The 57,494-nt window shown below is 53.9% G+C and carries 52 protein-coding genes and 4 pseudogenes (2 of these 56 cut by a window edge); 39 read left to right on the top strand and 17 right to left on the bottom strand.

Features of this window, described 5'->3' with window-relative positions:
• Positions 1–939, top strand: a pseudogene (locus KRAC_RS20055) (RNA-guided endonuclease InsQ/TnpB family protein); its annotated part reaches 231 nt to the left of the window's first position; the annotation flags it as partial.
• A gap of 333 nt (positions 940–1,272) precedes the next feature.
• On the opposite strand, the gene KRAC_RS79565 reads toward KRAC_RS20055, so the two are convergent.
• The gene (locus tag KRAC_RS79565; protein WP_007910156.1) at positions 1,273–1,530 is read right to left on the bottom strand and encodes a DUF1963 domain-containing protein; all 258 of its coding nucleotides are present in this window, start codon (positions 1,528–1,530) and stop codon (positions 1,273–1,275) included.
• Positions 1,531–1,554: 24 nt separating this feature from the next.
• On the opposite strand from KRAC_RS79565, the pseudogene KRAC_RS79560 reads away from it, so the two are divergent.
• Together KRAC_RS79560 and KRAC_RS20040 are read left to right on the top strand one after the other, a co-directional pair.
• A pseudogene (locus KRAC_RS79560) lies at positions 1,555–1,656 on the top strand (IS6 family transposase); the annotation flags it as partial.
• Positions 1,657–1,956: 300 nt separating this feature from the next.
• Positions 1,957–3,532, top strand: a pseudogene (locus KRAC_RS20040) (nuclease/transposase family protein).
• A gap of 38 nt (positions 3,533–3,570) precedes the next feature.
• Here the strand turns inward: KRAC_RS20040 and nrfD are convergent.
• The 3 genes from nrfD to fdh are packed head-to-tail and all read right to left on the bottom strand — an operon-like array spanning position 3,571 to position 8,614.
• Positions 3,571–4,635 (bottom strand): NrfD/PsrC family molybdoenzyme membrane anchor subunit, encoded by a 1,065-nt coding sequence (gene nrfD, locus KRAC_RS20035; protein ID WP_007910150.1) that lies wholly within the window; start codon positions 4,633–4,635, stop codon positions 3,571–3,573.
• A complete protein-coding gene (locus tag KRAC_RS20030) occupies positions 4,632–5,423 on the bottom strand; it encodes a 4Fe-4S dicluster domain-containing protein (protein ID WP_007910148.1) in 792 nt (263 codons plus the stop codon). The genes nrfD and KRAC_RS20030 overlap by 4 nt, the downstream gene beginning before the upstream one ends.
• Positions 5,424–5,446: 23 nt before the next feature.
• Positions 5,447–8,614, bottom strand: coding sequence for a formate dehydrogenase (gene fdh, locus KRAC_RS20025; protein ID WP_007910146.1), 3,168 nt, complete (start codon positions 8,612–8,614; stop codon positions 5,447–5,449).
• A 648-nt stretch (positions 8,615–9,262) separates the two neighbouring features.
• On the opposite strand from fdh, the gene KRAC_RS69155 reads away from it, so the two are divergent.
• The 4 genes from KRAC_RS69155 (at position 9,263) to KRAC_RS20000 (ending at position 13,385) form a co-directional block, all read left to right on the top strand.
• Complete coding sequence (locus KRAC_RS69155) at positions 9,263–9,970, top strand: hypothetical protein (RefSeq protein WP_007910145.1); 708 nt, start codon at positions 9,263–9,265, stop codon at positions 9,968–9,970.
• Between the two features lie 168 nt (positions 9,971–10,138).
• The gene (locus KRAC_RS20010; RefSeq protein ID WP_007910144.1) at positions 10,139–12,034 is read left to right on the top strand and encodes an ATP-binding protein; all 1,896 of its coding nucleotides are present in this window, start codon (positions 10,139–10,141) and stop codon (positions 12,032–12,034) included.
• A 561-nt stretch (positions 12,035–12,595) separates the two neighbouring features.
• Positions 12,596–13,078 (top strand): PRC-barrel domain-containing protein, encoded by a 483-nt coding sequence (locus KRAC_RS20005; RefSeq protein WP_007910143.1) that lies wholly within the window; start codon positions 12,596–12,598, stop codon positions 13,076–13,078.
• Positions 13,079–13,136: 58 nt separating this feature from the next.
• Positions 13,137–13,385: a hypothetical protein gene (locus tag KRAC_RS20000; protein ID WP_007910141.1), complete on the top strand. Its 249-nt coding sequence runs from the start codon at positions 13,137–13,139 to the stop codon at positions 13,383–13,385.
• Between the two features lie 238 nt (positions 13,386–13,623).
• On the opposite strand, the gene KRAC_RS79555 is transcribed toward KRAC_RS20000, so the two are convergent.
• Positions 13,624–14,100 (bottom strand): IS110 family transposase, encoded by a 477-nt coding sequence (locus KRAC_RS79555; RefSeq protein WP_083814751.1) that lies wholly within the window; start codon positions 14,098–14,100, stop codon positions 13,624–13,626.
• An 85-nt stretch (positions 14,101–14,185) separates the two neighbouring features.
• On the opposite strand from KRAC_RS79555, the pseudogene KRAC_RS62025 reads away from it, so the two are divergent.
• From KRAC_RS62025 to KRAC_RS71430, 3 genes and pseudogenes are all read left to right on the top strand, one after another.
• Positions 14,186–14,356 (top strand): annotated as a pseudogene (locus tag KRAC_RS62025) (IS607 family transposase); the annotation flags it as partial.
• A gap of 77 nt (positions 14,357–14,433) precedes the next feature.
• Positions 14,434–15,729, top strand: coding sequence for an RNA-guided endonuclease InsQ/TnpB family protein (locus KRAC_RS19990; protein ID WP_007910137.1), 1,296 nt, complete (start codon positions 14,434–14,436; stop codon positions 15,727–15,729).
• 247 nt (positions 15,730–15,976) lie between these two features.
• Positions 15,977–16,135, top strand: coding sequence for a hypothetical protein (locus KRAC_RS71430; protein ID WP_157506835.1), 159 nt, complete (start codon positions 15,977–15,979; stop codon positions 16,133–16,135).
• A 37-nt stretch (positions 16,136–16,172) separates the two neighbouring features.
• On the opposite strand, the gene KRAC_RS19985 is transcribed toward KRAC_RS71430, so the two are convergent.
• Positions 16,173–16,376 carry a hypothetical protein gene (locus tag KRAC_RS19985; RefSeq protein ID WP_007910134.1) on the bottom strand — a complete coding sequence of 68 codons (204 nt, stop codon included), beginning with the start codon at positions 16,374–16,376 and terminating at the stop codon, positions 16,173–16,175.
• 968 nt (positions 16,377–17,344) lie between these two features.
• Between KRAC_RS19985 and KRAC_RS19980 the strand changes: the two genes are divergently transcribed.
• The 16 genes from KRAC_RS19980 (at position 17,345) to KRAC_RS19915 (ending at position 29,665) form a co-directional block, all read left to right on the top strand.
• Positions 17,345–17,716 carry an ArsR/SmtB family transcription factor gene (locus KRAC_RS19980; RefSeq protein ID WP_007910132.1) on the top strand — a complete coding sequence of 124 codons (372 nt, stop codon included), beginning with the start codon at positions 17,345–17,347 and terminating at the stop codon, positions 17,714–17,716.
• Positions 17,706–18,704: a cation diffusion facilitator family transporter gene (locus tag KRAC_RS19975; protein WP_007910130.1), complete on the top strand. Its 999-nt coding sequence runs from the start codon at positions 17,706–17,708 to the stop codon at positions 18,702–18,704. Before KRAC_RS19980 ends, KRAC_RS19975 begins: the two co-directional genes overlap by 11 nt.
• The gene (locus tag KRAC_RS19970) at positions 18,697–21,051 is read left to right on the top strand and encodes a heavy metal translocating P-type ATPase (protein ID WP_007910126.1); all 2,355 of its coding nucleotides are present in this window, start codon (positions 18,697–18,699) and stop codon (positions 21,049–21,051) included. The genes KRAC_RS19975 and KRAC_RS19970 overlap by 8 nt, the downstream gene beginning before the upstream one ends.
• 212 nt (positions 21,052–21,263) lie before the next feature.
• Complete coding sequence (locus tag KRAC_RS19965) at positions 21,264–21,536, top strand: cation efflux transmembrane domain-containing protein (RefSeq protein WP_274532131.1); 273 nt, start codon at positions 21,264–21,266, stop codon at positions 21,534–21,536.
• A gap of 241 nt (positions 21,537–21,777) precedes the next feature.
• Positions 21,778–22,101 (top strand): winged helix-turn-helix domain-containing protein, encoded by a 324-nt coding sequence (locus KRAC_RS19960; protein WP_052568428.1) that lies wholly within the window; start codon positions 21,778–21,780, stop codon positions 22,099–22,101.
• Between the two features lie 99 nt (positions 22,102–22,200).
• Complete coding sequence (locus KRAC_RS19955) at positions 22,201–22,626, top strand: arsenate reductase ArsC (RefSeq protein ID WP_007910124.1); 426 nt, start codon at positions 22,201–22,203, stop codon at positions 22,624–22,626.
• A gap of 158 nt (positions 22,627–22,784) precedes the next feature.
• Complete coding sequence (locus KRAC_RS19950) at positions 22,785–23,117, top strand: ArsR/SmtB family transcription factor (RefSeq protein WP_007910123.1); 333 nt, start codon at positions 22,785–22,787, stop codon at positions 23,115–23,117.
• A 61-nt stretch (positions 23,118–23,178) separates the two neighbouring features.
• Positions 23,179–23,328, top strand: a complete 150-nt coding sequence (locus KRAC_RS71425) for a hypothetical protein (RefSeq protein ID WP_007910122.1) — start codon at positions 23,179–23,181, stop codon at positions 23,326–23,328.
• Between the two features lie 50 nt (positions 23,329–23,378).
• Entirely contained in the window at positions 23,379–24,266 is an 888-nt protein-coding gene (locus KRAC_RS19945) for a TRC40/GET3/ArsA family transport-energizing ATPase (RefSeq protein WP_052568423.1), read from the top strand.
• Positions 24,242–24,883, top strand: a complete 642-nt coding sequence (locus KRAC_RS66235; RefSeq protein ID WP_169460916.1) for an ArsA-related P-loop ATPase — start codon at positions 24,242–24,244, stop codon at positions 24,881–24,883. The genes KRAC_RS19945 and KRAC_RS66235 overlap by 25 nt, the downstream gene beginning before the upstream one ends.
• Positions 24,792–25,496 carry an MIP family channel protein gene (locus KRAC_RS19940; RefSeq protein ID WP_040443922.1) on the top strand — a complete coding sequence of 235 codons (705 nt, stop codon included), beginning with the start codon at positions 24,792–24,794 and terminating at the stop codon, positions 25,494–25,496. Before KRAC_RS66235 ends, KRAC_RS19940 begins: the two co-directional genes overlap by 92 nt.
• Positions 25,497–25,525: 29 nt before the next feature.
• Positions 25,526–25,720: an NAD(P)/FAD-dependent oxidoreductase gene (locus KRAC_RS74595; RefSeq protein ID WP_040443920.1), complete on the top strand. Its 195-nt coding sequence runs from the start codon at positions 25,526–25,528 to the stop codon at positions 25,718–25,720.
• Between the two features lie 131 nt (positions 25,721–25,851).
• A complete protein-coding gene (locus tag KRAC_RS19930; RefSeq protein WP_007910120.1) occupies positions 25,852–26,340 on the top strand; it encodes a MarR family winged helix-turn-helix transcriptional regulator in 489 nt (162 codons plus the stop codon).
• A complete protein-coding gene (locus tag KRAC_RS19925) occupies positions 26,325–26,852 on the top strand; it encodes an arsinothricin resistance N-acetyltransferase ArsN1 family A (protein ID WP_007910119.1) in 528 nt (175 codons plus the stop codon). Before KRAC_RS19930 ends, KRAC_RS19925 begins: the two co-directional genes overlap by 16 nt.
• Before the next feature lie 40 nt (positions 26,853–26,892).
• Positions 26,893–28,341: an FAD-dependent oxidoreductase gene (locus KRAC_RS19920; protein WP_007910118.1), complete on the top strand. Its 1,449-nt coding sequence runs from the start codon at positions 26,893–26,895 to the stop codon at positions 28,339–28,341.
• 124 nt (positions 28,342–28,465) lie between these two features.
• Entirely contained in the window at positions 28,466–29,665 is a 1,200-nt protein-coding gene (locus KRAC_RS19915) for an MFS transporter (RefSeq protein ID WP_169460915.1), read from the top strand.
• A gap of 306 nt (positions 29,666–29,971) precedes the next feature.
• On the opposite strand, the gene KRAC_RS62020 is transcribed toward KRAC_RS19915, so the two are convergent.
• Entirely contained in the window at positions 29,972–31,231 is a 1,260-nt protein-coding gene (locus KRAC_RS62020; protein ID WP_007910110.1) for a M28 family metallopeptidase, read from the bottom strand.
• Between the two features lie 130 nt (positions 31,232–31,361).
• On the opposite strand from KRAC_RS62020, the gene KRAC_RS73770 reads away from it, so the two are divergent.
• The 3 genes from KRAC_RS73770 to sigZ all read left to right on the top strand — a co-directional run bounded on the left by KRAC_RS73770 (position 31,362) and on the right by sigZ (position 32,836).
• The gene (locus KRAC_RS73770) at positions 31,362–31,562 is read left to right on the top strand and encodes a hypothetical protein (protein ID WP_169460914.1); all 201 of its coding nucleotides are present in this window, start codon (positions 31,362–31,364) and stop codon (positions 31,560–31,562) included.
• 309 nt (positions 31,563–31,871) lie between these two features.
• Positions 31,872–32,114: a hypothetical protein gene (locus KRAC_RS19900; RefSeq protein ID WP_040443916.1), complete on the top strand. Its 243-nt coding sequence runs from the start codon at positions 31,872–31,874 to the stop codon at positions 32,112–32,114.
• Between the two features lie 41 nt (positions 32,115–32,155).
• Positions 32,156–32,836 (top strand): RNA polymerase sigma factor SigZ, encoded by a 681-nt coding sequence (gene sigZ / locus KRAC_RS19895; RefSeq protein ID WP_007910107.1) that lies wholly within the window; start codon positions 32,156–32,158, stop codon positions 32,834–32,836.
• Positions 32,837–33,299: 463 nt separating this feature from the next.
• On the opposite strand, the gene KRAC_RS19890 is transcribed toward sigZ, so the two are convergent.
• From KRAC_RS19890 to KRAC_RS19880, 3 genes are all read right to left on the bottom strand, one after another.
• Positions 33,300–34,289, bottom strand: a complete 990-nt coding sequence (locus KRAC_RS19890; RefSeq protein ID WP_040444534.1) for an aldo/keto reductase — start codon at positions 34,287–34,289, stop codon at positions 33,300–33,302.
• A 204-nt stretch (positions 34,290–34,493) separates the two neighbouring features.
• Entirely contained in the window at positions 34,494–34,847 is a 354-nt protein-coding gene (locus KRAC_RS19885; RefSeq protein WP_007910105.1) for a nitroreductase/quinone reductase family protein, read from the bottom strand.
• A 59-nt stretch (positions 34,848–34,906) separates the two neighbouring features.
• Positions 34,907–35,185, bottom strand: coding sequence for a hypothetical protein (locus KRAC_RS19880; protein ID WP_040443914.1), 279 nt, complete (start codon positions 35,183–35,185; stop codon positions 34,907–34,909).
• Between the two features lie 4 nt (positions 35,186–35,189).
• Here KRAC_RS19880 and KRAC_RS71410 point away from each other — a divergent pair, with 4 nt between their 5' ends.
• The gene (locus KRAC_RS71410) at positions 35,190–35,411 is read left to right on the top strand and encodes a hypothetical protein (protein ID WP_211221303.1); all 222 of its coding nucleotides are present in this window, start codon (positions 35,190–35,192) and stop codon (positions 35,409–35,411) included.
• Positions 35,412–35,429: 18 nt separating this feature from the next.
• Complete coding sequence (locus KRAC_RS19875) at positions 35,430–35,855, top strand: hypothetical protein (protein WP_007910102.1); 426 nt, start codon at positions 35,430–35,432, stop codon at positions 35,853–35,855.
• 332 nt (positions 35,856–36,187) lie between these two features.
• On the opposite strand, the gene KRAC_RS19870 is transcribed toward KRAC_RS19875, so the two are convergent.
• Positions 36,188–38,017, bottom strand: coding sequence for a glycoside hydrolase family 3 protein (locus KRAC_RS19870; protein WP_007910100.1), 1,830 nt, complete (start codon positions 38,015–38,017; stop codon positions 36,188–36,190).
• A gap of 128 nt (positions 38,018–38,145) precedes the next feature.
• Between KRAC_RS19870 and KRAC_RS19865 the strand changes: the two genes are divergently transcribed.
• From KRAC_RS19865 to KRAC_RS71405, 3 genes are all read left to right on the top strand, one after another.
• On the top strand, positions 38,146–39,114 hold the full coding sequence (locus tag KRAC_RS19865; RefSeq protein ID WP_007910099.1) for a LacI family DNA-binding transcriptional regulator: 969 nt from the start codon (positions 38,146–38,148) through the stop codon (positions 39,112–39,114).
• A 320-nt stretch (positions 39,115–39,434) separates the two neighbouring features.
• A complete protein-coding gene (locus tag KRAC_RS19860) occupies positions 39,435–40,733 on the top strand; it encodes an MFS transporter (protein ID WP_007910098.1) in 1,299 nt (432 codons plus the stop codon).
• Between the two features lie 23 nt (positions 40,734–40,756).
• Positions 40,757–40,897, top strand: coding sequence for a hypothetical protein (locus KRAC_RS71405; protein ID WP_007910096.1), 141 nt, complete (start codon positions 40,757–40,759; stop codon positions 40,895–40,897).
• A gap of 196 nt (positions 40,898–41,093) precedes the next feature.
• Here the strand turns inward: KRAC_RS71405 and KRAC_RS19855 are convergent, their stop codons facing one another.
• The gene (locus KRAC_RS19855; protein WP_007910095.1) at positions 41,094–41,585 is read right to left on the bottom strand and encodes a tetratricopeptide repeat protein; all 492 of its coding nucleotides are present in this window, start codon (positions 41,583–41,585) and stop codon (positions 41,094–41,096) included.
• Positions 41,586–41,923: 338 nt separating this feature from the next.
• On the opposite strand from KRAC_RS19855, the gene KRAC_RS62015 reads away from it, so the two are divergent.
• Together KRAC_RS62015 and KRAC_RS62010 are read left to right on the top strand one after the other, a co-directional pair.
• The gene (locus tag KRAC_RS62015) at positions 41,924–44,416 is read left to right on the top strand and encodes a sensor histidine kinase (RefSeq protein WP_007910093.1); all 2,493 of its coding nucleotides are present in this window, start codon (positions 41,924–41,926) and stop codon (positions 44,414–44,416) included.
• Positions 44,417–44,781: 365 nt separating this feature from the next.
• A complete protein-coding gene (locus KRAC_RS62010; RefSeq protein WP_007910090.1) occupies positions 44,782–46,395 on the top strand; it encodes a hypothetical protein in 1,614 nt (537 codons plus the stop codon).
• Positions 46,396–46,545: 150 nt separating this feature from the next.
• Here the strand turns inward: KRAC_RS62010 and KRAC_RS19840 are convergent, their stop codons facing one another.
• A complete protein-coding gene (locus tag KRAC_RS19840; RefSeq protein ID WP_007910085.1) occupies positions 46,546–47,457 on the bottom strand; it encodes a hypothetical protein in 912 nt (303 codons plus the stop codon).
• Between the two features lie 209 nt (positions 47,458–47,666).
• Between KRAC_RS19840 and KRAC_RS62005 the strand changes: the two genes are divergently transcribed.
• Positions 47,667–48,284 (top strand): TetR/AcrR family transcriptional regulator, encoded by a 618-nt coding sequence (locus KRAC_RS62005; RefSeq protein ID WP_007910084.1) that lies wholly within the window; start codon positions 47,667–47,669, stop codon positions 48,282–48,284.
• Between the two features lie 9 nt (positions 48,285–48,293).
• Here KRAC_RS62005 and KRAC_RS19830 read toward each other — a convergent pair whose 3' ends face one another.
• Positions 48,294–50,876 (bottom strand): tetratricopeptide repeat protein, encoded by a 2,583-nt coding sequence (locus KRAC_RS19830; protein WP_007910082.1) that lies wholly within the window; start codon positions 50,874–50,876, stop codon positions 48,294–48,296.
• 141 nt (positions 50,877–51,017) lie between these two features.
• On the bottom strand, positions 51,018–52,253 hold the full coding sequence (locus KRAC_RS19825; protein WP_007910080.1) for an RNA-guided endonuclease InsQ/TnpB family protein: 1,236 nt from the start codon (positions 52,251–52,253) through the stop codon (positions 51,018–51,020).
• A 566-nt stretch (positions 52,254–52,819) separates the two neighbouring features.
• Here KRAC_RS19825 and KRAC_RS19820 point away from each other — a divergent pair.
• Positions 52,820–53,404, top strand: a complete 585-nt coding sequence (locus tag KRAC_RS19820; RefSeq protein WP_040443912.1) for a matrixin family metalloprotease — start codon at positions 52,820–52,822, stop codon at positions 53,402–53,404.
• Between the two features lie 22 nt (positions 53,405–53,426).
• Entirely contained in the window at positions 53,427–54,029 is a 603-nt protein-coding gene (locus KRAC_RS19815) for a hypothetical protein (RefSeq protein WP_007910075.1), read from the top strand.
• A gap of 130 nt (positions 54,030–54,159) precedes the next feature.
• Here KRAC_RS19815 and KRAC_RS19810 read toward each other — a convergent pair whose 3' ends face one another.
• Complete coding sequence (locus KRAC_RS19810; protein ID WP_007910071.1) at positions 54,160–57,039, bottom strand: UvrD-helicase domain-containing protein; 2,880 nt, start codon at positions 57,037–57,039, stop codon at positions 54,160–54,162.
• 196 nt (positions 57,040–57,235) lie between these two features.
• Positions 57,236–57,494, bottom strand: the 3' portion of a protein-coding gene (locus tag KRAC_RS19805) for a hypothetical protein (protein WP_040443910.1). 134 nt of this gene lie beyond the right edge of the window; 259 of the gene's 393 nt are visible here — the last part of the coding sequence; the start codon falls outside the window, past its right edge — the gene reads right to left on this strand; the stop codon is at positions 57,236–57,238.

Here is a 57,494-nt window from a genome sequence, read left to right as displayed (position 1 = left end):
TTTACCCTCTGTTATCCGGCGATGTATCTCACGCTTGAGGGAAACACGCTCATGTTGCCCACAGGGGGCAAGGGCAAGCACAAACGCTTTCCTGCCATCCGTGCTCACCTCACCGAACTGCCTCCCGAAGGCTTTCGAGAGGTGGCGATCAGTCGCGATGGCAGAGGTAACTACTACGCCTCTTTCAGCTACCGAGAGCCCGAGCAAGCCAAACGCGATGGCAACACCGTGGCTTTCGATCTGGGCATCAAGACGCTGGCAACTGGGGTCACGGAAGGGGGCCGAATCTATCACATCGGTGGGTTCAAAGGCTCGCGTTGGTACAACAAACAGTTGGATCGGCTTCGCTCGAAACGCAGCAAGTGCAAGAAGAAGTCGCGTCGTTATCTTCATCTGAGCAAGGTGTACAAGCGCGTTTCGCAGAGGAAGCGCAACAAACAGCGCGATAGCCTGCACAAGGCATCGCATCTTATCGCACGGCGATTGGTTGAGAGAACTGTCGTCGTAGGAGATCTTTCCCAACGGCACATGGTCATGAAAGAGCATCAGGAGCGAAACAAGGCGCTCAATCGGGCGGTCTACAATGACTGGGGCTTGTATGCCTTCGTCCAAATGCTCACCTATAAATGCCAGTTGTATGGGAAAGAGCTTCAGTTGGTAGATGAGCGTAACACGTCCAAGCAGTGTAGTGGCTGTGGGAATCTGCAAGCCATGCCACTGTGAAAGCGGACGTATCAGTGCGCGGAATGTGGACTCGTCATGGATCGAGATGAGAATAGTGCTCACAACATCTTGACGAGGTTCCTTGCCCGGCGAGGGCCATACACTCAGGCTTGTCCTGAGTGCGATGTGCTGCAGGTGACCCAAAGCGGCGTAGAAGTCATGGGGACTTCCTGTGAGGGCCAGGTGCAGCAATTGAATCTATTCGAGGGTGCATAAGCACATTTGAGTGGATTTAGAAAGGCAGATGCATCACAAAAGTCAAGACAGGAAGCTGCTGAGCAGAAGCCAGGATTTGACACATAACTCGCCGTTTTCTTCCTTTGACGCATATCTCCCCAAAACGTTCTTCTCTATGGAGAACGTTGGATTTGCTTGCCAAGCTTTTCCGACGTTCTTTCACATGGAAAGAACGTCGCTTTGCCTCTTTCATTGCGATGGTAACATAAGGATTCCGCTAAACCGTCGTTTTGGGGGTCTTGATAAAAAGCCCTCGATACGGTCGATTCAAGACCTGTATTGAGGGAGTTGTGAAGCAGCCTCTTTAGAGCTTCAGATGGAATCGGTTATGGCCCAACACCTCTCGAAGTCCAGCCTTTGTAAGTCTGCTCGCTTGATCCAATAAGAGAGGGAACCATATTCTCCCCATGTCACTTTGGTATACTCATCAGTATCAATCTGGAGGATGTGTATCCACTCCAGAGCTGCTGTTTTGAGGGCTGCTTTCGCTTCCTCATCCAGATCCTTCCACTGCGAGGGCAGAACATGGTGGCTGGCCATCTGACAGAGAAGTTGTGCATCGTTTTGCATTTGGGAAGGATAGCCGAGGAGAGAATGATGAACATGATGCGGAAAGGGCAGCTACAAGGGGTAAACAAAGGAAATGTGAAAGGTCTGGTTGCCTTGGTTCCCAGACTCTTTGGAGAGATTGCCTAAACAGAACAACGGGAGACATTCTCTGCTCATCTTGTTTTCTTCATCATTCTTGCAACACAACCGCATTCCTGTCCGGAACGTACTCACATTTCTGCCAGGGGGCGGTTACAGAAAACCGAGCGAGAAAGCCCCGGTCATTGATGCCGGGGATGAATCGCTCTTCCTTTTTGGGAGGCTTGGATGGGAGGTAGCCGCTTGTGATGCTCATTCTTGCTCATCGTTTCCCCTTTTTCATCTTGACATGCCGCTTTTTTGATGTAGAATATGCTCATAGCATCAAAGGAAGGTCAATCAGCCCAGATGAAGCGAGCCAAGACGCCGACATTTCTCATCGAATTGCCCCTCCAGGTCGATTGGAGCAGTGAACGACAGCTGCGTGCGCATCTGAAAGCAGCACGCTGTCTCTATAATGCGCTGCTCTCTGAAGGCAACAAACGGCTCCAGCAGATGAGGAATGACCCCGCCTGGGCGAGTGCACGCGCCATCCCTCGCTCCAGGCGAGAAGAACGAGCCCAGGCCTTCTCTCAGCTGCGCAAAAAACATCACTTTTCCGAATACGAACTGCATGCCTTCGCCAGGACGGCCCGCGTCTCGTGGCTTGCTGACCACATTGATGCCACCATGGCGCAAACCCTGGCCACCCGAGCCTATCAAGCCGTCAATCGCGTCTGTGTCGGCAAAGCCAAACGGGTGCGTTTTCGCAGCAAAGGGCGTGGCATCGATAGCGTGGAAGGCAAGCGCAACGATGTCGGCCTGCGATTCGTGCTTGACCCCAACGCAGGTGATGGTGGCTTTCTCATCTGGAACCAGCAGGTCATCCCTGCCATCATCAACTGGCTGGACCCGGTGATCCAGCATGGATTGCGCCACAAGATCAAGTATGTGCGCCTGGTCCGTCGCAAAGCGTCCTCTCCACAGGCTCAGGGCGCCGACGTGTCAGGCAACCGCTACTATGTGCAGCTTATCGTCGAGGGGCACGCCTACGTTAAGAAAACGCATGAGAAGAGTGGCACCCAGACCATTGGCCTCGATATCGGCCCCCAGACGCTCGCCATCGTCCCACGTGAGGGAAACGCCCAGCTCGTGACCTTTTGTGAGCAACTCGCCCCAAATGCTCGCAAGAAACGACGCCTCCAGCGTCAAATGGAGCGGCAACGCCGTGCCAACAATCCCGAGCACTATGATGAGTTGGGACGCGTCAAGAAATCTGGCAAGAAGCGCTTGTGGTGGAAAGAGAGTCAGCGGTACAAGCACACTCGCAGGCAGCATGCCACTGCGGAGAGAAAACTAGCCGCCCACCGCAAGAGTCTGCATGGCAAACTGGCCCACGACATCGTGAAGGCTGGCAACACGATCATCCTCGAAAAAACGTCGTTTGTGGCATGGCAGAAGCAGTATGGGAGAAGCATCGGCCTTCGCGCCCCAGGGATGTTTGTAGCACATCTGACCCGCATAGTTGCAAAAACTGGCGGCACCCTGAGCGAGGTCTCTGCCTTCAAGACGAAATTGAGTCAATATTGTCATGCCTGCGGAGCCTACGTCAAGAAGCCCAGATCGCAGCGCTGGCACCGCTGCCCCTGTGGCTGTGGACCAGTACAACGCGATCTGTACTCGGCCTTCGCGGCTTTCTCACCTGCAACGCGAAGAGACCATCCCCTCTGTCACCCAGTCGGACTGGGAAGGTGCGGAGCCGCGCCTGCGAGCCGTGATGGAGGGTCTGCAACAACGTGCGAATGAAGGGCATACCTTGCCCCCAAGCATGGGCGTGGTGGCTTCTGGCAAAGCTGCCCGTGCGAGAGCGCGTCGGCTCGAAAGTCCTGCCTATCCCCACCAAGAGCCGCTCTCCCTTTTTAGGGAGAACGGAAGCGTTGGGTGAGCAACAGGAACCCCCGCGCATTCATGCCCGGGGAGGTCTCAGCGTTTCTTTCCCTCAAGTGCGTTGTAAGTATGGACTGCTTCTGGATCATGAGCAGAGAGCCGACCAGCAACGATCCAGACATAGCGTAGGATCATGCCTCCAGCCAGGACCAGCAACGAAAGTACGATATTGACGGTTCGTGGCGTTGATTTCCCACCCAGTTTGCCGATGATGCGGGCAAGGAGCGGAAACGCAAGGCCAGCGCCAATGGTACCAGCTTTAAAAAGGATGCCAGTACGACCTCTGAATAATGGTTTGCCCAGCGAACCAAGCAGACGTGGAAGAGCGGAAATCAGACCAAGTTCCATGCTCATAGAAACCATCTCTGCACGTTCGAGTTTTTCCACAAGAGGCTGATTGTTGCGGCCAAAAGAAAGAAGGCACGAGAGACTGGCCAGTGCCGTCGAGAGAGCAGACGAAAGGAAAAGCGGCCCCAAAAGGCGACGAGCGCGGGCCCAGACGGGAACTGCTGTTGAGGAGAGCAAAACGCCTGTATAGGATGCAACAAACAGTCCCAGAAGGCTTCCCAGAACCTCAACCAGTTTTATCGGGACAGCCTTCATCCACCTGGCAAGCAAAGGGAACCAGTTCAGCAGGCCATCGCTGGCTGCCTGATAGGCCGTCGTCAAGCCACTACAGAGTCCAAACGCGGTTAGTCCCCAGGTGCCCAGTGACATAACCGAACGGAATTTCAAGACGCGCAACATATGATGGAAACGTAGCGGACGACCCAGATCCAGGATCAGCAGAACCGGGCTGGCAAGAATACATACGAATGAGAGGTAGCGCCCGGCGCGAGTCAGAACACCATGTTTCTCGAACCTGAGCAGATCAGCGAGTGTTGAGATGAGATACGAGCCGCCCGCAATGCCTCCAAGGAAGAAATAGAGAACAATCTGCCAGCTCCAATGCGCCTTCTTCACCAGCGGAAGATCATAATACGTCTTCGCTGGCCCATTCCATACTTTACTGGCCCCACCCTCCTGCGTTGTGCGTGAAGTCTGAAAAAGGGCTTCTCTCCTGGAAGAATCAGGTGTTGCTGTCTTTCTACCACGTATCATCGATGAAACCTCCTATCTTTTTTGCTCGGTTTCCAGAGCGAAAAAGCTGTCGCCAGGGTAAGAACGGTTGCAGTGATCAGACTGGCCAGAAAGCTAGTCGCAATATTCTCTTGTGGAAGCCTCGGCTGTTCTGGCAGGTTGTAGACGGAGGGACGATCCGTCAGCAGGAAAAAGGCATTTAGATCTCCCACAGACGTTTTCTCATCGACTCCATAGAGATAAGCCGAGGTCTCACCGCGCGCATGGAGATTCTCTACACGTGAGCGAGCCCGTTCTTTGAGTGTATCCAGGTCCCCAAAACGGATCGAGTCTGTTGGACAAGCCTTGGCGCAGGCGGGTTCAATTCCATCTTTTTGCCGGTCGTAGCACAGGGTACATTTCGCGGCCAGGCCGGTCGTCTCGTTCCGGTCTACGACTCCAAAGGGACACGAGGGCACACAATAGCCACAGCCATTACAGATGTCAGGCTGGACATAGACATCGCCAAACTCATTGCGAACAATGGCACCGGTAGGACATGCCTCCATACAACCAGCGTGGGTACAATGTTTGCACACATCGCTCAGCATCAGCCAGTTGACCGCTTTGCCTGTATCGTCGGACGGGCGCGCCTGTTCCACAAAAGCAACATGGCGCCACGTCGTTGAAGAGAGCGCCAGGGTATTATCGTAACTGTGGCCGGACAGTTTGTAGCCATCAGATGGAAGTTGGTTCCACTGTTTGCAGGCGACCTCGCACGCTTTGCATCCGATGCAAAGCGTTGCGTCCGTGAAAAAACCATTGGGCATAGCGCACGTTCCTTTCCTGGTTCTTAGGGCTGTTCTCGTGCCACATAACTGCCATCCTGGCCTTGATAGCTGCGCCGACCGGGGCGCATATTACAGGTAAACGATTTTGCTTCATGCATACTGACGTTGCGGTCAGCCACCAGTAAGAGCAGGTCATTGGCAATATCCCCTTTGACGACCCCTTGATAGCCCCAGTGAAACGGCAGACCTATCTGATGCACGACGTGACCCTGGATCAACAGCGGTTGTATACGTGCCGTCACCAGGGCCTTGGCCTCGATCTCGCCGCGTCTGGTCCAGATCGTAATCCAGTCTCCATTTTTGACGCCCTTTTCAGCGGCCAGCGCCTCGTCGATTTCAGCAAACAGTTCTGGTTGCAGTTCCGAAAGCCAGGGCAGCCAGCGAGACATCGCCCCACCAACGTGATGTTCCGTCAGACGGTAAGTGGTAATGGCATAGGGAAAGTCAGGATTGGCGGTCCCGTTTTCTGGATTATCTGGACGATGCCAGTATTTGATCACCGGATTGTTTGACCTCTCGGGATAAAGTGGGTTTATCACTGGTGACTCGACTGGTTCATAATGGGTTGGCAGTGGTCCATCGGTCAAGCCGCTTGGCGCATACAAGCGGCCTCGCCCCTCAGCGTTCATGGTGAACGGGTCCGAACCGGAATGCGCATCAAGTCCCTCACCATCCGGATCAGCTTGCGCATCAGGTGGCTTGGTCACCGGAAAATCGGGTTGATCATATCCAGTCCAGCGCCCCTTTGTGCCATCCCCATTGTCATACTCGGCATCCCACCAGATATACTTCTTCTGCTCTGACCAGGGGTTGCCCTGCGGATCCGCGGAGGCCCGATTATAGAGAATATGTCGATTATCAGGCCAGGTAAAGCCCCAGCCCGGACTGACATACGCATCTGGCTGGCGACTGCACGCCAGGTTTTTTCCTTCTTCGGGCATAATGCCACTGAAGATCCAGCAGCCACAGGCAGTACTTCCATCAGCCTTGAGCGCATTGAAATTTTTGACGACCTTGCCGTCGGCAACAGTATACCCATTGATCTCTTTGACGATATCCTCGACAACCATTTCTCGCTGTGGTCCCTCCTCGCGACGATAGTTCCAGGTCAGATCTTGAATAGGTTTATCGCGCTCCCTGGTACTCTGTTTATACAGTTCTTTCAGTCGCAGGCCCAGTTCCGTCAGAAACCAGGGTTCTGAACGCGCATCGTCAGGCGGGTCAATGGCTTTCTCGCGATATTGAATCAGACGCTGCGTATTCGTAAAGCTGCCCTCTTTTTCGACATGCGAGGCCGCAGGCAGGAAGAACACCTCAGTTCCTATCTTCGTTGGATCAATTCCCGGTCGCTTCCAGTAGGCTGCGCTCTCGATTTCGTAGAGATCGCGCACGACCAGCCATTCGAGCTTTTCCATTGCTGCCCGATGGAAACCAGCGTCGATGCCACCAGCGGCGGGATTTTGCCCTATCAGGAACAAGCCCTGCATGTGGCCATCCATCATGGAGATGAACATGGGCAAGTCGGAATGATCACCCGTAATTTTCGGAAGGTAGTGATAGGCCCAGTCGTTCTCCCGGGTTGCGGCATCTCCATACCATGCTTTCATCAAGCTCACAAAGTACTCGGGATAATGGACCCACCAGCCAGCCTCCTGACTGTTGTGTTCCATATAGGTGGCGAAATCATATTCCTGACGTAACGTGCTTGGCATCACCAGGTAGCCAGGCAAGAGATTATAGAGCGTCGGAATATCAGTCGAACCCTGAATATTCGCGTGGCCACGCAGAGCCATAATGCCCCCACCCGGGCGTCCGATATTTCCAAGCAACAGTTGCAAAATGCCCGCGGTACGAATCACCTGGACGCCTGTTGTATGCTGTGTCCAACCAACAGCATAAGAGATATTGGTCGTCCGCTCACGCCCGGAGTTTTTGACCAGGGTATCAGCGATCTTCAAGAACCGCTCTGCTGGAATTCCGCAAATCTGTTCCACCATTTCAGGGGTGTAACGCGCGTAATGGCGTTTGAGAAGCTGTAAGACACAGCGCGGATGTTGCATCGTTGGATCACGCTGGATCTGACTGGGATGCGCATGCGCGAACAAGCCCTGGCCTTCCTGCGCGTCGGGCATGATGTGCTGCTCATTATGCGTATCGGCTGCACCTTTGCGAGGACACCGATCTTTGATTGATTCGTGTTCAGCGAGCCGATCGGACGTCCCACGCTGTGTCATTTGATATTGCCAACTTGAGATATCGTACGCACTGTGATCGGATTTCAGTCCGGAGAAAACGCCACCCAGGTCTTCAGTATCACGAAAAGCATCACTCACGATGAAACTCGCGTTGGTATATGCCTGCACGTATTCTTCAAAGTATCGGTTCTGCTGCAAGACATAGTTAATCAGGCCACCAAGAAAGGCAATATCCGTGCCTGTCCGAATGGGGGCATAGATGTCAGCGTGCTGTGAGGTGCGCGAGAAATGTGGATCAACGTGAATAATCGTTGCCCCGCGCTCTTTCGCTGCCATTACCCAGCGGAAACCCACAGGATGACATTCTGCAAAATTGCTGCCCTGAATAAGGATGCAGTCGCTATTTTGCAGGTCTTGCAGAAACGTATTGGCCGCACCGCGACCGAGGCTTGCACCGAGACCCGGCACAGAGGCGCTGTGTCATATCCGGGCCTGGTTTTCGATGCAAACCATTCCTAAGGAGTGGAAGAGCTTCGTGATGAGATAATTCTCTTCATTATCCAGCGTCGCGCCGCCGAGTGACCCAATAGCAGTGGTGTTATGTATAGGTTTCCCTGTGTCATCGGTTTCACGAAACGTCGCCTCGCGTGTTTGATACACAAGCTGGGCAACGCGATCCATGGCCCAATCCAGGGGCTTTTCCTCCCACTCGGTAGCGTAAGGCGCGCGGTATTTGACCGTGGCCCAACGACGCCGATTGATATCGAGCTGATAGCTGGCGCTTCCTTTGGGACACAGACAGCCTTTGCTCACAGGGCTATCATCATCGCCTTCAATATCGATCACTTTTCCATCTTTCACATAGACGCGTTGTCCACAGCCGACGGCGCAATAGGGGCACACACTTTTCACCATTTTGGCGTCGTGAACGCGTGGCTGGAGTGTTTTGCTTCGTTCGCTCAGCGGATTGGGCACTAGACCGACATGTGATTGGAATGTCTGTTCAATTGTTGAGGGAGAGAAGAAACGGGCTAATCGCCTGTAGAAGGTTGCAATGGGAGTATGAATGTGCGTTGTCCTTTCCGCTCAGCCAGACGAAAGTATAGCAGAGCAACTTTCTGTGCTAATAGACTATTCACGACAATGATCTTTTCTTCCCGCTGAAGGCAAGATACTCGGTCATCAAAACACATCCATTCGACAAGCTCACCTTTCTCAAATCTGCAAAAAGGCAAGGAGGCGCATTACTCACCGCCTCCAATTAGAGATTATCGAAGATATCTGCATCACACTAATTCAATGCAAAAGATGGAGATAAATACTACTAATAGTAGTATTTATCATTAGAAATATCACCTATTATGCGAAATGGCATTCCACTTTCTGTGAGCAAGCAGGGAACGGATGCCTGTTATTTCGACTTCACACTCATCGTTTCCGGGTGGACTCGCTGGTATACCTGGCAAGATGAGTCACTTTCCGAGTGAGTAATCCGTAAACCCACTAGAGAGGGGCGACCACTCTGTTCAGCTTCACAGAAAGAAAGCAAGAATTGTGTGCATTGAATCCTTGAAGGTACAACGAGAGCAGATGGGACCTGGGTAAAACGAGAGGAGGAGAACCATGCCGAAAAAGCACCAGCAGCGACCTGCCAAAGCCATGCATGGCCGTAATAAGGCCGAACACAGTACCGTGATTACAACGGGGACATACAAGAAGAAAAAGACGTACCAAGAGCAAGCACGCCTCCATCAGAATCTCGATCCATTACCGCAGAGAGCCAAGGTTCCTCCTCAATGGGTCATACCTCCTGAGATGAACACCAGGAAAGCAAACTCGCAGGTCATGATGGAACGAGGGGAAAGTCGCTCAGGCACTGACTCAAACGCACACAAACCTCGGAAGGCTTCCAGGATGCATGAGCCTGCGGAAAGACAGCCTGAACCTCTTCCTGGCCGGGTAGATAACTTTGAAGAGGACATCAGGCCCGATAACTTCGCGGGTGCCAATTATGGCATGCTCTCTAAGCAGCACGATCTTGGACTTCGCGCGAGCGATATCAAAGAACTGCATGGCAAGCTCGCAGATTTCACCAAGGATGAACTGCGCGCGATTGTCATTGTGCCACTAGGAGAATATCTCGAACAAGGGGCAAAATACATTGATCTGAACGAGCGGGAGAAAGGCGAATTTACTGCTCTGGCCGAGAGGATTTCCGATGAGGACCACTACTATGTTCCAAAGAAGCAAACCGGGTATGTGCTCTGGAATCGTCTCAACCACATAGAGAATCCGGCTCGCCTGGATGAAGCGGGGCCAGCAGCTCCCTGATCCCCCATTGCCTGCAAAAACGAGCTCTTCTTCCTATTTGCCAAAAGAGCGCAACTGCATCGTCTGCCATGAATGACTCAAGCGCCATGCGCGAAAGTGCTACCTTTATTCTGGTACTCTGTTTCTGAAATTGCAGAGCTATGATGCATTTCGAAAAGGAGCTATGAGGTGGGTAAAAGCTTACACCATGTCACACAACGCGAACAGAAACGGGAGAGAACACCCGGAGGAACGTCCATTTCTCACGCTCGCTCTTTGAAGGTCTCCTCCCAGCGCATGATGCAACTCAACCAATTGGAGATTATCTGGGAGTCTTTCCCAGAAGGTCTCATCGCGTGTGATCGCAACCAGAAGATTGTACGGATCAATGCTGCTGCTCGCAAGCTCCTTGAAGTGGTTTCCGAAGCTCAATGTCAAGGAAGAGACTATCAGCACTTTCTCACACACTACCTACGCTCTGATGAGCAGCCACCATGCGTTCCCTCAGAACAATGGCTGATGAACCTGGTCCTTGCCGGGACAACAGGAGCTGATTTGCCAAACCAGACCCTGCTGCTGCGTCTCCCTTCCGGGCGCAAGACCCCGGTCTCTGTTCGCTCCTTTCCCGCGGGCGATCAAATGCGCAACGTGGAAGAAACCGTCTTTATCATCCAGGAATTTACGCATGCTCGTCAGGAAGTTTCCTGCCTCCAACAAGCCCATGAGGCGATGATGGACCTCATCAACGCGATCGCGCAACTTCCTGAGCAGAGAGATCACCTCTTGCCAGAAGAAACCTTTCTCCTCGCCCCTCCAGTGCTCTTCGTGGCCCAGCAGCTCGTCGATGTCGTCCGGTCGGTCCTGAATTGCCACCGCGTGGACCTCCTCGCTTTCGGCCATCGAACAGACCATCTGTATTTTGTTGCAGGAAGTGGCTTGACCGCTGAACAAGAACAGCACTGGCGAGAAATTGGGGGACGCTTCCAGCTCTTAGACGCGGTTGACGACGCGGCACGCGCTCGTCTCGGCGCTCACCAGGAGGTGCTAACTGATCATTTTGACACTATTGAATATCTCGGGAAACACCTGCCCTTTCCGGCGTATCCTCACCTCGCGGCTCCTGACTCTGAGATCTTTCTGCTCCTTCCTCTGTTTCTGGAACAGCAGTGGGTTGGGATGTTGATCATCGTCAAAGCGAGTTCTGAGGGGGAGTACACTCCCGAGGAGATTGCGCTCATGAAAGCAGTCACTGCGCAGACCATGCTGGTCATTGAGGGGATTCACTGTTTCTATGCACAGGAAGAGAAACAGAAGAGAGCACTCATCCAACGCGAAGTGAGTCGCCTGATTGGCGAATTTCTGAACCTGGCCACACATGAACTGCGCACCCCACTGACAGTGACCACGGGCAATCTGCAATTAGCACAGCGCCGATTGCGGATCTTAAAAGATCAGCTTGCACCGTCATCCGCGCAGCTACGTGACTCCATTGCTTCCGTTCAGCAGCCCTTAGCAGCTGCTTCACAGGGAGCCAGGCTTCAGCAGCGTATGATTGATGCTTTGATTGATGATGCACGTATCCAGACCAATACGCTTCCAGTGGCCTCGCGTTCGGAAGATCTGCTCGTACTGCTCAGAGAGGTCGTGACCAGGCAGCAACAATCTGCGCCAGAGCACACCATTATGCTAGATGTTCCTTCTCCGGCACAAAAGGTGCCCATCATCGCCGATGCCGGGCGGATCAAGCAGGTTCTTCATATCTATCTGACGAATGCGCTCACCTTTTCTCCCCCAGGGCGGCCTGTGGTCGTGAAGTTAAACATTGCGGATACGCGCGCACGTGTCTCAGTCCATAATGAGGGATCAGGCATTGCGAGAGAAGATCTCGATCATATCTGGGAACGCTTCTATCGTGCCAAAGGGAGTGCTGTCCAGCATGAACTGGATCTGAGCTTCGGATTGGCCCTCTATTTATGTCGGGAGTTCATTAAACGGCAGCAGGGGAGCGTTGGGGTACAAAGTGCTCCTGGTCAGGGAGCCACATTCTGGTTTACCTTGCCTATCACGCCAGCTCAGGAAGAGTGACACAAGCTCCCCTACCATGTAGCTCAATCTTTATGAACACCGCTGTAACGGTAGTTTGTTGTCTTGGGATTTTGCCCCGTTTTAAACCCGTCAAGTGAGGGCAATCTGTGCTTAAATTGCTCTGGATAGCTATCCAATATCAGGCGCAATTTCCCGAGTCCACAAACTACCGGTAACGTACAACATCTCTTCTCTTCGCCTATGGTAGAGACTTTGAGCTATATGTCGTGCATATACTGCTACCCAATGATATGTCGGGACCCCAAAGAGGTAAAGATCGTTTTATATTGCTGCACAAGCGTTGTTTGGGGGAAGCACATCGACTGGTTGCGACACTGCGTTCAACGCGTGAGATCGGGGAACATGCTTCCTCACAGATAGCACATCGGATCTCCGCTTCTTTTTCCTAACATGTTGTCAGTTTGTATCCATCGTGTTCTTCCTCAAGAGAATTACCAAGGAGGGCGACAAAGTGTATAATAAACCAGAACACGAGACGAATACTTCTCGCGCTATCTGCCTAATTATATGATCAATCCTATCAAGGGGTAACCCATACATATGGAGACTACGAGTAGCAGAAAATGGTCCGAATTGCTGAATCTTCCCGTGTATGTGCCTAAGCTGGGAAAGTCGCTTGGTACCGTCGTTGACTTTTTCTTCAAAGAGGGATCAAACTCTATCTATGCCCTGCGCGTCCTTACATGTGTCAATGGCGACTTCGCCCTGCCGGCATGTGGCATCAAGGCCGTTGAAATCGATAAGGTGACTATCGATAACGAGAACATGCTGATAAAGGCGCTTCCCCCACTGCCACAGAGCAAAGACCTGATCGGCATGCCCGTTGTCAGCGAGAATGACGAGGCTCTGGGCGAAGTGAGCGAGGTCAGTATCGCCCTCAATCCCCTCGATGCGATGCGTTTAAGTGCTTTGGGCATCTTCACCAATGGAGGCAAAGCCGTGGGCTTCACCGCCGATAGCATCGTGTCCTTCACCAATGAAAGGGTGGTGATCGATAATCATATCGCGCGCAAGCTGAAGTAGCTTTAGGCATTTTACTCCTCAACACCACACCCCTTTCACCTGGTGAGTCTTTCGGGTGATGCACAGCTCGGTTATGTGCCATTACTACATCCTTGCTGAGCGCGTCAAGCAGCGCTGGGAATCAGGGCAACGACATCGTGGGCATATGGAGCATCTGAGAGTATTTGACCCAAAGGCTTCCATTCCCCCAGAATTTTTACAGCCTTTGCCACTCAATGGTCACGTCATTGAAGTCGATACCACGGACTTTGAAACGATTGACTATGAATATCTTTTTACTCAGATCCAACGTATTCTTAGTGATTGACATCTCATCCTCAAGGTTATTTTTGTTAGTTTGCCCTCTTCAGTAAAGGTACCCACATGACTCATGGGAAACTCATCATTTACCAAAAGTGGGCCAGATCCGCCTTTCGGCTCAAAATCGGTCGAGGCACTGCGCCAGTTTGCCTCAGCAAACGACGAATGAATCTGATGGTGCAATCCGAAAGCTTCATTGAGCCCGCACCGCGAAACGCTGAAAAATTCCCTCTCTTATCAGAGGGCTATTCTTGGCCATCGAAAATCGGAGCAGACATGAATTTTTGGAATTTCTGAGAGGGGTTTCGCTCTTGCACGGTAGTGTGCATCAAGTCATCACGGGAGGCGAGGAACGAGCGTAAACGCATGATCTTCTCAGAAATGGGAAGCCAGGCCGCTGGCCGCTCGTCTTTGTCATAGAGCGCGAGGAAGTAGGCGCCAACTTTGTCCGTTTGGTGCCGCATATTTTTCGTCTTGCGATATCTCATAAGCACAGCTGGGTTGAGCAGGCTCACGCTGTAGCGATGCCCAAGCAGAAAGTGGACAATGGTATCCGAAGAGCTCCCCGTTGACTCCAGACACACAGCCATTAAAAGCCCCTTGTTCTCGGCCCCCAGGCATGGAGCACCGCAAATCCTTCTGCGGTATTGGCCCGCGAGACGATGGATGTGTTGGTCCTCCAGCAAAAGCACGACATCAAACTTGCGTTTGGCGACGTCAATTCCCGCGTATGCTCTGGGGAGTGGTGAGGAAGGAGATACATACTAGGTATTGACAACGTGTGCGAAAGTAAGTGAGAATAAGTAGATGTACGCAGTCGTACCGTTTGCCAAGCAGGTGGATGTCAGCGTGAAAACAGTGCAGCGCTGGGACCGAGAAAGCAGGCTCAAAGCCAAAGGAACGCTTTCTGGGCGTCGCTCCTCTCATGAGGTCGATCTGACCACGGCGCTCAACCTTCCGAAGCTGCCAGCCGCTCGCTGAACGAGAGCCACTTGCCGGGTGTCGAGTCCTGCTCAACTGGAATTCCCGCAAAGCGGGAGAAAAGGCGCTCAAGGATGAAAACCGCGCACAAGATCCGGATGAACCCCACCCCTGAACAGGTGGAGTATCTCAAACGAGCCTGTGGCACGAGGCGGTTTATCTACAACTGGGGACGGGAGCAGTGGGAGAAGCAGTATCAGGCGTATACAGCTGAGCAGGAAACCGTTCCCCAAGAGCAGCGCGTGCTCAAACCGCCACATGCCCTCGCACTCAAGAAGCAATTCAACCAGATCCGGGAGCAGGAGTATCCGTGGACCTATCAGGTGACGAAGTGTGTGGTGGAGGGTGCGTTCGATGACCTCAAAAACGCCTATGACAACTTCTTTGCGGGCCGAGCGAACTACCCGCAGTACAAGAAAAAGGGGAAGTCGCACGAGTCGTTTTATCTCTCCAACGATAAATTCACCTTGGGAAGCCATTGGATCTCGATTCCCGGACTTGGCCGCTTCATCCTCGATCAGCGCCAAACGAAGAAGGACCGAGGCAAGCTCTTACGCAGACTGGGAACGGTGAACATCGCCGAAAAACTGCGCTTCGTCGAAAAGGGGAAAGCCACCACTCCCACGAAGAAGCGAAACACGCGCAAGCACGTCGTGTGCGAACGGGTCAAGATCCTGGGGGCGACGGTCTGCTGTGAAGCGGGGCACTGGTACGTCTCCATCCAAGGAGACATCACACGGGAGCGCCCCACAACGCCCGAAGCAGTGGTGGGGGTAGATGTGGGCGTAAAGCAAGCTGCTGTGGTGAGCGATGGGCGCAGGCTTGAGAACCAAAGGCCTTTAGCGCTCCATCTCAAGAAACTCGGCAAGCTGCAACGCCAACTCAGTAAGAAACAGAAGACGAAAGACCCGCAAACCAGGCGAACCGTGTTCAGTAAGAATTACGAGAAGCAACGACTCAAGGTCGCACGCAAGCATCAGCAGATCGCCAACATTCGGCGGGATGTGCAGCACAAGTTCACGACCGAACTGGCGCGCACCTGTGGGGCCATCGGCATCGAAGACCTCAACATCCTGGGGATGATGGCCAACCGGAAGCTCTCGCGTGCCGTGGCCGATGCCGCGATGGGGCAACTGTTGCAGTTCCTCAAGACCAAAGTGGCCAACGCCGGGGGAGAGCTCTTCATCGCCTCGCGCTGGTTCCCTTCGACCAAACGCTGTTCGTGCTGTGGGCAGGTCAAAAAGCGCATGCCGCTCAAACACCGCACCTATGAGTGCGTGGCCTGTGGGCTGGTCATCGACCGGGATCTCAATGCCGCCTTGAATCTCCTGTGGTTCGCAACACAACAGCTTCGCCAGCTTCACGCGTAAAGCTGGCCGTCCTGGAGAGTGGCTACCGCCGGACGTAAAATGCCTGGGGAGTTGATGTGAGACCGAAACGGGAGGGCCGATCCAAAGGTTCCCGTGCGCTGGCTATCGACGATGAAGCAGGAAGAACTGACCGCTCGAGGGTGTTTACACACGTTCGAGTATGAGAAAGGTAGCAGGCATATATCCCTCCCGCTGCATGTTCCAATGAACCCACGAGAAGAGAGGCTAACTCGCATGAGGATCACCCTTGTATGCAAGCTCATCTCGTGCGAACAAGAGGCAAGAGTCTACCGTCCGATCTGGCGAGTTGAACAGGGAATGGGATCGCCAGATGTTGCGTGCCAAGATCCGTGCCGAGGAGAATGAATTGACGCAACATCCTGATCGCGAGGGCCGTAACTGGTAATTGATCGTTGTGCTGTGTTGTATGACTGCGCCTGTTTTTAATCCACATGCTCCCCATGGTTGGAATCCCTCTCGTACAACACTCGCAAGCAGCCAGTATGATCTTGGCCTGTTCCCATCCCTTTATCAGTGACAGTATGGACATGCCAACCAGCTTTTGCCATTTTCTTTAAATCCTTGCTAAATTGCTCTCGCGCCTCGCCCTTAAAAAATTTCGACGTATAAGTCTTGACTTGTTGCATTTACTCACTTTTCCTCTCATGAGTTGCTGTGAATCACAGAACTCGCTAGGCGTTTAATTCCTATAGAGCCACGGTTATCAGATGATATCGTACATACGAGAAATGAAAGAAGGTACAACGGCAAGAGAGTGAGGAGGTTATCTCAGAATCGTGTTCCTATGATGAAAAGGGCTTAGGGCCTCTTTCTTACGAGGAGTGTAAGGAATGGAGGATATTTATGTTTATATTTATATAATACGCTATTTTATAAATAAATACAATAGATAGACATATAGCGAGTGTGATTCATTGACTTCGAGCGAAGCGACGTTCCCGTTGCAGGTTGTCGGCCTTCCGGCCTCGGAGTCCATGCTAGCATAGACCCTACGATGTGCTTATTCGGTAAACAGTGCATGCCCAGCAGTTTTATTTCGTATTCGAGGGTTTCGCGCAGACCCTCTTCGAGGGGATGGGGATTGTAGCCGAGCTCGCGGCGAGCCTTTCTGTTTCTTTCGGTTCCATCACATCTTTGCCCTCTCAGTTTGAACTCCTCTTCTACCCATCCTGCCTGATATTTTGTTGTGTAGAGATTTCTAGAGCATCTTCTATTTTTGCTTTAATTATGATATGAAACATTTGTGGTTATATGCATCTTTTTTTACATGTTTTGTATGGGAAGAGTCAGGAGGGCAAGTTTTCTTGAAAAAGGGCCTTTTAAGAAGAGCCAACTGAGGAACGGTTGGAAGTACCAGTATCCTGTGGCAAATATCTTCTGAGTAAGGTACATCTTTCCTCAAATGAAGGAGATCTGTACTAGGATACTCTCTTCGCTTCCTGGTTTCACTCAACTGGAACAATCTCGATCTATGTGTGAGCAGACGTTGACACACGCAACATTTTTCTTTTCAGTAGAGCAGTTTGACACACATTGGTTTATAGGTTATCATGTCATTACTTAGTGACATAATGATGCATGAGAAAGAAGAACGATGTCAACACGAGAAGCGCAGGCCATCGCGCTGAAAGCCAAGCTCTATCGCGGGTTTGCTGATCCCTCGCGGCTCTCTATTTTAGAAGCCTTGCGCGAGGGCGCACTCACTGTGAGTACCATTGTGGAGAAAACTGGTTTGTCGCGTACCAATGTCTCGAACCATTTGCGTTGTTTATCGGACTGCGATCTCGTGACCTCTGAATCACAAGGTCGCTACACGCTCTATCAATTAAGTCATCCTAAAATTGCTGCCTTGTTTACGCTCACTGAGGAAATTCTCCGAGATATTGCACGAGGGATATATGAATGTACCAATTACACGGGAGAGCATCCCTCGTTTGAAGAGAAGAGCAGTGCCAATGAGCAGTGAGCATGCAGGACATGATCATACACATGGCATGGTCAGGCAGACACTGCGCCTTGCCTTCTTCCTCTCCCTCATTATTGTGGCGGCAGAAGTTGGTGGCGGCCTGCTCGCTCACTCGCTGGCACTTCTTTCTGATGCGGGTCACGCGCTCACTGATATCTTTGCCCTTGGCCTGGCCTGGTTTGCCACGGCTCAAGCGGAACGACCTGCCAATGCACGTAAAACCTTTGGCTATCATCGCGTGGGTATTCTGGCTGCTCTTATCAATGCCATCACACTGATCCTCGTGACGATCTGGATTCTCTACGAGGCGGTGCAGCGCTTTCACCATCCTGAACCCATCGAGCCAGTGTTCATGTTTGTCTCAGCAGGAGTGGGGATTGCTGTCAATCTCTTCATCGGCTTTGGGTTGAACAAAGAGCAACAGAATCTCAATGCGAGAGCGGCAGCCCTCCATGTCTTTGGAGATGTCGGAGCAAGCGTAGGCGTTATTATTGCAGGCCTCGTCATTCTCCTGACTGGCTGGACTCCGATGGACCCGATTCTCTCCGTGGGTATTGCGGTGCTGATTGCTCTTGGTGCCTGGCGGATTGTGCGGGAAACGACCGACATTTTGCTAGAAGCAACTCCCAAAGACGTCAACCTTCCTGCTCTCGTTGCTGATATGAATCGGGTTCCAGAAGTGGCTGCTGTTCATGATGTACATGTTTGGAGCATCACCAGCGGAATGTATGCCCTCTCTGCTCATGTCCAGACCGCTAACTTACCCTTGAATGAATGTGCCCCAATTCTGCTTCAGCTAGAGTCCATGCTGCACGAGAAGTATCGTATTGGACATTCCACCTTGCAACTCGAATGTGACGGACATCTGGGAAGGTGTAGCGAGATTGACGGGCTGTACTGTCAGCTGCAAGGAACTCACGACCACGAGCACGCGCAGGATGAGAAGACGCATACCAGCACGCGCGAAAGGATAACTGAACATGAATGATCTTGTCCCCCCTGATTCCCGTCGCCTGATGGAGTTTTCTGTACGCGGCATGGATTGCGCCGAGTGTACACAGCATGTTCAATATGCCCTCAGTGCGCTTCCCGGTGTGCAAGAAGCTCAGGTGTATCTCTCGTCTGAGAAAGCGGTGGTCCGCTACGACCCTACAGTAGTGAATACAAGTGCGTTTCGCCAGGCGGTAGAAGGGGCGGGGTATACACTTGTGCTTCCGCTACGCACAGTCGAGATGAAGATCGCGGGAATGGATTGTACAGAATGCACTCAACATGTCCAACATGCCCTGGCGACCCTCCCAGGTGTTGCGTCTGCCCAGGTGTATCTCTCGTCTGAGAAAGCCGTCATTCAGTACGATCCTACCCAGGTGACTCTTCCAGCGTTTCATCAGGCAGTCGAGGCGGCAGGGTATTCTATTGTCTCAGAAGGAGCCGTTCAAGAGGGCACTTCAGCTTCTCCCACGCTTGGCTCCTTTACCCGTCCGATCCTTACGCTTTTTGCCCTGGTCTTTGGCGTCGTACTTCTGGTGGTGATCGTTGGTGAATGGCTGGGTTGGATGGAACGCATCACCGACCTGGTTCCATGGTATGTCGGATGGGCACTCGTCCTGCTTGCGGGATCCCCCATTTTTTGGAACGTGATCAAAGCTGCCTTGCGCCGCCAGGTGATCTCTCACACGCTCATGAGCCTTGGTGTGCTAGCAGCCCTCATCGTTGGTCAGTGGACGACGGCTGCGGTCGTCGTCTTCTTCATGCACATTGGCAATTTTGCAGAAAACTTTACCACGGAACGTTCTCGCCGCGCGCTCAAACATCTTACCTCGATGGCTCCCAAGACTGCTCGTCTTGAGCGTGAGGGAAGTGAAATGGAGTTCCCTATGAGCGAGGTGCAGCAGGGCGATATCGTGATCGTGCGACCTGGCGAAGCCATTCCCGTTGACGGAGTGGTGATTTCGGGACAAGCCACAATCAATCAGGCTGCGATTACAGGTGAGTCGATGCCGATTGAGGTGGAGCAAGGCCATCACGTCTTTGCTGCGACGATCGCGACCCTGGGGAGTTTGCGCATCCAAACGACGCAGGTGGGAACTGAGACGACGTTTGGGCGTGTCATCAAAATGGTTGAAGAGGCGGAAGCTCACCGCGCCGATGTACAGCGGCTGGCTGACCGTTTTTCGGCCTACTTTCTGCCTCTTGTCGCATCCATTGCGGCTCTTACTTTTCTCATAAGTCGCAATCCTCTTGCAACAGCTTCTGTACTCGTGGTCGCGTGTTCCTGTTCGCTGGCACTCGCAACGCCTGTCGCAATGCTGGCTTCGATTGGGGCAGCAGCTAAGCGCGGGTTGCTGATCAAGGGTGGGAAATATCTGGAAGTGCTGGCGCGAGCGGATGTCCTGCTCCTGGATAAAACGGGGACCGTGACGGTGGGTCGGCCACAGATTACGGATATTGTCGCCATCGGCTCACTCACTTCTTCAGAAGTCCTTCAGCTTGCGGCAAGCGCAGAGCGCTACTCAGAACATCCCCTGGCCGAAGCGGTTCGGGCAAAAGCGACAGAAGAGAAGATCATTCTTCTCTCCACGGAGCAATTTGAGGCCATTCCGGGACAGGGGATACGTGCTCGCGTGAGTGGCAGAGCATTGGTCGTCGGCAATGCACGCCTCATTCCCTCTGGTCTTGATCTCGTTGAGTCCACCCAGCTAGAAGCACAAGGCAAGACCCTTCTGTTTATTGAGCAAGATGGCGAGCTCGTTGGTCTATTGGGCGCCTCAGATACGGTACGCCCCGAAGTTCCTGAAGCGTTGGCCGAGGTAAAGCGTCAGGGGGTGAAGCGGATCGAACTGCTAACCGGGGATAACGAACGGGTTGCATCTGCCCTGGCACACCAGTTGGGTATTGGATATCAGGCGAACCTCCTCCCAGAAGACAAGATTCGCCTGGTCAAGGAGTATCAGACCAAAGGGCATACGGTGGTCATGGTTGGTGATGGCGTCAACGATGCACCTGCTCTGGCACAAGCCGATGTGGGGATGGCCATGGGAGTAGCAGGAACCGACGTTGCGATGGATGCCGCTCATATGGCACTCATGCGCAATGATTGGCGGCTGGTGCCAGAAGCCTTTGCGATTGCGCACCGGACGATGCGCGTCGTCAAAATGAACATTGGCTTTACGGCGCTTTATAACCTGGTAGGTCTCTCACTTGCAGCCTTTGGCCTGTTACCACCCATCCTCGCTGCTGCGGCGCAATCGTTGCCTGACTTGGGGATCCTTGCCAACTCCTCGCGTTTGTTGCGTCAGAAACGGCCCGTTTTGGTGCATAAAGAAAAAGGATGAGAACACTATTCATAATTCTGACACATGAGATACCAGCGCCACTCCTTCTCTCTGTTATCATGGGTCTCGTCATTGCCTCTCTCGTCAAAATTCTTTAGAAGTGTGTTGGTCCCTTTCTTTCTCTCAATGGGCAATCAAAAAGTGGTAACGGCCTAGTCCTTTGGCAACCTTGTCCATCCGAAATAAAATAAGAGGACTATTGATGAGGTGGCATTGCCTGGACGGCCACGACTTTTCTCGTCATGCTTCTGCTTGCCTTGGGGAAGCGGATCACTGGAAGGCAGTTAAAAAATGAGGTCTTGCTGACCGAGGGACGTGTGACTCTGGTGGATGCCTACCTGGCAGGGGCGGTTTTGCTTGGACTGGCCCTCAATGCACTCTTTGGCTGGTGGTGGGCTGATCCGCTTGCTTCACTCGTCATTCTCTACTACGGCGTCAGAGAAGCCATCCATGCCCTGCACGAAAGTACTCTGAACAAGGCATAGATTGCTCGAAACCACGACTCAAGCGTGCTGATGAATTCCTTGAAGAATAGCTCTCAGCACGTTGTCCTTTCTTGCCATTATCGCGCTCAGATCAGTTACTCTCATATAATATCTAGAACTGAGCGTAGGAAAATCCTGGTTTTATGCCCGTTCTGGTAGAGAACTGCTGGCAGGGAGCACCCATCCTTCACTTTGGATAAGCGTTTTTGCATCCATTGAAGAGGATCCAGCCTATCCTACATTGTTGCAAACAGTACGCGGGATCGGATACCTGAGTGGCCGTGAGGTATGGCTCAATGCGCGACTGGTCGAGTTCTCTACGCGGCTCTTTGATTTAGTGCTCTACTTTGTGCAGCATCAAGGGATAATGCTTGCACGCAGAGAACTATTGGGCCACGTACAGGCGGGTCCTTCAGGAACTTTTCATGAGCCCCTTACTGAACAGCACGATGATCGCCTTCTTGATGTCTATGTGCATTGGTTACGGGAAAAAATTGAAGAGGATGTGACGCACCCGCAACGCATACAAACGGTGCGAGGCATCGGATATCGTTTTATGGGGTGAGGAGACACTGTTCTCTTGCCTCTCTCGTCCATTGCCTTGTATACTAGGCCGTGGTGAGGGATGTCCTCACCCTGACAAACATTCACAAAGGATTTTGGTATGACACAACGCGTGCTTTTCCTCTGTACGCATAATTCCGCGCGTTCACAGATGGCTGAAGGGCTGCTGAGAGCCTTGGGCGGTGAACAGTTTGAGGCGTATAGCGCTGGCACAGAAGCAACCCATGTGCGCCCACTGGCTCTTGAGGCGATGGCCGAACTCGGTATTGATATCTCACATCAAGAATCCAAGACGCTCAATCGCTATCTTCAGGAGCCATTTGATGACGTGATTACGGTATGTGACTCGGCGGCGGAGGCATGTCCAGTCTTTCCGGGCGCCAAGCATCGACGCCACTGGTCATTCCCTGATCCCTCGCGAGCGACAGGCAGCCACGACGAGCAACTTGCCGTCTATCGCCAGGTTCGTGATGCCATTCGTACACGTATTGAACAGGAATTATTGGCGAAAACGCCCTCTTTGTAGAAGCATCCGTCAAGAAGAGAGGAGAAGAGGAAGGTCCTCAATTGTCAGCCTATCCCTGAAGATACGTCACGATTGATGGGTGAGTACAGAGCATCCTTGACAATGCCTCACTTTTTTTCTATACTTTTATCGTTGATTGACGATGAAAGGCAGGTCACATGAAGCAAATTCCACTCATATCCACATCTGAGCAGGAAAGTGTGCGTAGCAATCCCCAGGTGGAGCCGACGAGTGATCAACTCGCACGGTACTGCAAAGCCCTTGCGCACCCAACGCGGGTGCAGATTGTCCGATTCCTCCAGACGGTTGACGCCTGTATTTGTGGTGACATTGTACAAATGCTCCCACTTGCTCAATCGACTGTCAGTCAGCATCTCAAAATCTTGAAGGATGCAGGGCTTATTCAGGGAGATATTGATGGTCCGAGAACCTGTTACAATATCAATCGAGAAGCAGTCGCGCATTTGAAGACGCTCATCGCGGCATTGTAAGCCGCATTCTTTTTGACATCTATTATCGTCAATCGGCGATAAGCGATAAGGAGAAACGACTATGTTATCTGTGGAACTGGTCTATGCAGTCAAGCAGGCCTTTCGCTCTGAGGCTCCTGCTTCCAAGTCAACACCGCCTACCGATGGAAACTGCTGTGATCCCGAGAGTGGCTGCTGTAGCACACCTGGTGTTTTACTGTCACGTATATGAGATGCACTCAGTAAGAGGCATAACGCCTTTCTAGGAAACGTTGTACATCCATGCAGATCTCTTCCCTACACGATGTGTTCGCCACGCTCCTCCCTCTTGACTGGCTGGATTGGCACACCCGCTTTCTCTTTTTTACGGGAAAAGGCGGCGTTGGCAAGACGACCATTTCCAGTACCGTTGCCCTTCGCCCGGCGGAAACCGGGCGGCGTATCCTGCTTGTGAGCACTGATCCTGCCTCAAATCTTGATGATGTCTTTGGTCTCACTGCTTCCTCTACGATGACAGCGGTGCCAGGTGTCGAGGATCTCTTCCTTATAAACCTTGATCCTGAAGCGAGCGCCGCAGCGTATCGCGAACGCGTCATTGGCCCATGTCGACAGAGCTTGCCAGCTGCCATTGTCCAGAACATGGAAGAGCAGTTATCGGGGGCGTGTACTGTTGAGATTGCGGCATTTAACGAGTTCACGCGTTTGCTCTCGGATGCACAGTTGGTGCAGAAGTATGATCATATCATCTTCGACACGGCACCTACTGGTCATACCCTTCGCCTGCTGAGTTTGCCACGAGCCTGGAGTGGTTTTGTCGCAACCGGTACGCATGGGGCGAGCTGCCTTGGCCCACTGGCTGGACTTGAGGCTCAGCGTGAGCACTATGCGGCAACGGTCCAGGCTCTCTCAGACGCGACACAAACAACGCTTGTGCTTGTCAGCCGGCCCGAGGAGAGTCCACTTCGTGAGGCGGCACGAACCAGCGAAGAGCTACAGACGCTTCATATCACCAATCAACGCCTCTTCCTCAATGGGCTTTTCCCAGATGTACAGACACAAGATCAGGTTGCCAGGCCCTGGTTGAACGTTAAGGTGCTGCTCTACTTGCACTTCCAGAGCCGTTGCGAGTGCTTCCTCTGCGCACTGTGCCGCTTGTCGCAAGTAATCTGACCGGTCTTGCTGCATTACGAGCGCTGGCCCAGGTCGCCACGTTTGAGCCAATGACGAGGGACAGCCACGAGGATGAGCAGGAGATGTCAGTCCTCTCGACAGATGAAGGCCTCGACGCACTGGTGTATCAACTCGCAACACAGCAGCGTGGAGTGATCCTGACCATGGGAAAAGGAGGCGTAGGCAAAACGACTGTTGCCGCGGCACTCGCGCTCGCACTGGCAAAGGCGGGGCATCGTGTCCATCTCTCAACCACCGATACGGCTGCGCATCTTGATCACACTGTTGGAACGACACCATTCCCCCATCTCACGGTGAGCCGGATTGATCCGCTTCTTGAGATAGAGCTCTATACTCAAGAGGTGCTCTCAGCCGCTGGTCCACTCGACGGGGAAAATAACGTCTCTACCTCGTTCCCTCTTCGCGGCAAGAGAAAAATTTCTCTCGGAGGGAGAGGAAACGGTGTACAACATATTTTTGCTTTAGGACACAGGCGTGTCAGACCTTATTATGAGGAGTATTTTTATGGAAACAACATCGTTGCTGCGTCGCGCCAGCGCAGAACTTATTGGGACCTATGCTCTGGTCACTGCTGGTTGTGGTGCGATCATGGTTGATAGTATAACGGGTGCGCTGACGCATGTCGGGGTTGCGCTGACCTTTGGACTCATTATTACCGTGATGATTGCCGCAACAGGCCACCTTTCCGGGGCACACTTCAACCCTGCCGTGACGGTCGCCTTCGCCCTGACTCGTCACTTTGCCTGGAAAGACGTTCCCGTCTATATTGTTGGACAACTCATGGGAGCCGTCCTGGGAGCCGCGACCCTCCGTCTGCTCTTTGGCCCCGTGGCTCTCCTTGGAGCAACGCTTCCCCATGGGAGCGTCTGGCAGTCCTTTGGCCTGGAAATCTTGCTCTCAGCCGCGCTCATGTTTGTCATTATTTCTGTCGCAACGGATACCCGAGCAGTGGGACAGTTGGCCGCGCTCGCCATTGGTGCCACCGTTGCCCTCGATGCGATGTGGGGAGGTCCTATTAGCGGCGCGTCGATGAATCCTGCGCGCTCATTTGGCCCCGCGCTGCTCTCCGGCGCATGGAATGGGCATTGGGCGTATTGGATCGGCCCTCTCCTTGGTGCCTGCCTGGGAGCCATCCTCTACCAGTGGTTGCGCCTGCCCGTTCCACCTGTCCCTCAACTGGAACCAGAGACGCTTAGCGTAGAAGAGTAAAAGGTTATATTCTTCCAGCCGAACGGACAATGACCTCAATTGCTGACGTCTTTGCTGCTGGAGATGTGGCTGATCCTTACTACCGCCAGGCTATTACCGCAGCGGCGGATGGCGTTCGTGCCGCGATGGATGTGAGACGATGGTTAGAGCAACAACAGATCGAGAAGAGAGATCCGGTGCCAGAGATCGTTGGCAGTGTCATCGAGGTCACACGAATGCCGTAGAACTCACACACGCTGAAATTGCCTTTCATTTGTTGCATCACGCAACGTTGCCATTGACAACGAAATAGGGAGGAGGTATACTGGTCATATCACTCGTTGCTTACCGCAACGAAAAAGATAGGAGGAATACGATGGGATCTCATGTATCGACAGGGGCTTTGTTACGAGAAGTCGCACGCCTGCATGTGCAGTTGCAGCGCAATTGTGTGGCTTATTGTAGAGGAACTACCTCTACCCAGTGTAATGTGCTGACAGAACTGGGACGGAGTGGCCCTGTAACGCTGGCCGAACTGAGTCGCCGGGTTGGCCTGGATAAAGGCTGGACTAGTCGTGCCGTTGAGCAACTGGTGCAGGAAGGACTGGTGGAGAAAGTTGCCAGTACGCGGGACCGGCGTACGGTTCAACTCTCGCTGTCTGCCGCAGGCGAGGAGCGCCTGGCCGAACTGAGCGGCACCCTTAATGACCTGGCAGAGCAAACATTCGAGCATATTCCCGCAGCGCAACATGAGATGGTTCGTTCCTCCCTCGAACTGCTCCAGCAGGCCTTACAGACCCTGACCACGGAGGCGGAGACAACTGACAATGCGGATCAGGGAGGAGCAGCATGCGGGTGCGAGTAGCCACGGTTGCTGATGCCTCGGCAATTGCAACCATTTACAATCAGGGGATCGAGGACCGGGTGGGAACGTTTGAGACGCAGTTGCGCACCGAGGCCATGGTCGCATCCTGGTTTGATGGCATGCATCCCATTGTGGTGGTAGAGCAGGAACAGGATATCATCGCCTATGCCTCCACTTCCTCGTATCGCTCGCGTCCTTGCTATGCAGGCATTGCCGAGTTCTCTGTCTATGTTCGGCGCGATTGGCGCGGCAAAGGCGCAGGCCGCCTGGCGATCACGTACCTGCTTCAGGAGAGCGCCGCTGCGGGATTCTGGAAACTGCTCTCACGCGTGTTTGTGGAGAACGAGGCCAGCCGTGGCCTGTTACGCTCACTGGGATTTCGCGAAGTGGGCATCTATGAAAAACATGGACAACTTGATGGTATTTGGCGCGATGTGGTGATTGTCGAATATCTCATTGCCAGCAATCTTGCCACTGCGTCCTTTGACCAGTCATCTCGTCATACTATTTAGCAAACAAAAACGTATATGTTTCTTTAGAAGGAGACACACTATGAGTTATTCGATGCCATCTGAATTCCCCTCCTCGCTTCCCGTGGCTATTATTGGAGCGGGACCTATTGGACTGGCTGCCGCTGCACATCTTCTGCGTCGTGGAGAAACCCCTCTTCTTTTTGAGGCAGGCGATACGGTAGGGGCCTCGGTACTACGTTGGGGACACGTCCGCCTCTTCTCTCCCTGGCGTTATATGCTCGATAGCCAGGCGGTCTCGCTGTTAGAGGAAACCAGTTGGCGGGCTCCTGACGGTGAGGGCTATCCCACAGGGCGTGAACTCGTTGAGCAGTACCTCGAACCCCTCTCTCAGGTGCCTGCACTCCAACCCCATCTTCGCCTCAAGACGCGCGTCCTGGTCGTCACGCGCCTGGGATATGACAAGATGAAAACGCCTGGTCGCGAGGAGGCGCCCTTTGTGCTTCGTGTCGAGCATGCCGATGGGGACGAGGAAGATGTGCTGGCTAAAGCCGTGATTGATGCCTCGGGTACCTATCAGCAGCCGAATACATTGGGGGCACATGGCATGCCTGCATTAGGCGAACGAGCCTTGCAACAGTGCATCTTCTACGGGATTCCCGATGTCCTGGGCAAAGATCGCGCACGCTATGCAGGTCGTCGGGTACTAGTTGTTGGCAGTGGACACTCGGCTTTCAATGCGTTGCTTGAACTCGAAGCCCTTGCACGAGAGGAACCCGCCACTCAGTTGTTCTGGGCGATTCGGCGCAAGGAGGCTGGTCAGCTCTATGGTGGCGGCGAGAGTGATGCGCTCGCTGAACGCGGGCAGCTCGGCGCACGCATCCGCCGCCTGGTAGACAGCGGCCAGCTGCGCATGGTAAGCAATGTCCAGATTCAGAAACTCTCTCAGACAGCGCAAGGGATTTCCCTGGCGGGTTACGAAGCGGAGCTTCCCCCAGTCGATGAGATCATTGCGACGACCGGCTTCCGCCCCGACCTCTCACTCGTCAACGAGCTACGCCTCGCGCTTGACCCGGCGGTGGAGAGCCCGGCGGTCCTGGCTCCGTTGATTGACCCGAATGTACATAGCTGCGGGACCGTTCCTCCTCATGGGGTGGATGAGCTGACCCATCCAGAAGCCAACTTCTACATCGTTGGTATGAAGAGTTATGGCCGTGCGCCGACCTTCTTGATGCTCACTGGCTACGAGCAGATACGCTCGATTGTCGCGGCTCTCACTGGTGATTGGGAAAGCGCGCGCCGGGTTGAACTCGAACTACCGGAGACGGGCGTCTGCTCAGTGGACAATGGTGGGTCCTGCTGTGCCTCGGAAAGTTGTGGAACAGGGGGCGCCCAAGAACCAACAGCGACCAGAGAGGAAAGCGCCAGTTGCTGTACACCGCAGCCAGCTCAGGTTCCGGTGACCCTCGGAGTCAGGCAATTCCCTGGCAAGGGTCTCCAGGTCGTTGCGCAAGGGAACTGCTGTGGCTAGCAACGATGCTGGGGAGAGGCGAGCCTCTTCCCAGCAGCCTCTCGCATACGCTTCCATACGAGAGAAGGGACTTCTCTCTTCCAGGCGCTCTTCCTATGGCTGGATTCTGGTGGGAGCGCTTGGTTTGACCACGATTCTTTCGTACGGGACGACGCAATACCTCTTTGGCACACTTATCGTTCCCGTGAGTGACACCTTCCACTGGAACCGAGCCAGCATCTCCAGTGTCTATGCGGTGAGCTTGCTCCTCGCCGGACTGTTGGGCGTTCCCGTTGGGTACCTTGTGGATCGTTATGGTGCTCGTCTGCTTATGACGCTGGGTTCTCTGCTGGGTGGACTGACCCTCTTTGGATTGGCATCTGCGCATGCCGCCTGGCAATTCGCGCTGCTGTGGGTGGGAGGCATGGGTATTGCCATGGCGCTCTTTCTCTACCCAGTCACCTTTACCGTCATTACGACCTGGTTTGAACAGGGACGAGGGAAGGCCTTTGCGGTCCTGACCTTTCTCGGTGGACTGGCCTCACCCATCTTCTTTCCCCTGGCTGGGGCCTTGCTTCCCATCATGGGCTGGCGAAGCATGCTGCTCCTCTTTGGGGGACTGCATCTCGTCATTGCTGTGCCGCTCCATGGGCTGCTGCTGCGCCGAGCACCCGGAGGAGAGGGCACGCGAACGCTTCATGAGCATCAAGAGCGCTCTTTGTTGAGAGGAGAGGAGGTGACGGCCCGGCAGGCCTTGCGGCAAAGGCCTTTTTGGACGCTGACCATCTCGTTTGCCATCGCGATGCTTGGCAACACCGTTCTCTTTACCCACCAGATTGCGCACCTGATCCACCGCGGATATGATCCAGTGCTTGCCGCGACCCTTGCCGGAGGATTAGGCCTGGCAAGTTTACCAGGACGCGTCGGGCTCAATCTCTTGAGCGAACGCGTCTCCCCACGTGTGCTGCTTGGACTCTGTCATGTGGTGCAGGCCCTGGGGGTCGTCTTTCTCATCCTGGCCCCATCGATTCCCTGGCTGCTGGTGTATGTGCTGCTCTATGGGGCGGCTTTTGGAGCTATCTCTCCGCTCAAAGCCTCGGTGGTTGCGGATTATTTTGGCAAGAAGGCGTATGGAGCCATCACCGCGCTGCAAGGGCTGCCCATTGCACTCTGTACTGCGGCTGGCCCTCTGGCAGCAGGTTGGCTCTATGACCTGCTTGGGCGCTATGACCTCGCTTTCTGGTTGTGTGCCGGGGGATTTCTTCTGGCGGGCATCGGCATCGCTCTCACGCCTCCAGCCAGGCAGCGGAGGCCAGTAGCTGGTGAGAGACTGGAAGGAGCATGAAAAAGAGTGACGTTGTTTGCCGGCCTCTCATACGTACGAGAGGCCGGCAAACAACGTTATTTCGCGATCACTATTAACGCCGACGTAATTCTGAGCCGATTTAGAACCGGAATGGCTGCTTTTCGAGGGCGAAAGAAATGACCATTTTTTTCGCTTCAATGGCGCATCTTTTTTCTGAGCACGCTTCTCACGCGGCGTCAAGGGGAAGCGAAGCGGCCTTGATGCCGCGTGAGAAGCGTGCTACACTCGCTCAGCCATTGAGGCAAAACGCGCCTAAACCGGCTCGGATTTTCACCGGCTCTGACATCACATCGCAAGTTGCCAGAGCGTGGCGAGGAGGAGTGTCGCTGCCAGGTGAAGAGCCTCTGGCTGAACGCGCTCAATCGCATCACCAGGGGTATGCAACTGTGCCGCCCCAACACTCAATCCCACCGCCGGAAATCCCGCCTGAACAAATGGTCGCTGGTCGGAAGCAATGTTGCCCACGATGAGCGGGATATCGAGCCAGCGCCCCGCCTGATCAAGGGCCTGGAGTAAGGTGTCGGTCTGCGGACCTGGCTCAACCCAGACGGCTTCATTGAGACAGGCTGCTCCATCTAGATTGAGCATGAGCGGCGCGTTCCCCTGTGCTTTGAGCTGAGTTGCCAGGGCAAAGGACCCTTGCGTCCCGACTTCTTCAGCATCAAAGGCGACAAAGAGGAGAGGGCGCCTGAACTGGAGCGGAATCTGTGTGATTGTTCGTGCCAGTTCGAGTAAGACCGCGACAGCAGCCGCGTTATCTGTGGCGCCGGGGAGGCGCGGACCTCCAACATCATCCCCAACTCCGTCATAATGAGCACCCAGGATCAGGGGTGCATTGGCAAAGCGCTCATCGGTTCCAGGACGTTGCACCAGAACGTTATACCCCTGGGTCTGGTGCGCAAAGGCGGGAACGCGTGCGCGTATCCTTGTCCCTACCAGTTGCGTGTGTAGGTCTGCTCGAACTGAGAGCACTGGAAGGGCAACGGAGGCACTGGCAATGATACGCTTTACCAGATAGCCATCAGCGGTCGCGTAGAGAGGTGTCAGCAGACCAAGCGCTCCTTGTTGTGCAAGCTCGTTGGCCAGCGTTGTGAATGCGGTCCCCTGTGGAACAGCATCAAGCGCTACCCACGCTCCCTGGTAGCGATCACTAGCACCCTCTTCCGAAAACGCAACAACTGTCCCTGCTACGATGTCCGGCTGAAAGGCGGATCGTGGGTGCTCACAGTACTCGGTACGCTGTACAAAGGCGTGGAGCACCTCACCCTCCGATGTTACCTGTTCCAGCAGGAGTGGGGCAGCCTGTTCAAATACTGGAGCCGAAAGTGGAAAGGCCTGTGTGGTTGTCTCCCACCCTAGGGTCTTCCATTGCTCTACCAGAAAATCCGTTGTCCTCGCGTGTCCCTGCGTCCCCACACGTCGACCAGCAAAAGCAGGAGCACACAACTGGTGTGTGTGCTCCATCATGCGAACTGGATTGAGAAGCGTGAGGGCCGCGAGAAGGTCAGGCGGAGCAGTGTGCTCAGTTGCCATGTCAGTCACCATGCGGTCTCTCCTTCCACCTAGCCGTTGTTATTAGCAGCATCGCTGTTGGCTCGCAGGGGAATCTCCTTGTACGGGTTCTCCACAACACCCGCCTGTCACCTGCGTCTCAGTGGAGAGGGCGGTATTGGATGTGGATTCCCCGCAACACCCTGTGCTTGCGGCCTGGCTGGTCGTGCCACAACACCCACCTGTTGCCTGGATGTCTGAAGCGACGACAGCCTGGCTGGACGTGGGTTCTCCGCAACATCCTGCTCCTGCGGACTGGCTGGTTGTGCCACAACATCCACTCTGCTGGACCGGCAAGGTTGAAACGGTGGGAAGGCCGTGCTGAAAACCACCTTTAGCTGCTGGTTTTGACGAATTGGAGACCTGGGTCATAAATGCATACTCCTTTGTTTTTCGTTTCGTCTGTTCAACTCTGTATGCCTTGAGGCATGCTCATCTAGGCAGACGTCCCTCCTCGCCAAAAGACGCAACAATTTTATATGCTGTTGCTGTGTACAAACTGTGAAGCCAACAAGCAAAGATGAGGGTGCAATTGGAACTAGACCACAACGGCTGCGTGCCCAGATGCGTCCTTTTTCATCCGGCTCCGTCTACATGGATAGAAATGATTTTAACAACAGGAAGGGACATGAAAATGTTTCGAGAAGAGGCACTGGCGCACTGGCGCCAGCAGGAGTATGAACAGGCTCGTCTTTCCCTGCATCGGTTCCAGACCGCACGTTTGGCCAGGGAAGCAGACAGGAGAAAAAGCGCGTGGATGGATGGTGTCTCCACCAGGCTCAAGCACGGAGTTTCGCTGCTCCTTGGCACAAATAGCACCAGGAACGCTGGCGCTCAACTCTGTTGCTCTTCCCAGCCCTTGACGTGCTGTGCATAATACAGGCAGATATGCTTTATCAAAAGAGAAGGTATGAAGGAATGGTTCACACGATTGAGTCTGCCTGGCAAACACTCCATGACCCCCTCTATCGCTTTATCCTTCGACGCGTGGCAACCGAGGAGCAGGCTGAAGACCTGCTCCAGGAAGTCTTCCTTAAGATGCACACGCAGGTCGACTCGTTGCGCGAACATGACAAGCTAGAAAGCTGGATGTACCAGATTGCGCGCAATCTGATCATTGATCACTATCGCAAAAGGAGGCAGGACGTTCCATTAGAGGATGCCGAGGAGATGCTGCCTCTCGATGAAATTCCAGAAGAGAACGTACAGGCGCAATTGGCCGCGTCGGTCGCTGCCATGATTGCCTGCTTGCCTCCTGCCTATCAAGAGGCGCTTCTGCTCACCGATATGCAAGGTCTCTCACAGAAAGAATTGGCAACGCGCCTGGGGCTCTCGTTTTCAGGAGCCAAGTCACGGGTGCAACGGGCGCGCGAAAAGCTGAAGCAAGTCGTGCTGGATTGTTGTCACATTGAGTTTGATCGCCTTGGACGCGTTATTGACTACTACTCCCATTGCACCTGTTGCCAAACACAAGAGCATGAGAAAAAAGGGCGCTCTACTGAACGGTGTGCATGCACATCTCAAGCAACGTGCGCATCTTCTCAGGCAAACACCATCTTGTCAGTCATCAAGATAGGGGATATTGGTCTTAAGGCTTGAATGTCCAAGTCTCATGAACAGATTGTAAGCCTGATTATGGACGCGGAAATCGGGTTAGGCGAGTTTTCTGCCCTTGATGACCTTGAGCTTATAGAACCTCGCGAGTGAGAGGACATACTGAGCGACATCCATTGGGTGTTGGAGAAAGGGGAATAGCGCTGGTCTCTAGCTGTGTTCTAGGGATCTAAGAGGGAGAGGTTGAAGTAAAACCGTATGGCTTCAGCCTCTTTTGCGTTCTCTCATGATGAACGCCTCAATTTCTAGGCAAAGGAAACGTGCCTTCTGTTCTTGGCTTCTACTGAAGTGGAGCAACTCCACCTCCCGCACGTTTCGGCGGGAGGACAAAGAGGGATGAAGAGATAAACGCTCGATAAACCCGTTCTCGTGTTCTCATCGATCTTGCCGGTGAGGAAGCCTTTCCCGAGAGGGCTAAAGGGAACGAAGCCGATGCCGATTCCCTGGCCTAACGACCGGTCATTTTGAGAATGGCATCGGGGAGCCGAGACCCTTGTACCTTGATTTTTGATGCGGCACTTTCGATCTCGCGGAGGTCGTCGGATGTCAGTTCGACGCCGGCTGCTCCCATGTTCTCGTCGAGGCGTTCCAGCTTCCGCATGCCGGGGATGGGAACAATCCATGGTTTCTGGGCCAGTAGCCAGGCGAGTGCGATCTGCGCAGTCGTCGCCTTTTTCTGCTCTGCGATCCTGCCCAGCAGATCGACCAGGGCCTGATTCGCCTGGCGAGCCTCTGGGGCAAAGCGCGGGTACGAGGTCCTGATGTCGGATGGATCGAAGGTCGTCGTCGTGGCAATCTTTCCCGTGAGGAAGCCACTGCCAAGCGGGCTAAAAGGCACGAAACCGATGCCGAGTTCCTCGCACGTCGGCAGCGCCTCCGCTTCGGGATCTCTCGTCCACAGCGAGTATTCGCTCTGGACCGCCGTGAGCGGTTGAACGGCGTGCGCCCTCCGAATCGTCTGCGCACCTGCCTCGGAAAGGCCAAAGTGCTTCACCTTCCCTGCCTCGATCAGCTCCTTCACCGTTCCGGCCACGTCTTCAATGGGCACCTCCGGGTCCACACGGTGCTGATAGTACAGATCAATGGTTTCGATCCTGAGTCGTTTGAGAGACCCCTCAACGACGTGCTTGATATGCTCTGGCTTACTCGAAAGGCCCAACCGCTCCGCGTTGGGACCAAAATGGAAGCCGAATTTGGTGGCGATCACCACGTTCTCGCGATAGGGAGCAAGCGCTTCGCCCACCAGTTCTTCGTTCACATACGGTCCATACGATTCAGCAGTATCAAAAAACGTCATGCCGCGTTCGACTGCCATCCGAAGCAGTTGGATCATCTCCTGTTTGTCGGGTGCTGGACCGTAGGCATAGCTCATGCCCATACAGCCGAGCCCGAGGGCCGAAACCTCCAGGTTGCTCTTGCCAAGTGTGCGTTTCTGCATTCGTCTTGTCTCCTGTCTTTGCGTGAAAGGTCGGTCGCGCCAAAACGACGGCCCCAGGTCCAGGTGGCTCGCTTGATGTCCCAGCAGGATGATGCGTTCGGCTCCCATGCGTCTTTTCTCATTTTCCCTCAACCACGAAGAACGTCGTGCGAAATGAAAGGAATCGGGAACAACAAACGAGCCTGCCAGAATCAAACGGTACCCTCATTCGAGTGGGACTTCAACGGCAACGTTGTACTTGGGGTAGTAGGACTTCACGTTCCTCCCATACTTGTTGCGAAACTTCTCAAGAACCCTGTCGAGCTGCACCTCGTCGGTGAGAAAACGGGCGTTTGTGGTGAGCGTCTCCCCTCTGGCTGTCAGGCGGATGATTGGTGTTTTGAGTACGTTTTTGTACCAGTCGGTCTCTGATCCTTTCACTGGGATCAGATAGAGCTTGTTGCCATCCAGGGCGAACCAGATGGGAAGCGAAATGGGGCGACCGGACGTTCGACCAGTCACGGTGATATCGATGATCTGGGCGCTCTGCAGACCCGTGTGAAAATCGGCGTGTGCCATAGGGATCTCCTTCGATGTTCTTGCTCATCATTTTGACTGCTGCTTGTCGTGGCAACTGCTCAACGACCTGTCACTTGCTCCAGGTGTTCGGGGGAGCGTGCCCCTTGCACCTTGATCTGTGAAATGGCTGTCAAGAACACCTCAAACGTTCGGTGGTACGCCTTCAGCATGGATGGCGGTTGGGCGAACAGGGACAGCACCATGAGCAGGCTGTTCGATAGCAAAGTGGTGAGGCTGAGCGGGGCGAGGGCGCCCTCGCCCCGCTCAGGGAATCTCTGCTCTGTCTGAAGATCATTATAGACGCGCCTTTGCACAGGGCGATAGAATGATTGTCGCAAATGATTGACAGATTCTGCAAATCTGGCAGATGAGCGATGGAAAACCAGAGAAGAGGCTCATTTGTTCGTCTTGCCCAGCGAGGCCGTAGGCGCTCTTGCGGCTCAGCACCTCATTGCACGTGGGCATCGCCATCTGGCGTTGGTGCAGCCAGACGGCGACGTCATGTCATGCCCCTTTGCGCAGCACCTGGATGGGATGTGCTCAGTCATCCACACTTCTTCCTGATGGCGCAGGAAAAGCGCTGTGTCAAAGTTTCTATATACCTACCTGAGTAAGACGTCAGACCAGGCTGGAACTGGTGCCACGATGTACCAGGTCTGGTTTGGTGAGACAACGCATCTGCATGACTCGAGTCCGAGCTACTTCGCGAACGGCCGGACGGCCTGGTTGGCAGTTCCTTCTGGCGCGGGGTTAGACGTTGTGGGTAATGTGGTTTCGCTTAGCCAGAGCGGCTCGACAACCGTCAAGGTATATGGTCGCCCTACGGGTAGCGATACCTACCAGATAGGCGACGCCCCTAATGGCGCGCTCTTCGTCTCTGGCCTGACTGCTACTGACGATAGCAATAACCTCTGGTACGAGATTAACTACAATCATCGCCAGGCCTGGGTGCCTGCCACAGTGGTAACCGTGATTAAGGCTCCAGGCGGAAAATATCATCCCTGGTAAATTCCAGCCCGGCTTCGTTTGGAAATAGGATTGTGGTAGGGCAATGCCTCAGGCATTGCCCTACCACAATCCTATATTCTTCTGCCTTAATTCTTTGCTACATGTGAGTGCTCTGGTTGAAGCATCAGAAATGCTTCGCCTATACGCCTTCTTTGCTGTCTGTACGCAGGTTTGGATAAAGAGCAATACTATCACCCATCGAGGGCGAGCCATGATCCACCTCAAACCAGAGATTCTTTATATGCTTAAGTCATAGGCAAATAATCAGTGGGGAGAACCACACTATCATAGTAGTGGTTCTACCCACCCATCCTCTTTCAAGGAGATGCTTTTTAATAGGACAACCCATGCCCAAAGGGAAAGAGCGGTTGCTCCGAGTCAAAAGGCACATCCGAGCGTTGCTTGCGTACCGCTTCCATGGAGGAGGGCAGTTCAAAAGGCAGGGTGCCCTGAGAAGCAACGCGGCCAAAGACCACATCGAGCAGGGCTACGTCGCTGGCCCCAAAATTGGCCAGCAGAGCGGCGCTGTGTTCCGCGATCTCCGGCATCACGGCTGGTCGATCCAGGTAGATGTCAACGATGGTGGGAACCTGGCTCAACACGTTCAGAATGCGCGCTAGTTCCTCTTCCTTGAAATCCAGGTCGCCCGAGTGGAAGAAGTTAGCCAGGAAACCGCCACCCTTGGGAGGCTGGAACGGTGCCTGGAGGCGCAGAATGGCCAGATCGGCCTCGGCGGGCGTGGCGACCACCTCTCCATAGGTACTGGCAACGTCTGGGGCGACATTCTCAATGTAAATCTTTGGTCTGCCGCTCAGAGGCAGCGTCGGTCCGTTTGCGCCAGTAGCGTTTTTTAGTAGCACAAAGGCTTTGCGCTGGGCCAGCGCTCCAGCCGCCTGGAAGCGCTCATTGCCAACAATTCGTTCGGCAGCATCAGGATCGACAAAGGGCTGATCAAACAGGCCCAGGCGGAATTTCTCGCGCAGCAGACGGCGCACCGAGATGTCAAGCCGACTTTCAGGGATCTGCCCGCTTCTGACCAGGTCGATAATCACTTCAGGACAGGCTTCGCCGCCAAACTGGTCAACACCCGCGTCAAGAACCTTCTTGGCCTTCTCCGAGATGCTCAGGTGCTCAACGCCCCAACTGCGTGCTGGAAAAGGCTCGCCCATCATTTCCACGTCGGTGAGCAGTCCCCAGTCGGTGCACACAATCCCATCAAAGGCATATTTCTGGCGCAACAGATCGGTGATGACATCTTTGTTGAAGCCAAAACCAACCTCTTCAATGGGCAGGCCCACCGGCATGCCATAATAAGGCATAACCTGGGAAACGCCCGCCGCAAAGGCATCTTCAAAGGGTTGGAGGTGATAGTCAAAGTTGTTACCAGGATAGACCTGCTCGCGTCCATACGCGAAGTGTGGATCCTCGCCATCTTTCTGCGGACCCCCGCCAGGAAAGTGCTTGACCATGCAGGAGACACTCTCCGGGCCAATGTGCTCTCCCTGGAAACCACGAATATACGCGGCGGTCATCTTACCGGAACGCTCTGCATCCTCGCCAAAGGTCCCGTTAATGCGCGCCCAGCGCGGCTCCGTTGCCAGGTCGGCCATGGGGTGAAGCGCCACGCGAATACCCACCGCTGTGTATTCCTGGCGCGCCATATCGCCAAACTCCTCCACCAGCGCGGGATCATTGATGGCGGCCAGACCTAGCGGCTCTGGCCACTGCGAAAAGGCTCCGGCCAGAAAGCTGGCTCCAGGATTGCTGCTAAAAGCGTGGCGCGGATCAGTGGAAATGGTCACCGGAATGCCCAGGCGTGTCTCCTCGGCCAGGGCCTGGAGGCGATTGTACCATTCCGCGATCTGCCTGGGGGCAGAGCCGTAGAGAATGTTGAAATGATTCATCAACTTCCGAGACACCATCTCAGTCGTCGACTCCGTCGGGAAAGGACCGTCGCCCTCGCTTAACGTTCCATCGGAGTTCATCGCGATCATGGTCTGGAAGAGCAAACCCGCTTTCTCTTCCAGCGTCATCTGTCCCAGCAGATCTTCCACGCGCTCCTCAAGCGGCACACGGGGATCTTCATAGGGGTCCAGGCGTCCGTTTTTGTTCAGATCGCGATACGCGAAACCATCATCAGTAGAGAGTGTTTGTACAGGCATATACTTCCGTTTCTCCTTAGTGAGAGAGCCTCCCAGCGTTGTTCACACCTTTACTTATTCGTATAAGTTGGAGTATAATCTGGGAAAAACCAGAAGTCAAGAGGCTGAGTTAAAGAAAGATCGAATTTATGAGAGGCGAGCAGCGTAGAACCAAAAGCGTCGATGTGGCGCGGGAAGCTGGGGTATCGCAAGCCACTGTCAGTTATGTACTCAATAATGATCCGCGCCAGAGTATTCCAGAAGAGACGCGGGTCAGAGTGATGGAGGCCGCGCGCAAACTGGGCTATCAACCATACGCGCCAGCTCGCTCGCTGCGCTCGGGAAAGAGCAAAATCGTGCTGGTCGTCTGGCCAATGTCAGTCGTTGAGGCAGCTATCTCTCAAATGATTGAAGAACTGGCAGCGGCAGTGGCAAAAGTGGGCTTCAGCCTGGTCTGGCAGGTGGGCTTCTCCAGTGAACAGGAGCACCTGTCAGCCAACCTCGCGCCAGCGGTCGTGGTCGGGATGGTCGATGAAAACGATGCCGCCGCAGTTGCCAGCCTCCAGCGTTTTCACGCCCCGATTATTACGTTGGGCAATCGGGACTGGATCAACGCGGGCACGTGCGCGCAGGTGGCGTACCTGCTCCAGCAAGGTCCGCGTCCCATTGTCTACGCTGCCACGGAAAAGGCGCAACTGCAGCATCTCTCACGCACTCGCCAGGAAGCCGTGCAGCAAATGTGCCGCGAACATGGCCTGCCCGAACCGCGTATAGTGACCGTCTCCCAGACGCGCGAGAAGGCGCGCCAGGCGCTGGCGGATCTCCTGGCAGTGCAGTCTCCGCCGTTCGCGGTCTGCGCGTATAACGACGACGTGGCCTTTGCCACCCTGGCCGCGCTCTCCGACCTCAACATTGCCGTGCCGGAGACCGTCAGCGTCATCGGTCACGACAATACGATGATTGCCGAACTGAGTATTCCTCCGCTCACAACCATCGGCCTCGAAAATCCCAACCTGACTGAGCACCTGATCGCGAGCGTTGTCTCCGTCTGCCAGGGGGGGCCTGTTCTGGAGACCGGCACCTTGCAGGCAAAAGTCGTCGTGCGAGCCTCGGCATAGTTATGCTACTCAGCGTGGTTCTCGCGCTGTATCAAAAGAGGAGCATGCGCGAAGAGCTTTTCATTTCAGGTGCTGGCTAGCAGAGAGTTCTAGAGAGGCGGCTTTTCGCTTACCCTGCTACCTGGTTCTTCCCCAACAAAGCTGAATAACTCCTTCTCGTAATCACCCGAAGAGGTGAAGACAACATCCCTTCTGGCCGGATATACTGTTTTTTATCTCAGGAATAAGAATGTAGTGGAGAGGGTTATAAATCAGGAAAGTATTGGATTATTTCCGCAAGAAGGATATTGTCCCTCACTTAAAAGGGAAGAATAAAATATATGCAGACAACACACTTTGATAATGCAACTACTCCCGCTCTTGAAGAGGCGGTGCTGATGGAACCCGGTGTGGTTCCTCCTGGCAAACAGACGAGATCTATTACTCTTGCTCTGACCTTTCTCATAGGGTGCGTCACCTTAATCATGACCGGGTTTGCGATTATCATCCCGGTTTTTCCCCAGCGTTTGCAAGCGTTGGGGTTGGGACCTGAGACGCTGGCGTTAATGGAAGGTGCCTTTGGTCTGGGCATGTTCCTCTTTAGCACGCCAATGGGAACATGGGCGGGTCGCATTGGTCGTAAACCTATTCTCTTTATCTCGTTAGCTGGTTTTATTGGCACGAATATCGCTCTGGCATTTGTGAATGTGCCGCTGTTGTTTATTCTCATTCGCTTTGTCGAGGGCATGCTGATATCTGGCCTGATGCCTGTGGCGATGGCGATGATTGGTGATACGATTCCCCTGGAGCGACAGGGGCGCTGGATTGGTTTTGTCACGACGGCCCAGGCGGTGGGAATCGCCCTGGGACCCGGGATTGGTGGCTTTCTCTATCAATCGTTGGGTTTTACCAGCCCATTCTTGTTCTCAGCCGGAATCGCGTTCATAGCTTCGCTCCTGGCAATCTTTATGGTGCCCGAAACCTTGCCGGATGCGGTGCGGCTAGAGGCCCGGCAGCCAAAGGCGAAGCCGGGGTCAATCGCGAGAAATAAGCGAGAATTGAGCCTTCTTGGTCTGGTCTTGCTCTTCCTGCCATTCCTGGTAATCGATTTTGGCATGATCTTCACCTATCCATTTGTCTTTCCGCAATATCCCTTCTTCTTTGAAAAGGTCCTGCACTATAGCGCGGCCCAATATGGCATCATCATCAGCACCTATGGGCTGGCCCTGGCGGTGTTCCCGCTCTTCCTGGGTCGTCTGAGCGAGACCATGCAGAAGAAGCCACTCATTGTCATTGGGAGCTTGCTCTTTGGTGGCCTGAACCTGTTTATGTTTGCGGCCCCCTTCTATCCGCTGCTCTTGCTGGGCTCGGTACTGGGAGGGCTGGGAAGCGCCCTGGTGCAGCCAGCAATGGGCAGCATCTATCTGGGTGCTACGACCGATAAAAATCGCGGTCAGGTAATGGGGATACGTGGCTCGGCCATTTCTCTGGCGGTAATGCTTGGTCCGCTGACGCAAGCGCTCGTCGGACACTGGATCACCCCGCAGACGACCTTCGCCATCGGCGTAGCGTTGTCGTTAGGCATGGCCGGCGTGGCGTTTGCCTTGTTGAAGAGCCCACAACAGACTACGGAAGCGTGACTATTTTTGAAACAGAGAGAACCATGACAAAAGAACAACTACTCGCTTTGATAGAGGAGCTTGGCTTGATTGACCTGGGGGATGCCATCGCCTACCTGGACCCAGATGGAGCGGTCGAAGCGCTCCTCATCACCGAGAAGGAGCCACAAACGATGTGTGCGTGAAAATGGTAGATGCGATCCAGGAACATTGAGTGTGGCCCGACACGTAAAGTACGTGTCGGGCCACACTCAATGTTCCTGGATCTTCTGGATCCTGAATGGGATTGTGTACGTGGTCTTGCTCTTCGCCACGGGTGAGAGGGCCAGGGTGGCTTCCGTGAAGATGTCCAGTTTTACAGTATGGGCGCTGAAATATAAACTACTCCCATGTTTGATCTAGCTGGGGGGCGTAGAACAAGAGCGCTCGCTTGTAGCGCACCAGGTTCTCGTCAACGGTCGTCTGCGCGAGGTGGGTTAAAAGGAGTTCCACAGATTCGCTATACTGCTGAGTGTTGTAAAGAGCTATTGCCAGGAAGACAGAGAAGGCGCGATTGTGTGGAAATTCTTTTATCCCACGCTTGAAGGTTTCTATTGCTTTGGCGTATTCTCCTAACGCTCGGTAGGTGCTCCCCAGGCCCAGAAGTGCCCCTTCCAGGTCGGCATCTGCAAGCCCCTTCTCAATGGCTCGCACATAAAAAGGAATAGCCTCGCGCTCAAGCCCCAGATTGTCATGTACCCACGCGGCCTGGTAATTGACCTGGGCATCATCGGGCGCGGAGGCGACCAACTCTAGCAGGAGCGCACGGGCCTCCTCGGCGCGCCCCGTCTCGCGGAGGTGAATTGCCTGCTGTAAGCGGTCTTGTGTCGTCATGTGTGCTTATTTCCTTTCCAACTCAAAAAATATCCAGGTGAGAGGTGCGTAGGAAGCTACCATACGTGTGAGCAGTACTATCTGTCAAGTATGATTTAAAAAAGTAAGTTGTGCGCAATACTATTGACAACTATAGAGTTAAAGAGTAATCTTTTCTACATATATTGGAGTAGTCTTTTGCCTTCTACGGAAAGAGCTATCAGGTGTAGTAATAGGACACCTGGGTTGGCAGGAATTATATGATTTGTGAATTGTTTATTTTGTATATGCCATTTGTACTGCTGTAACTGGTAAACACCCTTCTTCAAGGACGATAGCGGGAGAAAAGGAACCCGAGTATGGAACACCAGCCCTCCAAGCTATTTCAGCGAACAACAGAGCAGGACACTGCCAGCCAACCACTGAGCGCGTTACCTGGAGAAGAGCCTGCCTTCTCTCACAAAGGCCCTGACGGGCAACGAGACTCTAGGGGTTCCCAGGAGCCAGCGGAAGAGGAGCGCGCACATATCCTGCATGATATGGCGCAGATAACTGCCCAGAGCTTTCAATCTTCGCAGGAGGCGATGCGCGTCGCCCTTGAAATGCTAGGTCGTTTTCTGGATTGCCAGACCCTCTTTGTCGCCCGGGTCAATACGTACCAGGATGAAGAAACGACCTGTGATGGACATAGAGATGCGTACACCCTCAAAATTATGGAGGCGCGCAACCAGGGCACGTCACGTCCGGCAACGGGAGCGGAAGGTGCGCTAAATCGGACCTATTGCCAAACCATCTGGCGTACACAGCGTCCACTTATTGTCGAAGATTCCACTCGTAACCTCTATTATCAGCAGCTTCCCACGACTGAGGAATACAACATCGGGTCCTATATTGGCGTCCCCCTGCTCTACAGCGATGGCCGCGTGTATGGTACTCTCTGCTCGCAGGACCCGCATCCACGCCCACTCGTGCAGCAGCCGGAGAAACTGGAACTGATGCAAATAGTGGCGCGATTTCTGATTTCGCATATTGAGCGGGAAGAGCTGATGGAGCAGTTACGCGCCGCCAAAAACACCCAGGCTGAGCTGATGCATAAAGAGCAGCAAGCGCGACTGGAGGCCGACCGACGCGTTCAGGAAATGGAGGTCATCTTTGAGGCGATGGGCGATGGTGTGCTCGTGTGCGATAGCAATGGGCGGCTGCAGATGAACAATATTGCCCGACATTCGTTGTCTGTGGTCTCCTCATGTAATGATCTTCACGATTTACTTGAGCGTCAGCGTGATAGGACAATAATCTGGGATGAAGACGGCCGCCCCTTAGCTCCTGAGGATATACCGATCATGCGCGTTCTGCGAGGTGAAAGCCTGGTCGGAGAAAAGATGGTCATTATCCAACGGGAGAACGTGTGGGGCGAGAGGCGCTTTCTGAGCGTTGCCGGGCGACCAATTTGTGATCCACAAGACCAGCTTAACGGTGGTGTGCTCGTTTTTCGCGATATCAATGAACACTATCTACTCGAACGGCGTACGCATGAGACGCTGGATGCGCTTCTGATGCTGGCTGAATCCCTGGCGCGCTTGCCAGAAAATCAGTCTATGTTCTCTGCCGATATGCCCTTATCTGACCAGGAATCGTCACTGCGCTTTACCTGTCAATGCCTGAGACAACTGATATCCGTCATTATGCACTGCCAGGACGTCGGTATTCTCTCGCTCGACCCTGAAACGGCGACCTGGAGTCTGCTCAATGAATATGGTTCTACTCATGAACAGGGGGGACCCTGGTGGCAGGATGTCAGGCAGACCTTTGCAACCTTTCAAGAGATCGACACAGATCGCCTGTGCAACAATGAGATCGTGATTCACGATCTGCCATCGCGGGAGGGTGTAGACACTCCGCTACTGGTAGAGGCACCAATGTTCCTGCGAAACCGCTTGCTAGGCGCGCTCGTCTTGATCTCACCACAGGACGACACTCCCTTTATGCCCATTGATGATACCTTGATCAAGGCTGTTGCCAAGCTGACCGGGCTGGTGTATGAGCGCGAACACCTGCTATTACAACAGGCCGAGGCCCGTGCCCACGCGTTAGCATTGCAGGAGACCAATCGTCGCTTCAACGAGTTCCTGAGCATTGCCAGCCATGAACTGAAGGGGCCATTGACCGGTTTGAAAGGCAATATTCAGCTAGCGCAACGCTCGCTGCGTACCTTGAAATCTCAGCGGATGCAGGAGCAAGAGGCCTCCTCCGCCTTGCTGGAGAAGATCCAGCGACATCTCGAACGGGCGGAGCAGCAGGTCCATGTGCAGAGCCGCCTGGCAAGTGATCTGCTGGATGTCTCGCGTATTCGGGCGGGCACGCTTGAACTTCATAGGCAGCCCTGCGACATCGGGCAGGTGGTGCGTGAGGCGGTCGAGGATCAGCGCCAGGTTACGGGAGGCCGGATCATCACGCTGAAGCAGCCTGGCGAGAAACTGCTTATTCATGGCGATGCCGAGCGCCTAGGCCAGGTCATCAATAATTATGTGACCAACGCGCACAAGTACTCAGCGATTGAAAGGCCCATAGAGGTAGCTGTCACGACCGAAGGTCCTATGGTACGCGTGACCGTAAGCGACCAGGGGCCAGGCTTGACGCCCGATGAGCAGAAACGCATCTGGGAGCGCTTCTATCGCGCCAAAGGCATCACCGTCATGAGCGGGAATGGCCTCGGTCTTGGTCTGGGGCTACACATTTGCAAGACCATCGTGGAGCAGCACGGCGGCAGTATTGGCTTGCAGAGCACACCCGGCCAGGGCTCTGATTTCTGGTTTACCCTGCCCCTTAGCGAGGAGCCTGGTCGGTGCTGAGAGTGAGAAGATGAGTTTTCAAACGCAAAGGCCTGGACAATGTGAGTGTCCAGGCCTTTGCGTTTGCATGCTTGGTATGCCGAGGTCCCTGGTCAACTGATTGTATGTATCAGCTGGCCCTGTTACATGGTGGAATGCCTGCTAGTGCTTGCGGTTTTTCTTGCAGGATTTGTCGCTCATCTTCTTTTTCTGCCACTCTGTGATTTCTGCGAGCGAAAGGGTGTTTTGCCTGTCATCATAACATACTCTCCGCATTGCGCAAATCTTTCGATGCATGTACAATAAAATGGCACTCCAGATGCTATATTTGCTGGTGAGAGGCAAACAGGCAGAATAACGGAGAATCTGGTTGGGGAAGATTGACCATGAAGCCGGAAACGGAGCGGTTGCTGCAACAATGCCGGGCAGCACTCTTGCAATTTGATAATGCTCAGCTTGATACGTTGTTCACGTCGTGGTTTGAGCGTGCGGTCGGAGATGAGGCGGTCGAGGAACTGCTGGATGATCTCTGTCTGCTGCTACACTATGGCATTCGTGTATCGCACTCAAAGCAGGTGTATGCGACGTATACGGCCTGGTGGGAGGTGGAGGGAATGCTGGACGGCGATGGAGAGTTTGTGTGCTCAGATTCGACCGCTCTTCAGCAATATCTTATCAACATGCCTATCAAGGACTTTAGCCTGATTGCCAAGCTGGCTCATTTTCTCTGCCAGGTGGATGCCCTGGCCGAGAACCAGCCTGCCCCACCTGTCGGGCAAGTCTGGCTCCTAGCTCTGGCGACCTGGCTTAGAAATGGTGCCCCCGAACCTTTCCATATTCAGATCTGGCAGGCCGACCTACACGCCAGTTCACCCGCGATCCCGCCAGAGCAGCTTAGCCGCAAACAGCGAAGAGCACAGCAACAAAGGCTGGCGAATACATTGTTGGAGCAGGCCTGGCAACTTGGCTACCTGCTTCTGGGACCAGATGTAGGCAAGCAGATCCAGGCCCTCGTCCAGAACAGGTGCAAAAACAACTGTTGTCCCTATATTAGTGTGCAGCCGATGGGGTCGCAATTTGCGCGTATCTTGATAGAGCTATCTCCGGTCCGCAGAGCCTTCGAGAAAAAGGGCAAACTTTTTAGTGGCGCCCCTGACCTCACCTTCCTACTAGATGATACCCTCTGGGAACCTCTGATGGAGTTCTCGCGATACTATAGTGATATAACGGAGGAGCCTTTTACACTCTCCCGACGAGGCGATGTCTTTGAGCTGAAACAGGTCTTGCAGGATGATGTCCCCGAGGCGGTGCGGGATTTTATGACCCTCTGGCCCACCATCCTGGCACAATACGAGGCCCAGCTTGAGACCAGCCGGGCCGCCTACCTGGTACGACAACGCGAGCTAGAGGAGGCGCGCAAGCCAGCGTGGATGAAGGCCATTGCTCGCCTGAAGAACACACTGGACCTGGATACGGGCTCTCTAGAACTGCCCGATGTGGTGGATCTGCCTGAAGAGTGGTCGACCCTGCTCTCCAAAGAGCAACTGGGAGCCTTCCTGACCTTTCTGAAGTTACCCGCTAGTTCGCGCGAGATCAAGGCCAATCTCGTGCAACATCTTCAGCCTCGCCTGGAGGCTGATAGGCGTGCCCTGGCGCTCTTCTTTGAGATCTTTGCTTTTGAACTGGCGATCCCTCCCTGGGAACTGGAGAAGCTGCTTGCTTGCACAACGCCGGAACGCAAACGCTGGACGGAGGAGGAGAAACTACCTGTGCTCGGCCATGGCAGCTTTCGCAAGGCTGGGCGAGATCACGCCTATCCACTCTATGATCGACGCGTTATCCTGGCGTTAACAAGCGAGCAGATCGAGACCTGGCGCGATGAACATCGAGCTGTAGTGCGAGAGCGCCGCAGGGCTTCCGCTCAGGCAGCGGCAGCCAGCCGCAAGGCGAAGCGCGAACAGGCTCAGGTGGAGCAGCCAATACCGGAGTCTGCGCAGTAGCTATAGTTGCAGCTTTACCTATGGCGAGCCGCAGATGGGGAACGACGCTGTGAGGGCTGCGCTGCTAAAGCACGCGTTTACATATCATGGCGCGAATCTCCCGTATCATTATATGAAGACGCGTGCTTCAGCAGCGTCGCCTCACCACCTCTATGCTTCTTTGTGTTGGGCCGCCAGTACGTCTTGTATATTGGGCATGGAGGCCACGAGTGTCTCCATTCCCATTTCTGCGGCTATGGCGGAGGCCGCCTCGGTATGTTGTTGCGCTTTGGCGGTGTCTCCCCTGGCGAGATAGATGTCCCTGATGAGCAGGTGATCCAGGGGCTGGTAGGGGCGGAATTGAGCTTCTTCGCGTAGCTTGAGTGCTTGCAGGGCGAGGGGAAGAGCCTGATCTAGCTTGCCTTGCTTTAAGGCGTGCAGCGCCCTGTGACGGGCGGGCTCGGTCCTTTCAAAGGCGTGTCCAGATTCCTCGGCTACCTGGCTGGCCCCGGCGTAGTAGTCTTGAGCCTGCTCATCCAGGCACCAGCGCTCATGCACCAGGCCAATTAGGAAGTAGGACTCGCTGATCCCGCGTGTATCGTTGAGCGCCTCACGTTGTTGTAGAGCCTGTCGTTGATAGGCAAGGGCCGTGGTAAGTTCCTCGTCGTATCTCCCTTGCCCTTGTAGAACGAAGGGCGAAACGCCGTTCTTCAAGCTTGCGATAGTCGTGGCATTGCAGTGGGCCTGCCCAAGCAGGCTCAGGGCGTCTGCGCGGCCCTGTGGATCTTGAATGGCTTCGGCGACCTGTTGGGCCTGGCTAATGATCGAGAACATGGGCTCTGTCTCCCCGCGTGTAAGCAAGTGGTCGACGATGAGGACCTGACTATAGAGAAGTAAGAGCCTGAGGCGCGGCTGTGGCGTTGCCTCCCTCGCTTCTAGCAGGCGCAGCGTCGTGGAAAGCAGGTGCTGGGCGTCCTTGAGTCTGCCAAGCAGGAAGTAGGCTTGAGCGACCTCAGCGAGTGTCTCACTGGCATGTACGTAAGAAGATGTGATGGCTTCGTGCGTAAGTACGGATGACTGCATGTTCTGCTCCTTGTCAATGTCGTGTAATGAGATTCTTCAGGCTGGCGTTCCTCAGTTGCCTGAAGGTATAGCCGCTGTCTATAATACTAAGGCCCGATGCTTTCGCAAGCAATGCGCAAAAAAGCCTTTTTGTTGAGTAATGAACACATGAGCGAAACTGTTGAGAAACGCAGCGGAGTGCTGGCAGGAAGACAGAGAGAGGAGGTGCGATGGCGACGCAGAAACGGCATGTCGATCGGCGTGTTCAGCGTACACGTGATGTATTACAGCAGGCGTTTAAGGACGTTATACGTGAAAATGGCCATACGACGACGGGTATCCGAGGAACGGAAAAGGGCTTCCTCGCGCTGAGTATTCAGGACGTGACGGAGCGGGCCAATGTCAATCGAGGCACCTTTTATCTGCATTTCGCGGATAAGTATATGCTGGCGGACTCCGTGGCGCGTGAGCAGTTTCGCCTGATGCTGACAGAGGCGCTTCCTGCCACAGCTGCCTGGGACAGGAAATCCTTGCGGCTGCTGATCCTGGCTTTGCTGGAGAGCTTTGAGCAGAAGTACCACCATCAGCAGCATTCCTCACGTGTCCTGGCCCCACTCCTTGAACGGGCCACGCACGAGGAGCTGACGCAACTGCTCTTCACCTGGCTTAAGCAGCGGAGGGGAGCGAGCGTGCAGAGTAACACACAACTGGAAACAACAGCTCGCATCGTCAGCTGGTCGATTCTGGGACCGGCAATCCAGTGGAGTCAGGAGGAACTGACGCTGTCAAGGGAAGAGATGGCAGACGCCATTCTATCGGTCATCATGAATGGAACGGCTGACCTCTAGATTGCTCGCTTACCAGGCTTCCATTAACGGTAGATTGTTGTGTTGCAGCCAGCATTTTACTTGCGCGCTCTGAGGGGCCTTTGCCTCCATGAAGAGATGGTAGCTCTGGTTGCCGTAGTCGTGGGCGAGTGCTCTCTCCCCGTGTAGCGCATAGACCTGAGCCAGGCCGAAGAGAGCGCTGGCCATGTTGATCTGGTGACCGGCCGGGGCATTCGCTCGTGCCTGCTGATAGGCCTGGAGAGCCTCATCTCTCTTGCCTTGCTTGAGGTAGATATCGCCCATGGCACAATAGATGCCACTGACGGTATCAGGATAAGGCTTGGCCTGGGCGATCTCTAAACCTTCTGTTAAATAGGCTAAGGCCTGGGCGTCATCTCTCCCACGCCTGATTTCAAGTAACCCCAGGTTTTGCAGGAGCACACTGGTCGCTTGCTGGAGTTGCATCTGACGTGCGTAGGTGAGGCTTTCCTGCCAGCGGCTCTCAGCTTGCGCCAGGTCATCCTGACTGAAGGCCAGGTCTCCCAGGTCGAGGAGAAAGTGACAAATTTCCGCGCGGAGGCCGATCTGTTGCGCCAGTGCGAACCCTTCACTTAAAAGCTGCTCTGCCTCAGCGTAGCGGCCATGCGTAGTCATATAAACGCCCGCCGAGCCTAAGAGCGAGATGAGGGCTTCATGTTCTGCAAGCGTACGTGCGATTTCGAGTCCTTCCTGAAAATAGTGTTCTGCCTGCGCCAGTTTACCCTGGTAATCTAAAATGACTGCCAGGAGTCTGAGTATGTGGCAAGTCGAAGTGACCGGTGGAAGATGGCGGCTGACTGCCAGCCCCTGTTGTAGGTAGGTTTCAGCTACGACATACTCTCCCCTGATAATAGCGCTATGGCCCAGGCAGGAGAGCGCCGTAGCGACTATTTCATGCTGGGGATCATGCTTCTCCATTAAGGTGAGACAGGCCTGGGCATAGGTGTCAACGTCTGAATAGTGGGCAAGAATGCGGGAGAGAGAGGCGAGGTGACACAACACGCGAGCCTGGTTGATCTGCTCGTGCTCTCCTGTAAAAACGCTGCTCGCTTTGAGGAGGAGCTCTTGTGCCTGGGGGAACAGGCCGTGCTTCATGAAGAGAGGGGCGCTGTTAAGTACAGCGTGGGCGAACAAGGCATATGTCTCTGGCTCATAGGCATACTCAAAGGCGGTACGTATATTTTCTATTTCCAGGTAAAGGGCATAGTGTCCATGTGTAGGGCTCTCGAGGAGCTGGAAGAAATATTGGCTCAAACGCTCTCTGGCCTGGCTTTCAGCAGAGTTCATGTGTGCATAGTCGATGATGCTTTGATGGAGCTGATAGCGTTCGTGCTCATGAACTTCCAATAATCCTACATCGACCAGGCGATCAAGCACCTCTGGTACTGTTGCCGCGACCGCGAGCGCTGCCTCCTCTGAGAAGGTGTTGGGTTTGGGAGGGAAGAGCGCCAGGGCATAGAGCGCCTCGCGTTCTGTTTTCTCCAAAATGGAGATGCTCATCTCGATGACGGCTTGCAGACTGACGTCTGTCTCGTGGAGCGCGTCCGAGCCGAGCCTGGAGATTCGAATGCCAGGTTGGGTCAAACTTAGGCGGTGCTCAACCTGCTTGAGACGTGAGAGGGCTTGCTGGGTCCGACGAGATTGCTGATGTCGTGTCTGTATTAGCAGGTAACTCCCTATCAGGGTGAGTGCCAGAGGAAGCCCGCCGACAGCATGGGCGAGTTCTTGTATCTCTGTTTGTGCTGTGTTGTGGAGGGTGGGGATCATATGCCGTAGCAGTTGCAGGCTCTCCTGCTCATTTAATTCAGGAACCTGGATGACCTCACCTCCAAGCGTGTACGCGATTTCGGGTAAACGTGTTGTGAGAATGCAGGCGCTGTGTGTATTCCCGATGATACAGTAGGTGGCCTCTGTTATATCCCAGACGTCATCGATGATAAAAAGCAGGCGCCGTCCTCCAATAAGAGCGTGCAACCGCTGGGTCCAATCTTGCAAGGTATGCAGTGAGCGACATTCCTGCTCATTGAGGGATAGGAGATTGCCCCATCGATTAAGTACCGTCAGTGCCTGTCCGCGAGGTCCGAGCCCGGCCCAGAGAATACCATCGGGATACCAGGAGCGTATCTCTTCATGCGCGGCAAGCTCCATCGCGAGAGTGGTTTTCCCTACACCGGGAAGACCCTGCAGGACGAGGCGTGTGGAGCGGTGAGGGGAGATTGGCTGTAAGAGCTCTTTCAGGCGTTGTAAGAGGGCATCTCTTCCCACAAGTGGGATATCACTGGTTAAGCGACTGGGGAGCATAGGATCATAGATTGTGGTGGAGAGAGGATGTATGAGATGGGCCTGAACTGGCCTGAGCAGGCCTAATTCTTGCAAACTTTTTTCGAAGAGCTTGCAGAGTCTCTCCCCATAGTAGGAGCTTGGGGAGGATGCGCCATTCTCCCAGCGACTGATCATATAGGCGTGTGGTGCGCCAATGAGCGCGGCCACCTCCTGTTGTGATAAGTGATGTTCTAAACGTGCATTTTTTAGTAAGGTGTTGAATTGTGCCTGGTTGGTTTTCCTTCCACCCATCGAATTGCTCCTCTTATCTATCTTCTGAATCCTTTCTCCGACAGAAAATGTTTTTTCGCGGGGCTTTCTAATTCTCAGCAGCATGCAGAGGCCACTTACAGTATCTTAAAATGATGACAAATATGCCTATTGGTCATCCGTTCAGACGGCCAGCCGTCTAGGGAGAACTGCGGCTCCCACTACTCCTCGCCCCACTTGCAAAGGGTCGGAGCTACTTTTGCGTAAGATGTTGTAGCTGCCGTTGATATCGGCGTGAATCAGGCGTCCATCCCTGGCGCGATACCAACTGCGAGCCACACGCTTGCCTGAAAACACCGGCTTCTCAGCAGCGTTGGCCTCATAGGTTGGGATGGGGTCGTCGTCCAGAAAACTGTCCTTGCTGGTGTAGCTTTCTTCTTGAAGGATGACCCTGATCCCAACCAGGTGCGCTTTGTAGGTTAACTGCTCAATGAAACGTGCATGAGGGATCTGCACAAACTGCTGGTTATTCCTGCGCCCCAGGTTCACGTCCTGTTTCCACAAGGGATTCTTGCCAATCACCAGCGTTCCGATACCTTCCCTCACCAACAGATCAATGATCCGACGGCTGGCCGTGTGCAGATACGCATCCACACGGCGATTGCGCTTCGTCGTCACACGATCGAGATAACGTGAGGTGTATCGGTTCTCATGCGCGAGGCGTTGCTGCTGCTTGACGCGGCGTTTATTGTAGGACTGATTCAGGCTTTTGAGGGGTTTGCCACTCACCAGACGAGGAACAAAGCCGGGTTTGTCGCTGGTGAGAGCAGCGAGCACATTGACGCCCACATCCACGGCTGCTCGAAGTTGCGGGTTGACCGCAGCCGGTTGGATCTCCTGCTCATAGACGACCTCGACCATGTAGCCATCGGCGCGTGGAACGATGCGAACCTGCCTCATGGCCTCCCAGGTGATCTGAGTCGTAATTTCGATGGGCAATCCTGATGGGACCAGCTTGCCCGTGCGCTTGAATGCTCTCTTGCCCAGAGCTTTTTTCTCGTAGATGAGCATGAAGCGGCCTTTGGCCTTGTCTTGATAGCCAGGGATCTTGGGGCGGCCAGTAAACGGAGAGGGGTCTTCGCGATAGGCCTCCATGGCTTCAAAAAAGCTGACCCAATTGTGGTGAAGCTGAATGAGGATGGCATTACCGACTTTTCGAGGGAGGGCTTGATAGGCTTCATGCTGTTTCAAGCGATGAAAGATGGCAGCGTAGGGTAGGTAGGTCCCCTCGTGAATGAAGGCTTGCCGGACGTGGTAATTGGCCTGGTTGTACAGGTTTTTGGAGGCAAAGGCCGCCTGGTCAATGACAGCAAAGCGTGCATCATGGAGACGAATAAGATGTCGTTCGACCAACTGCATCTCGTGGCCTCTCCCTTTCCAACAATCTGTACTTCGAGCTGATGAGTATATAGCTTGTTCATGTATAGAAGAACGTCATTTCCAGCAGAACTCTACCAGAGATGTCCCCATTTGTCAACATCTGGCATGATTCCTTACAAATGTTTTTAACACCCCTTTACCCCGAGGCACGAGTCAGAAGAGAATTGGAAAATCCTGGCTCTTTTTTACGAGAATAGATAATCATTGACCCCTCCCCGTTTGTGACCCTCTTTCGAGGTGCTACAGGTGTGAAACGATAAGTCATGTTCAGTTTACTTTTAGGGTAGTATACAAAACATTCTATTGTCAGGGCAAAAATAAGGGCTTATATAGTCATTTTAGGCGAATGTATGCGTTGCTATATGCATAAATTATCTGCAAAAAGAGGCTATCTTTCTGGAAAATGACGGCAAGAAGATAACTACGCGATATTATCTTTTTATGCTTTAGCTTGTAGAATATTTCTGGTGCAAAGATATGTACATGTAAATCTATTGTTTTTTTGTTTTTGCGCAGTAGCACGAAAAGGAGCGTACATGCCGTACATGCCTACACGTATTCCGTTCTTCCCCTATGTGAGCAGGCGGATTGGTAAAGCGATGCTTATCGTGGCTTTCACGCTTATGCTCATGATATTTGCCACCTCACCAGCTTTTGCCTATCATCTCGAAGGTCCTAAATGGCATGGACAGCCAGCGAGTGGTTGTTGTGCGCAGGTGAACGTGTACTTTAACGGTACTCTGTACATAGTTGATCAGACCCCCCTGCACAATGCTGTGAAAGCCTGGAATGGTAGCCCGGCCAATGTTCTCCTCTATGAGAAATCTGGTAGTTTGACGCTGAATGATACATACAATTCTTCTGTTGGTTGGGATGGGATTACCAATTATGCCTGGAGTACATCGAGTGGTCATGAGTACTTTACATACGCTCATATTTTGATCAATTTTTACTACACCATGAATTACAGCTCCGGCACTATTCAAGGAGTTGCTGTGCACGAACTGGGGCATGCACTAGGGTTGGCTCACACTAACGGGTGCGTCATCATGAACCCATATACCTCTTCACGCTGTGGACTGACGACCCCTCAAACAGATGATGTCAATGGCATAAACGCCCTCTATTAGGCGCGTGAAAGGAAAGACGTTAATGAAAAGAAGCCTCTCTTCCCTGTGTTTGCTCGCGGTCTGTGCGCTGTTCTCGCTCCTCGCCCTGGGAGGCTGCGGATCGGCGTCAGATCAAACGTCGGCAACCACGACATCCTCTAACACTACGCCCCAGACAGTCCATCTGGATATGAGTTGGAGCAAAAACTATCACACGCTCAAAGATCTCAAACAGGATGCCGGCGTCGCGGTTCATGGGACCATAACTCGTATCATTAATCAGGAGGTTGATAGCGCAGGTATTCCCTACACCAACTTTGAATTTACTGTGTCGCATATCGCGCATGATCCAGCCAAAAGCCTCACAAAAAATGCTGTGGTCGGGGGCGCGACCAGGATTACGATCCACCAGACGGGGGGCGTCGTCAATAACACACACTATGAAGCCAGTGATGACCCTCTCTTTCAGGTTGGTGAGCAGTACATACTCTTTCTCAAAGAATACAAACCGGGTTTCTATTATGTCATTGGCGGACCAACCGGGCGTTTTAAAGTCCAGAATGGGGCTGTCAGGCCAACGAGCAACGATGGAGTACCTTTCTCTGGCTCCCAGGACGATTTCGATAAAAACCTACAAAATGCATAGCCAACAAGCAACGGCATAGGATTTCCTGTGGCATGTGCTACGCCAAAGCTCTGTTACAGGAAGAAGAGGAGGGCATCCCCTTTCGCTACAAAGGGGATGCCCTCCTTAATTGGAAAGAGGGAGAATTGCTCTAAACGATCCCCTCTCTCCGGCAGAGGTGGCGGACGTCGCAGGCTTTACAGACGCCGGGGTGGGGGAGCTGCTGGATGGCAAAGTCTTGTCGCTGGATATGAGTCACAACCTCCTCAACGTAGTCATTGGCCTCCTGGATGTGAGTAGGGGTATAGGGAATCTCCATGAGGGCATCTTTTTTGTGTTCCTCGGCGGTCCAGTAGAGGAAGAGGCGCCTGGGGGCCTGCCCGGTGCGCGCCTGGAGGGCGGATGCGTACAGGTAGAGCTGTTGCCTGTAGAATGCCAGGTAGTCCGTATCCTGCTCTGGCCGTTTGCTGGTCTTAAAGTCCATGATGTCCAGGCCCTGGCTACCCTGCATGAGCAGGTCGATCTGCCCGGTGAGTATATAGCGGTCTCTCTCCACGCGAAACCGGGCCTCGATATCCGCGATAGTCGTGAGCGCCTGTTGGTTGGCGTGAACGTAGTTGAGGACCTGCTGGAGGGCCTGTTCTCGTTGGCTGGCCTCGATGGAGGCTGGGCTGCTCGCGGCCAGGAAGGCAAAGGTATACTCAAAGATGCTTATAAGCTTGCTGTCATCGAGTTTGGTGTGTGGTTGTTCAAGGGCCAGGCGGTGGATGCGCTCAAGGGTGTGGTGGACGGCCAGGCCGGTGATGGGTTCTTGAGCGCGCCGGGGGACAAAGTTAAACTGGCGGAAGAACTGGAAGCGGCGCGGACAGGTGGCGTAGAGCTGGATGTGCCCGGTAAAGCTATAGCGAGGCTTGAGTGCGGTGTGTGGTTCTGCCTCTGCACATGGCATAAGGCGTAGTCTATCACGGGCATAGACGCTCTCAGGGGCGGTACGCCAGATAGTGGCGAACTCTACGTGTGGTTGCCTTTTGGCGGTAAGGATGAGGAGGTGTTTGGCGCGTGAGAAGGCGACATAGTAGAGGCGGCGGAAGTCGAAGGTGGCGATCTTCTCCTCAGCTTCAAAGGGCTTACGGTGATAGAAGCCTTGCAGGTGTTTATTTTCATTCTTATACTCATCCCTGGAGAGGGAAGAGGCCTTGTCGAGACGCCCCACGATCACGACGGGAAACTCCAGGCCCTTGGCCTGGTGAATCGTCATCATCTGTACATGGTCGGAGGGGAAGAGCAGGTTGGGGTTCTCTGGTAGATTGGCCTCGTTTTCGTAGAGCAGGCAGAGAAAGGTGTGCATGAAGCGTGCATGGGCCTGTCCAAGCGCTGACATGTCGGGAGACGTATCGCGATAATATCTGTGGAAGGTTGCCAGGTGCTGTGAAAAGGCCACCAGGTTGGTGCGCTGCGTCTCGTTAGCGAGGAAGCCGGAGAATGCGGGGTGAAAGAGCAGGAGGTAAAAGTAGTCGAGTAGTTGTTTGCCTGGTTGCTCCCTCGCCTCTATGATGTGTACCACCTCCTCTTTCAGGAGCTGGAGGACCTGTACTAGCGCGGGGTGAGTGTGGAGCTGTTGCAAGCAGGCACGGACGTAGCCTGGGAAGGCGCTATACTCCATAACAGTATCCTGGTGCATGCCATCATAATCAAGCAGGTAGGCGAAGCAGGCAATGATCAAGCGGATCTCTTCCTGCTCGAAGTATTGCCTGGCGCGAGGACAATGTACCGCGATACCTTGTTTGTGAAAGGCCTCGATATAGGTTTCGCTCATGTAGGAGCGCACACTATACAGCAGGAAGGCCACCTGGTTATAGTCCGAGATGCGCCCTTGCTCTTTAAGTGTGTAAATGAGCTCGGCCAGTTGCTCTGCCTCTTGCTCAACGTCTGCATCCTGAAGTGTCAGGACAGATGGATAGTCGGAGAAGGTTGCCTGTGGATCGGCCTGAATGATCTTTTCCGTGCGCGAGAGTCTATCGTGCTCGCCATTTCTCCAATCAAGTGTTCGCATCCAGCGATTATAGAAATCGATGATCTGTGGATGGGAGCGGTAGTTTGTCGTCAGATGGTGCTGGACGCAGGCGCTGGCGAACTCGCTCCTGGTGGTGAATTCCAGGATATTGCGGACGGTGGCGCCACGGAAGCGGTAGAGTGCCTGGTCTTCATCTCCCACCACAACCAGGTTGTAGCTCTCTGTGGCGCGTGCGAGCGTGAGCAGAATTTGCTCCTGAATGTAGTTGGTATCCTGATATTCGTCGACAAGAATGTAGCGCAGGCCCTGGATGATCTCTGGTCGCTTCTGTAGCAGGTTATAGGCGCATTTCTGCAGGTGGGCAAAGTCTACGCGGTTGGTCTTTGCGAGAAGCTGCTGGTAATTCTTATAGGCATATGTCAAGGCGTAGAGGAATTTATCGCGTTCATTGGTAGGGCGTGAGAGCTGTGTGACATGCTTCTTGAGCTTCTCGAAGATCAGCTCTTCCGTAACCTTATCGAAGTATTCGCCCAGGCGTTTGGCGACCTGCCAGTGGTTACCCCACAGATCCACAAAAAAGGGGAGTGTCTGTCCGTGACAGATCTCTGTTAGATGCTCAAAGATCAGGAGTGGCTGGGTGAACTGATTGAGGATTTCATAGCCGTTGCCCAGCGGGGTATGGTGGAGATGCTCCTCGACCAGGCGGTTGCAGAGGCCATGGATGGTATCAATTTTGAGTTGTGAGAGGTCTGTTCGATAGTCAACCGCTTTGGCGATACCTGCCAGGCGATCCTGCATCTCGAGAGCGGCCTTCTCGGTGTAGGTGCAGAGGATCAGTTGGGAGGGCGTGGCCTCTCCCGAGAGGAGTAAATTCATCGCCAGCAGAGTAATGCTATGGGTTTTACCGGAGCCCGGACCAGCGATGACCAGGAGAGGCCCCTCTCTGTGGGAGATGATGGCTTGCTGCTCTTCATTCATGCGACCATGATAGAGCTCATGCAGTTGAGGATGAATCATGACACTTCCACCTTGCAGACATGTAGTGTGCTCACTATAATGGTGAAAAAGGTGGGTGTCAATATAAAAGTGTATTAGTAGGCAATTTGGCTGATAGAGGATTCAATAAGAAAAGCAACATGGAAGAACGCAAGATAAGGACGTGGTGGTGGACTGGCTCCACCAGTCCACCACCACGTCCTTATCTTGACATCTATCAGGTGAGCTGGCGTCCCTCATTCCAATGGCCGCGCAGGTGCCAGAACCAGCCCAACGCGGCACAGAAGCTTATCATAAGCTCGATCTCTTCCTGCTCAATTAACCAGCCCAGAGCGGCGCGGATATTCTCCTGCTCGTGGGTCAGGCGCCTCATCCATACAAGCTGTTGCGCGCCCCTGAGGCGAGGCTCGGCCTCCTGTGCCAGCTTGAGATAGTGTAGAGCATGAGCACGCCGGGCTGGCTCCAATTCACCCTGC

The sequence above is a fragment of the Ktedonobacter racemifer DSM 44963 genome, from assembly GCF_000178855.1.
Taxonomy (GTDB): domain Bacteria; phylum Chloroflexota; class Ktedonobacteria; order Ktedonobacterales; family Ktedonobacteraceae; genus Ktedonobacter; species Ktedonobacter racemifer.
This window is presented reverse-complemented; position numbering and strand designations above follow the sequence as displayed.

Bases quoted from the DNA above. Each gene is read 5' to 3' on its own strand.
- KRAC_RS79565 (WP_007910156.1), bottom strand. From the start codon at position 1,530: ATGCAAAACGATGCACAACTTCTCTGTCAGATGGCCAGCCACCATGTT.
- nrfD (WP_007910150.1), bottom strand. From the start codon at position 4,635: ATGATACGTGGTAGAAAGACAGCAACACCTGATTCTTCCAGGAGAGAA.
- KRAC_RS20030 (WP_007910148.1), bottom strand. From the start codon at position 5,423: ATGCCCAATGGTTTTTTCACGGACGCAACGCTTTGCATCGGATGCAAA.
- KRAC_RS69155 (WP_007910145.1), top strand. From the start codon at position 9,263: ATGCCGAAAAAGCACCAGCAGCGACCTGCCAAAGCCATGCATGGCCGT.
- KRAC_RS20005 (WP_007910143.1), top strand. From the start codon at position 12,596: ATGGAGACTACGAGTAGCAGAAAATGGTCCGAATTGCTGAATCTTCCC.
- KRAC_RS20000 (WP_007910141.1), top strand. From the start codon at position 13,137: ATGCACAGCTCGGTTATGTGCCATTACTACATCCTTGCTGAGCGCGTC.
- KRAC_RS19990 (WP_007910137.1), top strand. From the start codon at position 14,434: ATGAAAACCGCGCACAAGATCCGGATGAACCCCACCCCTGAACAGGTG.
- KRAC_RS19985 (WP_007910134.1), bottom strand. From the start codon at position 16,376: ATGCAACAAGTCAAGACTTATACGTCGAAATTTTTTAAGGGCGAGGCG.
- KRAC_RS19980 (WP_007910132.1), top strand. From the start codon at position 17,345: ATGTCAACACGAGAAGCGCAGGCCATCGCGCTGAAAGCCAAGCTCTAT.
- KRAC_RS19975 (WP_007910130.1), top strand. From the start codon at position 17,706: ATGAGCAGTGAGCATGCAGGACATGATCATACACATGGCATGGTCAGG.
- KRAC_RS19970 (WP_007910126.1), top strand. From the start codon at position 18,697: ATGAATGATCTTGTCCCCCCTGATTCCCGTCGCCTGATGGAGTTTTCT.
- KRAC_RS19955 (WP_007910124.1), top strand. From the start codon at position 22,201: ATGACACAACGCGTGCTTTTCCTCTGTACGCATAATTCCGCGCGTTCA.
- KRAC_RS19950 (WP_007910123.1), top strand. From the start codon at position 22,785: ATGAAGCAAATTCCACTCATATCCACATCTGAGCAGGAAAGTGTGCGT.
- KRAC_RS71425 (WP_007910122.1), top strand. From the start codon at position 23,179: ATGTTATCTGTGGAACTGGTCTATGCAGTCAAGCAGGCCTTTCGCTCT.
- KRAC_RS19945 (WP_052568423.1), top strand. From the start codon at position 23,379: ATGCAGATCTCTTCCCTACACGATGTGTTCGCCACGCTCCTCCCTCTT.
- KRAC_RS19940 (WP_040443922.1), top strand. From the start codon at position 24,792: ATGGAAACAACATCGTTGCTGCGTCGCGCCAGCGCAGAACTTATTGGG.
- KRAC_RS74595 (WP_040443920.1), top strand. From the start codon at position 25,526: ATGACCTCAATTGCTGACGTCTTTGCTGCTGGAGATGTGGCTGATCCT.
- KRAC_RS19930 (WP_007910120.1), top strand. From the start codon at position 25,852: ATGGGATCTCATGTATCGACAGGGGCTTTGTTACGAGAAGTCGCACGC.
- KRAC_RS19925 (WP_007910119.1), top strand. From the start codon at position 26,325: ATGCGGGTGCGAGTAGCCACGGTTGCTGATGCCTCGGCAATTGCAACC.
- KRAC_RS19920 (WP_007910118.1), top strand. From the start codon at position 26,893: ATGAGTTATTCGATGCCATCTGAATTCCCCTCCTCGCTTCCCGTGGCT.
- KRAC_RS62020 (WP_007910110.1), bottom strand. From the start codon at position 31,231: ATGGTGACTGACATGGCAACTGAGCACACTGCTCCGCCTGACCTTCTC.
- KRAC_RS19900 (WP_040443916.1), top strand. From the start codon at position 31,872: ATGTTTCGAGAAGAGGCACTGGCGCACTGGCGCCAGCAGGAGTATGAA.
- sigZ (WP_007910107.1), top strand. From the start codon at position 32,156: ATGGTTCACACGATTGAGTCTGCCTGGCAAACACTCCATGACCCCCTC.
- KRAC_RS19890 (WP_040444534.1), bottom strand. From the start codon at position 34,289: ATGCAGAAACGCACACTTGGCAAGAGCAACCTGGAGGTTTCGGCCCTC.
- KRAC_RS19885 (WP_007910105.1), bottom strand. From the start codon at position 34,847: ATGGCACACGCCGATTTTCACACGGGTCTGCAGAGCGCCCAGATCATC.
- KRAC_RS19870 (WP_007910100.1), bottom strand. From the start codon at position 38,017: ATGCCTGTACAAACACTCTCTACTGATGATGGTTTCGCGTATCGCGAT.
- KRAC_RS19865 (WP_007910099.1), top strand. From the start codon at position 38,146: ATGAGAGGCGAGCAGCGTAGAACCAAAAGCGTCGATGTGGCGCGGGAA.
- KRAC_RS19860 (WP_007910098.1), top strand. From the start codon at position 39,435: ATGCAGACAACACACTTTGATAATGCAACTACTCCCGCTCTTGAAGAG.
- KRAC_RS71405 (WP_007910096.1), top strand. From the start codon at position 40,757: ATGACAAAAGAACAACTACTCGCTTTGATAGAGGAGCTTGGCTTGATT.
- KRAC_RS19855 (WP_007910095.1), bottom strand. From the start codon at position 41,585: ATGACGACACAAGACCGCTTACAGCAGGCAATTCACCTCCGCGAGACG.
- KRAC_RS62015 (WP_007910093.1), top strand. From the start codon at position 41,924: ATGGAACACCAGCCCTCCAAGCTATTTCAGCGAACAACAGAGCAGGAC.
- KRAC_RS62010 (WP_007910090.1), top strand. From the start codon at position 44,782: ATGAAGCCGGAAACGGAGCGGTTGCTGCAACAATGCCGGGCAGCACTC.
- KRAC_RS19840 (WP_007910085.1), bottom strand. From the start codon at position 47,457: ATGCAGTCATCCGTACTTACGCACGAAGCCATCACATCTTCTTACGTA.
- KRAC_RS62005 (WP_007910084.1), top strand. From the start codon at position 47,667: ATGGCGACGCAGAAACGGCATGTCGATCGGCGTGTTCAGCGTACACGT.
- KRAC_RS19830 (WP_007910082.1), bottom strand. From the start codon at position 50,876: ATGGGTGGAAGGAAAACCAACCAGGCACAATTCAACACCTTACTAAAA.
- KRAC_RS19825 (WP_007910080.1), bottom strand. From the start codon at position 52,253: ATGCAGTTGGTCGAACGACATCTTATTCGTCTCCATGATGCACGCTTT.
- KRAC_RS19820 (WP_040443912.1), top strand. From the start codon at position 52,820: ATGCCTACACGTATTCCGTTCTTCCCCTATGTGAGCAGGCGGATTGGT.
- KRAC_RS19815 (WP_007910075.1), top strand. From the start codon at position 53,427: ATGAAAAGAAGCCTCTCTTCCCTGTGTTTGCTCGCGGTCTGTGCGCTG.
- KRAC_RS19810 (WP_007910071.1), bottom strand. From the start codon at position 57,039: ATGATTCATCCTCAACTGCATGAGCTCTATCATGGTCGCATGAATGAA.